45 protein-coding genes and 1 riboswitch are annotated in these 45882 nt (G+C 48.8%); of the genes, 21 read left to right on the forward strand and 24 right to left on the reverse strand.

The window, feature by feature from the left end; genetic code table 11:
* Together tnpB and tnpA are read right to left on the reverse strand one after the other, a co-directional pair.
* Positions 1 to 360 (reverse strand): IS66 family insertion sequence element accessory protein TnpB (gene tnpB, locus FJM67_RS12225; RefSeq protein ID WP_140589676.1); only part of this gene is annotated, 360 nt, incomplete at its 3' end.
* Complete coding sequence (gene tnpA / locus FJM67_RS12230) at positions 357 to 662, reverse strand: IS66 family insertion sequence element accessory protein TnpA (protein WP_140589678.1); 306 nt, start codon at positions 660 to 662, stop codon at positions 357 to 359. The genes tnpB and tnpA, both read right to left, overlap by 4 nt.
* A 237-nt stretch (positions 663 to 899) precedes the next feature.
* Between tnpA and FJM67_RS12235 the strand changes: the two genes are divergently transcribed.
* Positions 900 to 1856 (forward strand): glutathione S-transferase family protein, encoded by a 957-nt coding sequence (locus FJM67_RS12235; protein WP_140589680.1) that lies wholly within the window; start codon positions 900 to 902, stop codon positions 1854 to 1856.
* Between the two features lie 30 nt (positions 1857 to 1886).
* Positions 1887 to 2705, forward strand: coding sequence for a hypothetical protein (locus tag FJM67_RS12240; protein WP_140589681.1), 819 nt, complete (start codon positions 1887 to 1889; stop codon positions 2703 to 2705).
* 8 nt (positions 2706 to 2713) lie between these two features.
* Here the strand turns inward: FJM67_RS12240 and FJM67_RS12245 are convergent, their stop codons facing one another.
* Both FJM67_RS12245 and FJM67_RS12250 read right to left on the reverse strand, forming a co-directional pair.
* Positions 2714 to 3385 carry a zinc metallopeptidase gene (locus FJM67_RS12245; protein WP_140589683.1) on the reverse strand — a complete coding sequence of 224 codons (672 nt, stop codon included), beginning with the start codon at positions 3383 to 3385 and terminating at the stop codon, positions 2714 to 2716.
* Positions 3386 to 3568: 183 nt separating this feature from the next.
* Positions 3569 to 5461 carry a diguanylate cyclase gene (locus tag FJM67_RS12250; protein WP_181161495.1) on the reverse strand — a complete coding sequence of 631 codons (1893 nt, stop codon included), beginning with the start codon at positions 5459 to 5461 and terminating at the stop codon, positions 3569 to 3571.
* Between the two features lie 233 nt (positions 5462 to 5694).
* Positions 5695 to 5892: riboswitch (cobalamin riboswitch) on the forward strand.
* 46 nt (positions 5893 to 5938) lie between these two features.
* On the opposite strand from FJM67_RS12250, the gene FJM67_RS12255 reads away from it, so the two are divergent.
* From FJM67_RS12255 to FJM67_RS12285, 7 genes are all read left to right on the forward strand, one after another.
* Positions 5939 to 7765 carry a TonB-dependent receptor domain-containing protein gene (locus tag FJM67_RS12255; RefSeq protein ID WP_140589686.1) on the forward strand — a complete coding sequence of 609 codons (1827 nt, stop codon included), beginning with the start codon at positions 5939 to 5941 and terminating at the stop codon, positions 7763 to 7765.
* Between the two features lie 15 nt (positions 7766 to 7780).
* Positions 7781 to 8683 carry a cobalamin-binding protein gene (locus FJM67_RS12260; protein ID WP_140589687.1) on the forward strand — a complete coding sequence of 301 codons (903 nt, stop codon included), beginning with the start codon at positions 7781 to 7783 and terminating at the stop codon, positions 8681 to 8683.
* Positions 8670 to 9671 carry a FecCD family ABC transporter permease gene (locus FJM67_RS12265; protein WP_235890055.1) on the forward strand — a complete coding sequence of 334 codons (1002 nt, stop codon included), beginning with the start codon at positions 8670 to 8672 and terminating at the stop codon, positions 9669 to 9671. The genes FJM67_RS12260 and FJM67_RS12265 overlap by 14 nt, the downstream gene beginning before the upstream one ends.
* Positions 9668 to 10444 carry an ABC transporter ATP-binding protein gene (locus FJM67_RS12270; protein WP_140589689.1) on the forward strand — a complete coding sequence of 259 codons (777 nt, stop codon included), beginning with the start codon at positions 9668 to 9670 and terminating at the stop codon, positions 10442 to 10444. Before FJM67_RS12265 ends, FJM67_RS12270 begins: the two co-directional genes overlap by 4 nt.
* 197 nt (positions 10445 to 10641) lie before the next feature.
* Positions 10642 to 12630 (forward strand): cache domain-containing protein, encoded by a 1989-nt coding sequence (locus FJM67_RS12275; RefSeq protein WP_140589691.1) that lies wholly within the window; start codon positions 10642 to 10644, stop codon positions 12628 to 12630.
* 154 nt (positions 12631 to 12784) lie between these two features.
* On the forward strand, positions 12785 to 13384 hold the full coding sequence (locus tag FJM67_RS12280) for a YitT family protein (protein ID WP_140589692.1): 600 nt from the start codon (positions 12785 to 12787) through the stop codon (positions 13382 to 13384).
* A 110-nt stretch (positions 13385 to 13494) separates the two neighbouring features.
* Positions 13495 to 14829 carry a DUF2252 family protein gene (locus FJM67_RS12285; protein ID WP_140589694.1) on the forward strand — a complete coding sequence of 445 codons (1335 nt, stop codon included), beginning with the start codon at positions 13495 to 13497 and terminating at the stop codon, positions 14827 to 14829.
* Between the two features lie 3 nt (positions 14830 to 14832).
* On the opposite strand, the gene FJM67_RS12290 is transcribed toward FJM67_RS12285, so the two are convergent.
* The 7 genes from FJM67_RS12290 to betC all read right to left on the reverse strand — a co-directional run bounded on the left by FJM67_RS12290 (position 14833) and on the right by betC (position 22263).
* Entirely contained in the window at positions 14833 to 16143 is a 1311-nt protein-coding gene (locus tag FJM67_RS12290; protein WP_181161496.1) for an NAD(P)/FAD-dependent oxidoreductase, read from the reverse strand.
* Positions 16144 to 16432: 289 nt separating this feature from the next.
* A complete protein-coding gene (locus FJM67_RS12295) occupies positions 16433 to 17431 on the reverse strand; it encodes a branched-chain amino acid aminotransferase (RefSeq protein WP_140589698.1) in 999 nt (332 codons plus the stop codon).
* A 177-nt stretch (positions 17432 to 17608) separates the two neighbouring features.
* A complete protein-coding gene (locus FJM67_RS12300) occupies positions 17609 to 18496 on the reverse strand; it encodes a carbon-nitrogen hydrolase family protein (protein WP_140589699.1) in 888 nt (295 codons plus the stop codon).
* The gene (locus FJM67_RS12305) at positions 18493 to 19077 is read right to left on the reverse strand and encodes a GNAT family N-acetyltransferase (protein ID WP_140589701.1); all 585 of its coding nucleotides are present in this window, start codon (positions 19075 to 19077) and stop codon (positions 18493 to 18495) included. The genes FJM67_RS12300 and FJM67_RS12305 overlap by 4 nt, the downstream gene beginning before the upstream one ends.
* Positions 19078 to 19113: 36 nt before the next feature.
* A complete protein-coding gene (locus FJM67_RS12310) occupies positions 19114 to 19521 on the reverse strand; it encodes a ketosteroid isomerase-related protein (RefSeq protein WP_140589703.1) in 408 nt (135 codons plus the stop codon).
* A gap of 178 nt (positions 19522 to 19699) precedes the next feature.
* Positions 19700 to 20638, reverse strand: coding sequence for a choline ABC transporter substrate-binding protein (locus FJM67_RS12315; protein WP_140589705.1), 939 nt, complete (start codon positions 20636 to 20638; stop codon positions 19700 to 19702).
* 101 nt (positions 20639 to 20739) lie between these two features.
* Positions 20740 to 22263 (reverse strand): choline-sulfatase, encoded by a 1524-nt coding sequence (betC, locus tag FJM67_RS12320; RefSeq protein ID WP_140589707.1) that lies wholly within the window; start codon positions 22261 to 22263, stop codon positions 20740 to 20742.
* A gap of 139 nt (positions 22264 to 22402) precedes the next feature.
* On the opposite strand from betC, the gene FJM67_RS12325 reads away from it, so the two are divergent.
* Complete coding sequence (locus tag FJM67_RS12325; RefSeq protein ID WP_140589708.1) at positions 22403 to 23320, forward strand: choline sulfate utilization transcriptional regulator; 918 nt, start codon at positions 22403 to 22405, stop codon at positions 23318 to 23320.
* Here the strand turns inward: FJM67_RS12325 and FJM67_RS12330 are convergent.
* Positions 23293 to 23781 carry a putative 4-hydroxy-4-methyl-2-oxoglutarate aldolase gene (locus tag FJM67_RS12330; protein WP_140589710.1) on the reverse strand — a complete coding sequence of 163 codons (489 nt, stop codon included), beginning with the start codon at positions 23779 to 23781 and terminating at the stop codon, positions 23293 to 23295. The genes FJM67_RS12325 and FJM67_RS12330 overlap by 28 nt on opposite strands.
* 199 nt (positions 23782 to 23980) lie before the next feature.
* On the opposite strand from FJM67_RS12330, the gene FJM67_RS12335 reads away from it, so the two are divergent.
* From FJM67_RS12335 to FJM67_RS12350, 4 genes are all read left to right on the forward strand, one after another.
* Positions 23981 to 24187, forward strand: a complete 207-nt coding sequence (locus tag FJM67_RS12335; protein WP_140589713.1) for an addiction module protein — start codon at positions 23981 to 23983, stop codon at positions 24185 to 24187.
* Complete coding sequence (locus FJM67_RS12340; RefSeq protein WP_140589715.1) at positions 24177 to 24476, forward strand: type II toxin-antitoxin system RelE/ParE family toxin; 300 nt, start codon at positions 24177 to 24179, stop codon at positions 24474 to 24476. Before FJM67_RS12335 ends, FJM67_RS12340 begins: the two co-directional genes overlap by 11 nt.
* A gap of 42 nt (positions 24477 to 24518) precedes the next feature.
* Entirely contained in the window at positions 24519 to 26081 is a 1563-nt protein-coding gene (locus FJM67_RS12345) for an L-lactate permease (RefSeq protein WP_140589717.1), read from the forward strand.
* A gap of 75 nt (positions 26082 to 26156) precedes the next feature.
* Positions 26157 to 26882 (forward strand): sulfite exporter TauE/SafE family protein, encoded by a 726-nt coding sequence (locus FJM67_RS12350; protein ID WP_140589719.1) that lies wholly within the window; start codon positions 26157 to 26159, stop codon positions 26880 to 26882.
* A gap of 16 nt (positions 26883 to 26898) precedes the next feature.
* On the opposite strand, the gene FJM67_RS12355 is transcribed toward FJM67_RS12350, so the two are convergent.
* The 6 genes from FJM67_RS12355 to FJM67_RS12380 all read right to left on the reverse strand — a co-directional run bounded on the left by FJM67_RS12355 (position 26899) and on the right by FJM67_RS12380 (position 33465).
* Complete coding sequence (locus tag FJM67_RS12355; protein WP_140589721.1) at positions 26899 to 27351, reverse strand: methyltransferase family protein; 453 nt, start codon at positions 27349 to 27351, stop codon at positions 26899 to 26901.
* Between the two features lie 123 nt (positions 27352 to 27474).
* Positions 27475 to 27696 carry a formate dehydrogenase subunit delta gene (locus FJM67_RS12360; protein WP_140589723.1) on the reverse strand — a complete coding sequence of 74 codons (222 nt, stop codon included), beginning with the start codon at positions 27694 to 27696 and terminating at the stop codon, positions 27475 to 27477.
* Positions 27697 to 27711: 15 nt separating this feature from the next.
* The gene (gene fdhD, locus FJM67_RS12365; protein ID WP_140589725.1) at positions 27712 to 28524 is read right to left on the reverse strand and encodes a formate dehydrogenase accessory sulfurtransferase FdhD; all 813 of its coding nucleotides are present in this window, start codon (positions 28522 to 28524) and stop codon (positions 27712 to 27714) included.
* A 20-nt stretch (positions 28525 to 28544) separates the two neighbouring features.
* Positions 28545 to 31406, reverse strand: a complete 2862-nt coding sequence (gene fdhF / locus FJM67_RS12370; RefSeq protein WP_140589727.1) for a formate dehydrogenase subunit alpha — start codon at positions 31404 to 31406, stop codon at positions 28545 to 28547.
* Between the two features lie 2 nt (positions 31407 to 31408).
* A complete protein-coding gene (locus tag FJM67_RS12375) occupies positions 31409 to 32968 on the reverse strand; it encodes a formate dehydrogenase beta subunit (RefSeq protein WP_140589728.1) in 1560 nt (519 codons plus the stop codon).
* Positions 32968 to 33465: a formate dehydrogenase subunit gamma gene (locus tag FJM67_RS12380; RefSeq protein ID WP_140589730.1), complete on the reverse strand. Its 498-nt coding sequence runs from the start codon at positions 33463 to 33465 to the stop codon at positions 32968 to 32970. The genes FJM67_RS12375 and FJM67_RS12380 overlap by 1 nt, the downstream gene beginning before the upstream one ends.
* A 379-nt stretch (positions 33466 to 33844) precedes the next feature.
* On the opposite strand from FJM67_RS12380, the gene FJM67_RS12385 reads away from it, so the two are divergent.
* Positions 33845 to 34162, forward strand: coding sequence for a hypothetical protein (locus tag FJM67_RS12385; RefSeq protein ID WP_140589732.1), 318 nt, complete (start codon positions 33845 to 33847; stop codon positions 34160 to 34162).
* 78 nt (positions 34163 to 34240) lie between these two features.
* Here FJM67_RS12385 and FJM67_RS12390 read toward each other — a convergent pair whose 3' ends face one another.
* Genes FJM67_RS12390 through FJM67_RS12415 form a run of 6 tightly spaced genes read right to left on the reverse strand, consistent with a single transcriptional unit; the run spans position 34241 to position 39284 of the window.
* Positions 34241 to 34741: a GAF domain-containing protein gene (locus tag FJM67_RS12390; RefSeq protein ID WP_140589733.1), complete on the reverse strand. Its 501-nt coding sequence runs from the start codon at positions 34739 to 34741 to the stop codon at positions 34241 to 34243.
* Positions 34742 to 34757: 16 nt separating this feature from the next.
* The gene (locus FJM67_RS12395; RefSeq protein ID WP_181161497.1) at positions 34758 to 35432 is read right to left on the reverse strand and encodes a nucleoside/nucleotide kinase family protein; all 675 of its coding nucleotides are present in this window, start codon (positions 35430 to 35432) and stop codon (positions 34758 to 34760) included.
* A gap of 46 nt (positions 35433 to 35478) precedes the next feature.
* Positions 35479 to 36393 carry a LysR family transcriptional regulator gene (locus FJM67_RS12400; protein ID WP_219845978.1) on the reverse strand — a complete coding sequence of 305 codons (915 nt, stop codon included), beginning with the start codon at positions 36391 to 36393 and terminating at the stop codon, positions 35479 to 35481.
* 21 nt (positions 36394 to 36414) lie between these two features.
* Positions 36415 to 37137 carry a LutC/YkgG family protein gene (locus FJM67_RS12405; protein ID WP_181161498.1) on the reverse strand — a complete coding sequence of 241 codons (723 nt, stop codon included), beginning with the start codon at positions 37135 to 37137 and terminating at the stop codon, positions 36415 to 36417.
* A complete protein-coding gene (locus FJM67_RS12410) occupies positions 37130 to 38560 on the reverse strand; it encodes a LutB/LldF family L-lactate oxidation iron-sulfur protein (RefSeq protein WP_140589739.1) in 1431 nt (476 codons plus the stop codon). The genes FJM67_RS12405 and FJM67_RS12410 overlap by 8 nt, the downstream gene beginning before the upstream one ends.
* Before the next feature lie 4 nt (positions 38561 to 38564).
* Positions 38565 to 39284 (reverse strand): (Fe-S)-binding protein, encoded by a 720-nt coding sequence (locus FJM67_RS12415; RefSeq protein WP_140589740.1) that lies wholly within the window; start codon positions 39282 to 39284, stop codon positions 38565 to 38567.
* A gap of 358 nt (positions 39285 to 39642) precedes the next feature.
* Between FJM67_RS12415 and FJM67_RS12420 the strand changes: the two genes are divergently transcribed.
* The 6 genes from FJM67_RS12420 to FJM67_RS12445 all read left to right on the forward strand — a co-directional run bounded on the left by FJM67_RS12420 (position 39643) and on the right by FJM67_RS12445 (position 45588).
* Positions 39643 to 40734, forward strand: a complete 1092-nt coding sequence (locus tag FJM67_RS12420; RefSeq protein WP_140589742.1) for a TRAP transporter substrate-binding protein — start codon at positions 39643 to 39645, stop codon at positions 40732 to 40734.
* Between the two features lie 82 nt (positions 40735 to 40816).
* Positions 40817 to 41356, forward strand: coding sequence for a TRAP transporter small permease subunit (locus FJM67_RS12425; RefSeq protein WP_140589744.1), 540 nt, complete (start codon positions 40817 to 40819; stop codon positions 41354 to 41356).
* Between the two features lie 18 nt (positions 41357 to 41374).
* Positions 41375 to 42664: a TRAP transporter large permease gene (locus FJM67_RS12430; RefSeq protein ID WP_140589746.1), complete on the forward strand. Its 1290-nt coding sequence runs from the start codon at positions 41375 to 41377 to the stop codon at positions 42662 to 42664.
* 109 nt (positions 42665 to 42773) lie between these two features.
* Complete coding sequence (locus FJM67_RS12435; RefSeq protein WP_140589748.1) at positions 42774 to 44141, forward strand: cache domain-containing protein; 1368 nt, start codon at positions 42774 to 42776, stop codon at positions 44139 to 44141.
* Complete coding sequence (locus FJM67_RS12440; RefSeq protein ID WP_140589750.1) at positions 44138 to 44797, forward strand: response regulator; 660 nt, start codon at positions 44138 to 44140, stop codon at positions 44795 to 44797. The genes FJM67_RS12435 and FJM67_RS12440 overlap by 4 nt, the downstream gene beginning before the upstream one ends.
* A gap of 56 nt (positions 44798 to 44853) precedes the next feature.
* Positions 44854 to 45588, forward strand: coding sequence for a dienelactone hydrolase family protein (locus FJM67_RS12445; protein WP_140589751.1), 735 nt, complete (start codon positions 44854 to 44856; stop codon positions 45586 to 45588).
* Positions 45589 to 45882: the final 294 nt, after the last annotated feature.

A 45882-nucleotide genomic window follows, 5' to 3' on the forward strand; every position in this document is an offset into this window, starting at 1 on the left:
TGCCTCATAATGCAAGGTTTTATGGCCTTGCATTAGGCTAAGATCGTAGCCTTCTAACAGCCAATTAATTTGCTCACCGGTGAGGGATACCAACTCCTCTGAGGCTTTGGGCCACTTAAACTTTTCTTCTGCTAAACCTTTGTAATAGAGCACAAAGCCGTTGTCTTCCCACATCACGCACTTGATCTTATTGCGATGCCGATTAGTAAAGGCGTACAAGGCTCCGGAAAAAGGATTGTGCCCTAGTTCTTGCTCGATCAGCACCGCCAGTCCATGGGCCTGCTTTCTAAAATCCACCGGGTCTCGATACAAAAAGATCTGGGGTAAATTCAATGCAGGGCGTAGATAACGAGGTTTCATAAAGCCGCTACCAGATGGGACACCAACGAGACATTAGTCACATCAATACCACGAATGATCACCCCATTGGGGAGCAAGATTTCTAGATCGCTAGAAGGCATAGAAGGCGTTGCCAGCGCTACCGGCACTAATTTCGATCCCGTTGTCGAGTCAGCGGCAGGCAAAAACTTCTGCCGCCAATAGCTAAACTGATGGTACACCAAGCCTTCTTGTTCACAGAAGGCTTTGATGGACAGGCCAGAGGCTCGCCACTTTTCGATATGGTCTGCCCAAGCCTGGTTTAACGCTGTGTTTGCATTCATATTGTGTGCTCCGTGGATGAATAGACGAAACACAGTTTGGGCGGGGTCAAGCGCGAAAACTAGAGGCCGATTTAGTGACGCTTACCCTATTTCAGTAAAAAGCAGAGCCCCGATGCTGTTGTACGATTGTTTCTTCAAATGCAACAAAGTGCTTCATATTAAGAGACTAATATAATGAACGGAAACGCGCTACATTAGCGTCATTGAAGTGAACAAATTTAGTGAATGGGGTGACAAATGTTAGTAGATGGCAAATGGGTAGAGAATTGGCAACCAGTACAAGCAACCGATGAAAAAGGAGGCTTTGTGCGTCAGACGTCCACATTCCGTGATTGGATTGTGCCAGCGGATCAAGCTACCGAAGATACCAAGTTTGTCGCCGAAGCGGGGCGCTACCACCTTTACGTGGCGTACATCTGCCCGTGGGCATCTCGCACCTTAATGGCACGTAGCCTAAAAGGTTTGGAAGACGTGATTAGCGTGTCTATTGTGACCCCCGTGATTACCGACCAAGGTTGGCAGTTTGATGGCTTCCCTGGTAGTACCGAAGACCATATTAATGGCGTGACTTACATGCACGAGCTTTACACCAAAGCCGACCCAAACATCAGTGGCCGTGCGACGGTGCCGGTGTTGTGGGATAAGAAAACCGGCACCATCGTCAATAACGAGTCTGCCGACATCGTGCGCATCTTGAATAGTGGTTTTGGCGAACTGGCTAATAACGACTTCGACTTGTACCCAGAAGCCTTGCAAGCTGATATCGATGCACTCAATGAGAAGGTGTACCCAAACTTCAACAATGGGGTTTACCGTGCCGGTTTTGCGACGACCCAAGCAGCCTATGATGAAGCTTACCGGGATGTATTCGCAACCTTGGAATGGTTGGAGCAACGCTTAAGCGATGGTCGCTCGTTCCTCTTTGGTGATCAGTTCACTGAAGCGGATATCCGATTATTTGTTACCCTGATCCGTTTTGATGCCGCGTATCACGGTATTTTCAAATGTAACTTGCACATGCTACGTGACTATCGCTATCTTGATGCCTATGTTGTGCGGGTTTTGGATTTGCCTGGTATTCGTTCTACCGTGAATCTGGCCCACATTAAAAAAGGGTACTACTCCATCAAAGCGCTAAATCCGACTCGTATTGTGCCACTGGGCCCAGATATGAGTGCTTACGGCTTGGAATAGTCCCATCATTTAATTGGTTGGGGGCGTGAAATGTCTAGTTTGGTATCTTACTTGGGCGAAGAGTTTTTGGCGGTGGCCAGTGCCTATACCGAGACCGATAACCATGGCATGGCGGTGTACATCTGCGGTGTGCGCCCCCAATCTGACACCCAACTAACGGTGAAGCTACCAAGTGGGCATCGCTTCGAAGTCGGCCAACTGGTTACCTTGCATTTGGACAATCGTACCGGTGTGTCAGAGTACGATGCTGATCTAAAGGTGTATCGAGCCTCATTTAAGGGTCGAGTCGCGGCAATTTCTACCTATGAGGTGCTGGTCTCCGCAGTAGAATACCAGTTGTTTTACGGTCTTACGGTGGTGAAAGAATACCGAGAGCCAGGCTATGAATTTCCCCAAGATATTCGCCCTCCCCAAGCTATCGCTGACACGCCCCTTACTTACGTGCCAGCGGTGGATATGGAAGAACAGGACAACAAAGTTGGTGTCTTGTTTACCTATGCGGCAGGCCAGCCCCATTCTACAGTGTTGGCTTTTTTGTCCTCGGAAGAAGACGATATTTTCTTCATCACCTTCCGTGGCACTTTCAAAGAACAAGTGTTAAGCAAAGACTCCCGCTGCTACTTTGCCATCGACGGGCGCGCTTCCTTTACGTTCGAACATGCCATTGAATGGAACTATAGCATTATTCAAGGTAGAGTCTTTGAAGTGCCGAAGGATTCCGACTTGTTTATCGATATTCGCGAGCGCTTCATCATGAAGAATCCGTGGGAAATGGGCTTCTTCAGTCACCCAGATGTGGTGATGTTTCATATTCAACCGGAGCACGTTGTCTGCCCCGGTCACGGGTGACAAAATCGTTAGCGAGGCAAACGCCAGAACAGCAAAATATTCCGTAATGCCGCCGCCACATAGGTCATGGCGCAGGCAGTGAGGATGCGTTTGATCTTCGGTAAGTCCCGCTCACTGACGTAATTACCTTCCCGTAAAATGGGTAGTGCCTTATTGAAACTGGCATCCCATTCTTCCGGCAAAATTGCCAACTGAATAAATACCGTCATTATCCCCATCAAAGCGACGACGCCGATATGCAAAACAGGTAGATAGGGCAGGCGTAAGGCTAAGCTTAAGATCGGCCAGATAATCAGTAGCAAAAACGCCAATCGTTGCAAACGCATTGCCCATGGTAAGTAGCGGGTGCGCAACTTGGCCACGGTATCCTGCCGGTGGTGGGCGATAGCATGACCGACCTCGTGGGTCGCCACGGCCACGGCAGTGAGTGATTGACCGTCATAGACATAAGGGCTGAGGCGAATTGTCTTGGCAAGGATATCGTAGTGATCTTGGCCTTCTTGCCCAACCTCGACGGTCACGCCCTCCAATTGATAGCGTTGGATTAAGTGTCGCGCCAGCTCACCACCCGTGCCGGGCAAATCCACCCGCAAAGCTCGATACTTGCTCAGTACCCGCTTGACCCACAGACTGGGGCCGAAAAAGAGCAAGATGACAGCGATAGCAACCAAAGCGACCACGGAGTTACCTCAATAATTGTGGTGAGCCAGACAAGGTAATAGACATTAAATTACATTAATATTCAAAAAGCTTATGCACTAAGTGGTAGGTTGACCCCAAGAACATTAGAAAATTCCCTCTTACTACAAGGTTAGAACGTTGCCCCACTCGTTACGATTGATGGCTCAGTTCACCGAGCGTTTTTAAAAGGGTAATTGTTCTACTCGGTTTCTACCGTTTGATTTGGCTAGATAAAGCGCATTATCCGCGGCTTGCAACAGCTTTTCTGGATTAGCCTGGGGTGTTGGTATGGTTGTCGCCACCCCGATACTGATGGTTACCTGGAAAGGTCGGGTGCCGTAACACAGTTTCAGTGAAGAGACTTGGGTGCGAATCTGCTCGGCAAACTTAGCGGCGGCTGTAGCATCCATCCCTGCGACTACTAAACAGAACTCTTCTCCGCCATACCGAGCACAAAGGCCATGGGCTTCGTTGTCGGCATTTTGTTGGAGTATTTGGGCAATCTGACGTAAGCATTCATCACCCGCTTGGTATCCGTATTTGTCGTTTACCTGTTTGAAAAAGTCCACGTCTAAAATTAGGACGGACAAGCTAAGTTGTTGCTGTAGGCAGGAGCTAAACGAGTCTTTAAACGCTTTATCAAAGTAGCGACGATTATAGAGACCAGTTAGTCCATCTACTCGGCTGATGTGTTCTAGCTCGTGGTTGGCTTGTTCTAGAGCCCCCATGGCTTGTTTTAACTCGAAAGTTTGTTCCTCGACCTTTTGTTCTAGCTCTTCTTTTGCTTGGCGCTCCACGGCAAGTGCATGTTGCTGAGCAGCCAGCTCCCGACTTTTGGCCATTAAACTTTGCTGCTCGTAGTAGATTGATTGGGACTCTGCGGCAATACGCTCTTTCCGTTCCCGGCCAATGCGCTCGGCCAAGGCCATAGAGAGCAGTAATACTTCGATGACAAAACCGACAAACTGGAAATAGTACAATTCTGTGCGGTAGGCAATGATGCCGGTAAGCCCCAGCATTAGTAGGAATGTGGAAAAGATCAACATGCTCCAAGCGATGGTCATATACTTGCCGGAAATATCCCCTTGATACCAACGGTAGGCAGATACCGTGAAGCCGGCGATGCAGCTTATCGTCCCGACACCGTCAACCAGATAAACTTGCCAAGGGGTCGGAAAAATAAGCACCTGTAGCAGCACCATTGCCCAGGCCAATACGGCAATATCCCCCGATAAACGCAGCCAACCACCCTGTTGTGGCAGCTTGAGAAAGCTGCGGATAAACAGAGCGGCGGCAAAAAATGCTAACGAGGCGGTGAAGCGATAACCATGCTCGTTGAGCCAGTCGAAGTCATGCCAAATATAAGCGCTACCGATGCCGGTAACCGATAGGGTGTATAAAATGATGGTGGAAACATACAAACAGTAATAGGCATAGCTCGAGTCCCTCACATAAATAAACAGGGACAGGTTGTAGCCCAACATGGCGATCAAAATGCCGTAGAAAAGCCCAAACATCAGATGATTTTCAACCGCCTGCTGAATAAATGTTTTTTCCTTCACCAAGGAGACGGGAACGATCAGCTTTTCTTCGCTGGTGACCTTTAAAAATAAGGTGTACTCATGGTTATCGGCCAGCATAAGACGTACCGAATAGGGGTGTTTATCTGCAGAAAATGTCTTTGCAATCCGCCATTGATCAATACTGCCATTTTGGCCGAGGCGATTATTGCTTCGATCATAGAGATACCACTCCAAAGAGGAGATGCCAGACCAAGGTACATGGAGCACCCAAAACCAATTATTTAACACACCGGTACGAAAGTCGGTTTTAAGCCAAATACCGGGTTGATCGATATTGATATTAAGGGGGGACTGTAAAACGGGTTGCCATGGCAAATCCTCCCGCTTAGTAAGTTCATTGATATAAAGCGCAGTCGTTGTAAGGTAATGGCTGTTTGGACCAAGATCGATGACTTCGCTGGTTCTATCCAAGACAGGGGTGGAGTTTGCCAGAGCTTGAGGAGCGACAGCAAATCCAAACAGAGATAAGAGGATAGAAAGAAAAATAACCATATAGCAGTGTTCCAGAGCAAACTGCATTACCCTGTAACTATATCAGAGCAAGCTCAATAAGACAGGAATCATGTTTGAGATATAGCATTCTATGTCAAACACTATGCAAAAATATTGTAAACAACTGTGTTTCTTGGTTACGCAATGTGGTCTGAACGCTTGAATGCTACTAACTGCGAAGTACTAATATGGAGTTGAACTTGATTCATTCTGCTTCTGGCTGGCCTGTGGTAGAGTACGCGCCTGTTATAGGTTGCCAGGGTACGCTCTGGCACGAAGAGGGAAGTTGGTGTGAATCCAACGCTGCCCCCGCAACGGTAACAAAGACAAGCTTTATCGAAATGCCACTGTGACAGCGTGTCATGGGAAGGCGATAAAGTGCGCGTAAGCGGCTTTGAAGTCCGGAGACCTGCCTATAACCGGGGGCTTTGCCTGCTCACCATAAATGGCAAAGCTTAGGTTCACCACTGTGCGGGCGTGCTCAGTGCAACAAATCAGATAAAGACCATGACTTCTAAAACAGACTCCCTACCGGCGTTTGCGAAAACCGCAGCGGCCCTAAGCATTCTTGCCGCCATTTCCAGCCAAACCCTTGCTGCAGAAACCGAGCAAAAAGATCCGCTACTGATCGTCATCACCACGGCGACCACTACCCCAATTACCGCTTCGGAATCATTGGCTTCCGTGACCGTGATCGATAAAGACGACATCGAAAAACAACAACCCCAAGAAATGACCGAGCTACTGGCCGGGCAGCCAGGGGTGGATATCACCACCAATGGGGGGTATGGGAAAGCGACAAGCTTATTTATGCGTGGTGCGAATAGCAGTGGTACTAAGTTACTGATCGATGGCGTTCCTCTCTATTCTGCTACGTTGGGAGTTGCTCCATGGCAGTATTTAAATCCTGCATTATTTGAAAGAGTCGAGGTTGTCAGGGGACCAAGGTCATCACTATACGGCTCGGAAGCTGTGGGTGGAGTAGTTCAGCTTTTCCTAAAGGACAGTCGAGAGGATTCTATTGATTTCTCCGTGGAGGGAGGGTCGTTTAATACTCAAGGAGCTCAAGTTAGCGCTAGTGGCAATTTAGGAAATACTAGTATTCTTTTGTCAGGGAGTACGTTCCAAACAGATGGAACCAAATTAAAATTGGACGAGGAGAATAAAGCCTACAAGAGTGGAAGCCTTCTTTTTAGAGTCGCCCATAAAATTAGTGATAGAACCAACCTGAAACTGCTTTATATGAATGGTAATGGTCATAGCGAGTATAGTGGAGGAGAACTTGATTACAACCTCCATGTTGCAAATATTGGGGCAGATTTCCCAGTTTTGAAGAACTGGGATAGTTCGATCAACTTCAAAGAGTCCTCATTAGATCAATCCTATGATAGCGGGTCTGAATTTAACTCCATTAATCAGGCTGTTCGGTGGAGTAACGTCGTCTGGGCTAATAACAGCGATTTTGTGTTTGGAGCTGAGTACTCCGAGGACACAGCTGATGTTTCTTATGATACTCCTATAAGAACTAATTCTGCGATTTTTGGGCAAGCTACAGGGTATTTTGGTAAATGGACCCTACAAGCTAACTTGCGATCTGATGAAAATAGTCAGTTTGCAGGATCTAGCACCGGGGGTATCTCACTCGGATTTCAGGCCTCTACCAATATCAAGATCAGAAGCAGCCATGGTACGGCATACAAAGCCCCAGATTTCAGTCATCTGTATAGCCAATATGGTAGCCTTGAGATTAAATCGGAAGCCTCGACGTCGTCAGAGTTGGGCATAAGAGGTGATTATGGATCTAGCTACTGGGATTTGGCTTTTTATCAGTCGGATTACAATGACATGATTGCCTACAACAGGAGCACCAAAAAATATGAAAATATTCAAAATGCTAGGGTTCGCGGTATCGAATTCGCCACTGGCGCAAAGCTAGCCGAATGGTCATTAGGATTTAATGCCACCCTAATGGATCCAGTAAACCTAAGTGACGGGGATAACCATGGTAAGCGATTGCAACGCCGAGTTGAAAAATCGGCTCGAATTGATGTAGACCGTGGCTTCGAAAATTCCTCCCTTGGTTTCACGGTTGCGGGTTACGGTGATCGTTACGATGATGCGGCGAACACGGAATTATTACCGGGCTACGCATTACTAAACCTTCGCGCGAGCTATGATTTTGCCAAAGACTGGAACGCGAAATTCACGGTGAAGAATGCCTTGGATAAAGACTATGAAACAGCCGGGGGTTATAAAAACCCCGGTGTTGGTGCGTTTTTAACGGTGAATTACTCGGCGCTGTAAGCAAGGAAACCGACCATGAAGACACAATCTAAGCTCTTTGCATTTACCTTGGTGCTGGGTGGGTGTCTCTGGTCGTCTTTTGCTTTTTCTGTCGATGGGGAGCTCTGTGTGGTGGACGATAAACAGCGCCAAGTGTGTTTATCAAGCCCAGCCCAGCGTATCGCTGCCTTGTCCCCCGGTGCCACTGAGTTGGCCTACGCCGCCGGCGCGGGGGATCAAGTTGTGGCGGTGGTGTCTTACAGTGACTACCCCCCAGAAGCGAAACAGGTTACCTCCGTGGGCAGTCATACCCGTCTGGATATGGAGCGTTTAGTCAGCTTGCAGCCAGATTTGGTGCTGGCTTGGGGAACGGGCAATCCGTCGGAACAGGTGGCCACGTTAGAGCAAATGGGCATGACCATTTATTTTGTGGAACCCCATGATTTTGAAGGGATTGCCTCTTCAGTAGAACGTATTGGTGAATTGGCTGCTAGTCGAGACGTCGCGGATCGAGTTGCGGCGGAATTTCGCCAAGGCATTAGCGAGCTGCGTGAACGATACCAAGGAGCCGAGCCAATACGCACCTTTTACCAAGTGTGGGATTCCCCGCTGATGTCCATGAATGGCACCCACTACATCAGTAAAGTGGTGGAGTTATGTGGTGGCGTGAATGTGTTTGCTGATGCACCCCGGTTAATCCCTCGTTTAAGCCAAGAGGCGGTATTGCTGGAAAACCCCGAAGCCATTGTGGCCGGTGGCATGGGGGAAGAAAATGCCCATTGGTTAGAAGCTTGGAAAGCCTTCCCAGAGTTACAAGCGACTAAGCAAAATAATCTTTTCTTTGTACCGCCGTCCTTGATTCAGCGCCCCACGCCAAGGGTATTAGATGGTGCCCGCATTCTCTGTGACAAGTTGGATCTAGCCCGTGGCCGCCGTTAATACGGTGCTGGCATCTGTGGGTAGGGTGCAAACCCCGCTTTGGGGGCTGTTGCTACTCTCTATTGTTACGCTATTGTTTGCGCTTACCCAAGGTAGCGTCAGTCTATCCCCTTATCAGGTGTGGCAAGCTTTTACTGGTGAAAGTGCCACACTGGCGAATACCTTGGTATTAGAGCTGCGTTTACCACGTATTTTAGCGGCCTTTGCCACCGGTGGATTGTTGGCTGTTGCCGGTGCTCTGATGCAGGTGTTATTGCGCAACCCGTTGGCGGAGCCCTATGTATTGGGCATCTCCGGTGGGGCTTCGGTAGCGGCGTTGTTGGCGATCTTGATCGGTGTATCAGGAGTTTTTCTTTCCGGTGCCGCGTTTGTCGGCGCGATTGTTTCTACGGTTCTCGTATTCGGCTTAACCCAATTAAAAACAGCGGCTTCCTCATTACGTTTGTTGTTAACCGGTGTGGTGATTGCAGCGGGGTGGGGAGCCTTGATTACCTTGATCCTAGCGTTGGCACCACCACAAAAACTCCCGGGCATGTTGTACTGGTTGATGGGGGATTTAGCCTATGCCGGTTCCCCTTGGCCCGCTTGGGTGGTTTTGGTGGCGGTCTGCCTGATTCTGTTTCCCTTGGGCCGTAGCCTCAATGTGTTGGGTCGTGGTGCGCTGCAAGCGGCTTCCCTTGGGATCAATGTCAAACGACTGGAGCGTGGGGTATTTGTATTGGCAAGTGTGCTAACGGCGGTGGCCGTCACTACAGCCGGTAGTGTGGGTTTTGTCGGGCTCGTTGTACCGCATCTATTGCGCATGGTTCTAGGCAATGATCAGCGCATTATCTTGCCGGCCAGTGCCTTGGCCGGTGGCTGCCTGTTAACCTTGGCAGATACCTTAGCGCGTACCGTGATTGCCCCAGAGCAGTTGCCCGTCGGTGTGATTACAGCCTTGCTTGGGGTGCCGACCTTCCTGTTGTTATTGCATCGGGGGCGCCTATGAGTCAGTTACGCTTAGATCAGCTGGTGGTGGATATTCCTTATCAGCAAAGCGGCTTTGCTCTAGATGTGACGATCGAGCCGGGGCAAGTGTGGGGAGTACTTGGCCCAAATGGGGTTGGCAAAACTACCTTGCTGCATACCCTAGCTGGTCTAAGAAACGCCCGCTCTGGTCAGGTGGTATTAGATGATGTGCCTCTTACGCAAATGTCGCGAGGCGCGATTGCCCAGCAAATTGGCATAATGTTTCAAGAGCATCAGGATGGCTTTCCTGCCACGGTGGCAGAAACGGTGATGCTCGGTCGCCATCCTCATCTTTCTATGTGGCAGTCCGAACAGGGAGACGATCGCCAGTTAGTGGAAGAAGCTCTTAAGGCGCTGGAGCTGTCCTATCTTAGCCAGCGACAGATTTATCAGCTTTCAGGTGGTGAGCGCCAACGGGTTGCATTAGCCATGCTACTGGCCCAGCAACCGGATATTTGGCTGGTAGATGAGCCGACCAATCATCTCGATCTACATCATCAGGTGAGCGCTATGGCGCTGTTGCAACGTCAAGGAAAACAGCAGCGCTGCGTAATTGCTTCTTTGCATGATGTGAACCTAGCTTCCCAATGGTGCACCCATGTCTTGCTTATGTACCCCGACCGTGCGCCACTTTGGGGAGAAGCCCGAACTTTACTGCAGTTAACCAACCTAGAGGCGCTATATCAACAGCCTTTAGCAGTTGCTGAAGTGGATGGTCGCCCCATTTTTGTTCCTCGAGTCGCTCAAGACTAGCTATTTTCATTCAGTCTTAGTGCGTCGCACTGTTCTCTGCTTCTTTTATGTGCCAATGATTGGTTACATTCTTTAACATATAAAGTGTTTATTTGTTAACCTATTGATTTATATCGAGATGATAATTTAGCGATCTGTGCCAGTTGGCAGGGCACTTGCTTTGCAATGTCAAATTTTGATGTTAGGAGCAAACTCGTATGGATTCCTTTATCAGCGCCTATGAGCAAAAGCTGAAACAACTCATCTCTGACGTAAATTATTACGACAAAAATCTAAAATCCTTAAGTGACTGGTGGGGCAAGATCGCCTTGATTGGCAAGATCAATAGCCTCGATGTGGCTGCGACGATTTTAGAAGATATGGATACAGCCCGTTCCAGCTTTCACGAGTTACAAGACCGGTTGATTCAAAAGTTGGTATATCAGCACGCCCGCAAAGCGATTTTGCATCACCAGTCCCGCTGTCAGATGGCGATTGATGTCTTAATTCGCAACCTGTTTGAACGCACCGCCGATATTGGCTTTTTAAGTTCGGATTCTGCGGTGATTAACTACATTCTACAGGATACGCGAAGTGCCGATGATGTAGTGGCTATGCGTCAGCGCATGCAGGACTATGTAGACAAGTACACGGTATATAACGATGCCCTGATTTTGTCTAAGCATGGCGATGTGCTGTTCCAGTTGAGTAGTGACCGTCCGCAGCCGGCGATTTATGAAGATTGTGTTAAGCAAGCGTTGGCCGCACCGGATGATTTTGTGGAATACTTCGGGCCGTCGGCTATGCGCCAAGATGGGAAGTCCCACCTGTTTTATCTACACAGTGTGCGCGATGGTTTTGATGTGATCGGGGTGGTGGTGCTGTGTTTTCGTTTCCGTAACGAAATCACAACCATTTTTGAGCAGCTTAGCGACGACGATGAAGTCCCCTATGTCATCGTCAATGAGAAGGGCGAGGTGCTCAACCAGTTACGTAAGCATGGGGATTTCCTGCCGAAATATATCCCCAATCCAGATCGACCAAGTGTCTTAACCCATAACGATACGGAGATGTTATTGGTGAGCACTCCGGGCAATCCCTACCAAGGCTACCCTGGCCCCAAGGGCTGGCGGGCTTGTGCCCTGATGCCCATGAAAGGCTTTGCGAAACGATTAGAACGGGACACCAAGTTACTGGATAGTTTGCCGCCATTAAAAGAGCTGCCACGCCTATTTTCCAATGACCTGTTGGATATCCGTACTCGATCTACCTTGATCAATAATGATCTCGAATTGATCGTGTTGAACGGTATCATCACGGCGGCACGCAGTGATTCAGCGGAGTTTATGCCAGTGTTAGAGGCGATCAAAGGGATCGGTCGAGACATTGACTCCATGTTTGCCAAATCCATTGAGTCCCTCTTTTCGACGATCTTGTTTAGCCAATTGGATGAGGTGAAATTACAGGCGGAGCTGGCGGTAGATATTGTCGACCGAAACCTGTACGAGCGTGCTAATGACTGTCGCTGGTGGGCGCAAAACCCCAGTATTCGGGAAGCCTTGGCTGAGCGCCCCGTTGATAAAGCCAAAATTACGCAGACATTACGTTTTATTCACCGACTGTATACGGTTTACCATGAGTTGTATGTCTACGATAAGGAACGTCATTATGTGGCCCTATCTACGGAAGAAGGACAGCAATTCCTTGGTGCAAAAGTAGGCGAGCAGCAAGCCACCGGACAAGCGTTGGAGTTAAAAGATATCCAAGAATATAGCGTGTCGGCGTTTGCTCCATCGGATCTTTATCATCACCAATCTACCTATATTTACAATGGTGCCATTCGTGATCCAGACGCTCCCCAGAAAGTGATTGGTGGTATCGGCATTGTGTTTGATGCGTTTGTGGAGTTTCAAGCGATTTTGCGCGATGTATTACCCAAACATCACGATCACGAGGCGTTTGCGGTATTTACCGATGAGCAAGGTCGCGTGATCAGTTGTAGTGATGATCGCTACGCGGTGCATGATGTATTTATGCCAGATATCCCGTTGGACAAACTTAAATCCCAAGGTAGTCTCGCGGTGCCTTATCGCTTGGGGGAACATCACTATCTGATGGGTGTTGCCTTATCTCAGGGATATCGGGAGTTTAAAAAGCAAGACGGCTATCGAGCCCCAATTTTAGCTTGGGTATTGCTACCCTGTTGATCGTGAAACTTGTGCGGATTTTGCCGCTGATGGGTGCAAAATCCGCCAACTTCATTAATAATGCAATGCAAACGGTCCGCGTTAGGGCTTTCACAAGAAGCCCGCGTACCCCATTGGCTACCAAAAGTAGCTGTATGTAATTGAGGACAAGGTTATGAAACTGACTCACCAATGGCTTTCTATTGTGGAAGGCTGTCTGCTAGTAGCTTTAGGGCTGCATCTACTGAATGCTTCTGGGTTGTTAATTAGTGGTACAGCTGGTCTTGGTATGATCCTAGGCAAGCTAACTGGCCTGTCATTTGGGCTACTGTTTTTTCTGTTGAATATCCCATTTTATTACTTAGCTTGGCGCGCTTTAGGTAAAACCTTCACCCTGCGCACTTTTGCGGCTATTAGCTTATTGTCACTGCTGTCCCAATGGTTCGAGCACAGCATTCATATGGCGATTCACCCCATCTTAGCCGCTGTACTAGGCGGTTTGTTAACAGGCTTTGGTTTGATCATCCTGTTTCGTCATAACGCCTCATTGGGGGGCTTGAACATCTTGGCAGTGTATTTGGAACGTCGCTTCGACATTCACGCCAGCCGCACTACCTTGGTGGCGGATATTATGATTCTAATTGCCGCCTTTTTGGTGCTCGATAGCACCGCTTTAGCTTTCTCATTATTGGCATTTCTGTGTTTAAGTTCGGTAGTAGGGCGTTACCATCGACCACCTAAATGGGCGCAAGTGGGAGAGGTAAACCGCACCTAGCCTGTTGCCCAAAGACAAACTTTGGTGCCATTTTCTGCGAAGTCATGATTTGAGTGGTACACTTCTGGCTTTCTGATCATTCCTACACCGCGAGACTTGGGGGAAAACGGATGCAAGAACGGGCAAACGAGCTACTACAAGTGATGGGGCGCGTCGATGGCGTTGAGCCAGGTTCAGGCTTGGCGAAACATCAAAAAATGGCGACCAGTCCCTTTGTGATGCTGCGTGGCGCGGCATCAGTCTTCTATAGCGATCTGGCCTCGTTGCGCTTTTCCCTACCGGCAGAAATCGAATCTTGGCCCCTCACCATGGTGATGGGTGATTGTCATGTTTCAAATTTTGGCCTGTTTAGCGAAGAAGGCTCCCATGGGGAGGACATCATCTTTGCACCCAATGACTTTGATGACGCCTGTGTGGGTCATGCTGGATGGGATTTGCTGCGTTATGGTGTCAGCCTTATTTTAGCCGCAGACCATTGTCATGGGGTACAAGATGGTCGTTATATTCCTGATGTCCCATTCGCTAATCTCAAACGTTTGGAAGAAGACTCAGTCGCGGAAGCGCTAGCTCGTTTTCTAGCGGGTTATCGTCTTGCCTGTGAGCAGTTAGTCAGCGGCGCTTGGGATTATCGCCAAGTGCTACAGGGTTTTCCCAAGGATCATGTGCTGCATAAACTAGAGCGTAAAGCGCTTAAACGCCAAGCCGGTGGTGAGGATTTCTTCACGAAAAGCTCTTTAGCAAAAGCCGTCGATTTGGAACAATCTCCGCTGAAATTTCGCTCTATACCTGAGCGTTTCGCGCCATTATCCGCTGCCGAATACCGGGAGCTAGAGCAGGTATTTGGCCCTTATGTGGATGACCAAATCGTTGATGCGGTGGAGCGCTTGGGAGCGGGTACTGGCTCGGTGAATATGAGGCGTTTCTATCTCTTGGTTGGCCCCGGTAAAAAAGCGAAAACAAAGGATTTGCCGCTTTATCATATTGTCGAAGTGAAAAAACAGCGGGCGGCTGCGCCGTTATACGAATTCGAAGACCTTAGCCCGGTGAATCTACTATCTCCTGCTCACCTTACTGTTGTTTGCCAACGCCGCATGCAACGTAGCCCTGATTTGGTACTTGATGAAGTGCGTTGGAAAAAGGCCCATTGGCTGGTGCGCTCTCGTCACCATGCCCGAGTTGGGGTTGATCCCGAAGATATTTGCTGTACCAAACGTGCATTGAATGGAGGCTTTGCGGACTACGCTGAGCTCTGTGGTCAGGCCCTGGCCCTTGCCCACGGTCGCAGTGATCGCCGTTCCCAGTATTTCGAGCAAGCTGTATTAGCCACCCCCGATGAAGCGTGGCAGGCTCTGATCGAACTGCAGCAGGAGTATGCCGAGCAGGTCAAACAGGATTGGCGCTGGCTGGCGTCGATCGAAGCCTCGCCAGCGCAACCGGACTGGTAACGGTTAGATAGGTGTATAGCCGTGGAGCATCAGGTCATACACTGGCCGAATCATGGACTTTTCCATTACCCAAGCCAGCTTGCTTTCAGCGAGTGGATCAACCACTTGAAAGGGTAGGGCAGTCATGGGCTCAATGGTGTAGTCAAATTCCCAAAGCATGGCGTGCCCCACATCCAAAATCATTGGGCAGGACGTGTAGCCACCCCATTTTGCCGTGGGCTCTTTACCAGTGACGAGGGCTGTAATGTTGCTTGCCACCACAGGGATTTGCGACTTCGCAGATGCTGCGGTCTTGCCGATGGGGGTGCCCACGTTATCGCCAATACCAAATACGTTGGCAAAGCGTTTGTGCTGCATGGTGTACTGATCTACTTCTAGATAGCCTTTGAATGTGTTGTTATCCGCGAGCTCGGACTCGCGCACACTTTTCACCGGTGACATGGGGGGAACAACATGGATGAAGTCCCATTCGGTGGTGGTTGTGCCATTGGCGCTGGCAAAAGTGGCGGTTTTAGCGGCACTGTCTATGGCTGTCAGAGTATGTTGTCGATGATCATTGATGCCGCGCTGTTGCCAAATTTCTTCGAGTTTGTTGTTAAAGACCTTTACCGCAAATAGGTGACCTTCTGAGGTAAAGTAGTCAAACTGAAAGTCATCTCGATGGCCTGTTTCTCGTACAAAGTACTCTACTAGATTGGTCGCTTTCATTGGCGCGCCAGCACATTTCATTGCCCCTTGGGGGCGAGTAAATACGGCTTTGCCACCCTTGCTGTTGGCAAAATCTAGGGCGGCTTTGTGGCTGGCAATGCCGGCTTCGGGGCTAAAGTAAATACTGTGAATACCATCTTTACCAATTAGCTTAGTATCCATTCCCTCAATCATATCGTAACGCAGTTCTAACCCAGCTCCGACGACGAGATAATCGTAGGCGATAGTTTGTCCGCCGGCGGTAACAACCTGGTTTTGCTGTGGACGGTATTCAACTACGCTATCCTGTAGCCAGCGAGTGCGGCTATCTAGGTAGGTTTTGTTAGCAGAGATCACATCGTCCCGATCTTGATAGGAGCCAGCTAATAAAAGGGTCTGTCCAGGCTGATACCAATGATATGGGCGGGGATCAATCACCGTGATACTAATGCCATCCAAGAAATGGTAAAGCTGATTTGCCAAGCCCGTTCCCGCTGCGCCGCCACCAACAATCACGATGCGAGCTTTACTATCCACTTTACTTAATTCCCAATAGCCCAGTCCAACCGCTCCGAGAGCACCTAAGCCAACGCCTGTTTTTATTAGATTGCGACGAGTAATAGGCATGATCGCCTCCCTATCAATGTTTGCAATACCTCTAGTCATCACGAGAGGTATAAAATATTAGATTTGTCTAAAATATAGGCTTTATATAGGGAGGTATCAATATTTATTTAAGATTTATCTAATGTTTTTGGTGTTCAGAGTATATCTAAAGTCATTACCAATCGGGTGCCAGTGGACATCCTCGATCAGTGGCATGATCTGTTGCTCATCTCCTAGAAGTAAAAAAGCCCTTCTTGTGGAAGGGCTTCGTTACGTGATGCGCTTGGTAGGGCGTGTTTAGGTGGTTTTACTAGGCGATTTTAGTTAACCAGTTGTGCTTGTCTTCGGCTTTGCCCCATTGAATATCATTCAAGGCTGCGCGTAGTTTGGTGGCCATTGGGCCAATTTCACCATTGCCGACAGAGTAATCTTTGCCTTCATGAATTAACGTGCCGACAGATGTTAATACTGCTGCAGTGCCAGACAGCATGGCTTCTACGCCCGGCTTCGCGGCACGCTCTAGTAGTTCTGATACGGTGAAGTCACGCTCAGTCACTGTCATACCAAGGTCAGCCGCTAAGGTTAGGATAGAAGAACGAGTGACGCCGTGTAGGAAGCTAGAGTCTAGCTTCTTGGTGATGATTTCATTGCCATCCACCAAAAGGAAGTTTGCCGCGCCAGTTTCGGTGACATCACCTTTTGGACAGAACAGTACCTGATCCGCTTGGAACTCAGCTTTCGCTTTTAAAGTCGGTTGTAGGGCGCTGGCGTAGTTACCACCGCTCTTGATCATACCCATGTGTGGTGCACAACGCATACCGGACTCATCCAGCAGCAAACGCAAGGCACGGGCGCCGCCAGCAAAGTAATCCCCTACCGGTGATAGCAGAATGTACAGCATGGAAGTAACAGAGGGTGCCGCTGCTTTACCGACCGCAGGCTCAGTACCAAAGTGAGTCGGACGAATGTACATAGAACCCGGAGGAGCAGGAACATCGGCAGCAAATTCTGCCACGATGTCTTTAATCATCTGGGCGACTTGCTCTTCGTTCAGCTCAGGCAAGCCCAATAAACGGCTGCTTTGCGCTAAACGTTTGATGTTTTGATCCATGCGGAACACATGGACGCTACCATCTTCGTGACGAAAAGCTTTCAAGCCTTCGAAACAGGTGCTGGAGTAATGTAGTACGTGGGCACCAGGATGAAGCTGGATGCTGTCAGAAGAAACGATCTGAGACTCAGACCATTGATTGTTGTCGAATGTTGCCAACGCCATTTTTGGCATGAACACGCTACCAAAAGCCGCCATTATAGATTCCTACTAAATGAATAAAATGATCACGTATGCTTTGCCCCTTTGCCGCGCATCACCGCGTTGGGGCAAGATCAAGATACTAAAACAGTTTCTGATACTAAGAAAGTGAGATTGCCGCTAGAGCCTTGTTTTACGGCAATTTTCACTATTTCTAATGCAGATTAGATAAGTTTACTGTCCGTTCTGTACCGGTGCCGTGGGTGAGAATTGCTTGTCCCAGTCTCGGTGGTTAAATACTTGTCCTTCAGCACGGATGCGGGCGATCTCGGATAGATCCAATTCGGCAAACACCCACTGGGCATCAGACTCGGAACCTTGGCGCAAAATACCATTATCTGGGAAACCATAATCCACTGGTGTATAGATGCTTGCCCGTCCGGTATTAATATCTACCGCTTCGGACCAAGGTGCCAAACCAAAGGTTGGGGCTTGCGCCACATAACACTGATTTTCTAAGGCACGGGCTTGGCAACCAAGACGGACTCGGTGGAAGCCTGCCTCGGTATCCGTGCAACTGGGCACTAAAATCAAGTTAGCCCCAGCCATTACTTGTTGGCGAGCCAGATGGGGAAATTCCGAGTCATAGCAAATATTAATGCCAATCGTACCCAAATCGGTTGCTATTACCTGAATTTGATCACCGGCGCTGATATGCCATTGCTCGTTTTCGAAGCGTGTCATGATGAGCTTATCTTGAAAGCCCAATAATCCCTGTGGGCCAAACAAGTAGGCGCGATTGACGAACTCGCCATTGGCCTGTTGTACTGGGTAACTGGCCGCAAGGATCATCAGGTTATAGCGCTTCGCTAACTCGTTATGCAGAGCATGCCATTGGGGTAACAGCGTCTGCATTTCATGGAGTTGGCGCTGTAAATCTTTATAAACGGCTTCGCCAAACAAAGACGCCAGCTCCATCGAACCATACTCGGGGAACACCGCTAGACTCGCTTGGTTTTTAGCCGCTTGTGCCACCCATTGTTCGAGCTTCTCGGCGAAATCTTCCCACCGTTGAAAGAAGCCAATATCGTATTGGGCAGCAGCTAGGGTAAAGGTGCTCATAGGGCTTTCATCCAAAAGGTCATAGGTTTAGGGGATTCGTACGCTTCGCCGATTTCTTTCCAACTGAAGGTAGTAGCTAGTTCAGGGTGCTTTTTGTAGCCGCGATTACGCCAGAAATCATCCAGCGGCACAAAGTCTGCGGGTCGCATGGGGTGATCATCTGGGCGTTGAACGCCACAGAAACAGGACCACTTACAGCCGAGCTCGCGGGCATGGGCTTCACGTTCATTAAAGAAGGTCACGCCAGCACCCTGGCCGCGATATTCTTGAAGCAGTACTGATTCACCGCAATAGAAAATGTCAGCTATCGGTAGGTTAGCGCCTTTGAAAGGTTGCAGTACCTCATCGGTCTCTTGGCTTAAAGGTAAACCGGTAGATGCCCCGACGATGTTATCACCATCAAATGCGAGTACGACAACGCTACCTTGACCTTGAATATAGGTCTGTAGGTAGCGTTCCTCGTAGGCGAGATCCCCTTCATAAAGATAGGGGAAATCACGAAACACGCGGATACGTAAGCGGGCCAGTTCGGGGATATAGCGCTCTAATTCAGCGCCGGATAAACGTTGAAATGTCAGCATAACGCTCCGTTAGTGAACTTTCTTTAACGCCAAGACTTACGCGGAAACCTGAGCAATCCAGTCATTCAAGTTGTAGTAGTTGGTTACCCGGGCCACTTTACCTTCTTTAATGTCGAAGAATGCACCAGCTGGTAAATTGTAAGTCTGACCATTGGCTTCCGGTAAACCGTCATCGGTGGCGAGGTATTCACCTAACACAGTGAATTCTACCGCAGCTCGGTCGCCAGCCTCATTGGTGGTGATGGATAGGTCAACGATTTGTTCTTTGTAGTTGCGATTCATGCGCTCCATGAACGCTGCAAACGCCTCTTTACCCACTTCCCGATCACCTTGGTTGATATCGTGAATCACATCGTCGGTTAGCAGGGACAGAAACGTCTCCATGTCCTGCTGGTTGAAAGCGGCATAGTAGTCTTGAAGTAGGGCGACTGTAGCTTGATTCATGGTCATCTCCGCGCAAAAATTGGCATCCTAACCTGCTGGGTTTGATTGTAAACAGGCATTTGAAAAATAGGCACAAGGGTGGCGCAAAATGGCAAACGTCGTAGCCATTCCAAGAAAAGGCGTGACATAAAAAAATAGACCGACGGGCGTGCTGCCAAGCCGGTCTAGGTGGGAAGGATTATAGGTTCAAGGAGGCTTTAACTGCCGCTAAACCGGGTTGCCCAGAAGCCGTAGATACGCCATCTAGCCAAGTATCTAGAACACCAGGATTCTCCTGCAACCATTTCTTCGCCGCTGCTTCAAACGACATACCATCGTCCGTCATGGCAATAACCGTATTTTCCATATCTAGAGTGAAGGTCATATTGTCGATCAGCTTGGCCACATTGGAGCATTCTTGCATATAGCCTTTGCGGGTAACCGTATGAATCGTGGCACCACCATAGTTGGGGCCAAAATAGTCATCACCACCCGATAGGTAGGTGAGGTCAAAATTGACGTTCATTGGGTGGGGCTCCCAAGCTAAGAAAACGATGAACTTATCCCGACGCACGGCACGGGAAACCTGTGCTAGCATGGCCTGCTCGCTGGACTCAACAACACGCCACCCTTTTAAGCTAAAGTCGTTCTTGTCGATCATCTTCATCAAGTTGGCATTGGCTGGAGAACCTGCACCGATACCATAAATACGCTCATCGAACTCATCCGCAAATTTATGCAGATCGGCAAAGTCTTTGACTCCTTTTTCTGCCACATAAGTCGGCACAGCTAAGGTAAACTTCACTCCGGTCAGGTTAGTTTTGACCACATCAATGTCATTTTTATATTGCTCAATAAAGGCGTTCTGAGCTGGCATCCAGTTACCTAGGAAAACATCAATCTCACCATTTTTTAAGCTCTCGTAACCAATAGGTACTGATAGCAGCTTAATGTCGGTTTGATAACCAAGGGCATTCAATACCGTGGTCGCTAAACCATTTGTGGCACCAATATCCGTCCAGCCAGGGTCAGATAGGTTTACGCTCTGACATTGGGCGGGCTCTGCTGCCATAGCGGTTGCAGTGGCCGCGCTAATACAGGCGGTGAGTAGAGCGTTTTTTAGTAAATATGTTCTCATTTGTGAGTTCCTTGCTGTCATAGTTATCGTCATCGTCGTAAGCAAAACGCCGCTGGCTCGCGCCAGTGACAGCGCCCCCAGCGTACCGGGGACTGGTTGAGTTAAGAGACTCTGGGGTAGCGTGCTTTCGCTTCCAAGTCGTCCAAGTCAATATGGTTGCGCATATACATTTCGCTGGCTTGGAAAATCGGCTGATGGTCCCAAGCGATATTTTTTCCTTGACCGAATGCTTTTACGATCAAGCGTCGGCGGCGTTGGCTTGTCAGCACTGCGTTGGTCAGGGTGGTGACATCCCAGCGTTGCAGGGCTTCATCGCGGAATGCTTTAACTGTCTCGGCGTAAGCGGCATCATCCGCTAGGTTAGTCAGCTCGAGTGGATCATTTTCTAGGTCAAACAATTGGTCAGGATCAATATGGCAATGGACGTACTTGTAGCGCCCGCGGCGGATCATAAAGAGTGGGGCAATGGTGCCTTCGCCAAAATATTCCCCGATAACTTCATCATGACCGCTAGCACTGCCTTCAATATGACTGATCAAACTGCGGCCTTGGATCGGCATGGCATATTCCGTTCCCTTGCCAGCGGTAGCCCAATCGACAAAAGTCGGTAGCAAATCCATAGTGGATACGGATTCAGACACACGTTTCGGTTGGAAACGTTTGGGAGCGCTGACAATCATGGGTACCCGGGTGGAGTCTTCGAAGAAAGACATTTTGTACCAAAGATTACGCTCACCCAGCATATCCCCGTGATCACCGGAGAAGACAATAATGGTGTCGTCACGTAAGCCGCATTCATCTAGTGCTTTTAACAATTTGCCAATTTGGTCGTCCACATAACTGATGGCGCCATAGTAAGCGTGGCGAGCATTGCGCACTTGGTCTTCGGTGATCGGTTGATCATGGTAAGCGAATACATCCTGTAAACGACGGGAATGAGGATCTTGATCTTCCTTGGCAATCGTTACTTTTGGCAGATCAATTTCATCGTGGTCGTAGCGGTCCCAATATTCTTTGGTAATGGCATAAGGGTCGTGGGGGTGGGTCATGGAAACGGTTAGGCAGAATGGACGTTCCTGATTGCCACGGGCAAAGTCATACAGATAGCGTTGAGCATGAAATACCACTTCATCATCGAAATCCAGTTGATTGCTGCGTACGCAAGTACCGGCATCGGTCACTGATGACATGTTGTGATACCAAGTAGGGCGCGTATCTGGGTCGTCCCAGTTCGGGAACCAGCCGTAATCTGCTGGATATATGTCCGTGGTGAGTCGCTCTTCGAAACCATGGAGCTGATCTGGACCGCAGAAGTGCATTTTTCCAGAAAGTACAGTGTGATAGCCGTTGGCGCGCATATAGTGGGCGAAGGTTGGGATATCCGCTGGAAAATCTGCCGCATTATCCCAGGCGCCAATTTTGGATGGTAGCTGGCCGGTCATAAGCACATAGCGAGATGGGGCACACAAAGGACTATTGCAGTAGGCGGATTCAAATACCACGCCGTTTTCTGCTAGTGACTCAAGGTGAGGGGCTTTGACCACTTTGCCGCCATAGATAGGCAATGCACTGGCTGCCATTTGGTCGGCCATGATAAAAAGAATATTTGGCTGTTTTTGAGACATTTTAGATTACTCCAATGTATCCATTAATGACTTTGGTGATGGTGTCTCGCTAGCGAAATCATGCATGTGGCCTATGCTTGCATGAATGGAAAAGCCCTGTAAACTGAGTGAAAATTTATATATGGGATAAGCTGAGCTAATGTTATCTGAAAACGACATGCCCCCTTTGCAGATGCTTGCGGTGTTTGAATCCTCCGGTCGTCATCTGAGTTTTACGGCGGCGGCTAGAGAGCTTGGCACCACTCAGCCAGCCGTGAGTCAGCAGGTAAAAGCCCTCGAAGAGTTTCTGCAGACGCCCCTGTTTCGACGTGTCTACCGAGGCGTCGAATTAACTGATGAGGGGCATATATTGCTAAAAACGACCCAGTCCAGTTTCACTGAAATTCGTAAAGTGATTAGCTATTTGCGCAAAAAACGCACCTCACCGCGGCTTAATGTGGCCACGGATTTTGCTTTTGCTGCTTACTGGTTGATGCCACGGTTGCCGGAGTTTCGCCGCTTGCACCCACAGATCGAGCTGCGTCTGCATACGGCCCACAACAGTGTCGATATCGTGATGCAAGATATTGATGTGGCGATTTTATTTAGTGATGGGGTGCATAAGGGGTTTGTTGCGAATCCCTTAATTAGCGAGCGAGTCTTCCCCATATGCAGTCCCCGTTTGCTTGAAGAGTATGGGCCATTCGATAGTCTGGAAGATCTATCCCGGGCCCCTCTGTTAAAACTGCACTCGGATGTGGATGAGAAATGGATGAATTGGGAGCGACTGTTTGAGAAGCACCAGACATTATGGTCTCCGTCCCAATCGGTCATGGAGTTTGATAACTACACCTTGCTGGTCCAAGCTGCGATCGCGGGTCAAGGGGTGGCACTTGGTTGGCGTTCCTTGGTAGATGACATGATTGAGCAGAATATGCTGGTCCCGCTGATGGACTTTAGCGTGTCCTCCACCAATGGTTACTTTGCGGTGCATTCGCAATCTATGGCAGAGGACGAGGTCGTACAGACCTTTACTAACTGGCTACTGAGTCAAGAGGGTAGCGATAGCGCCTCTTGAGACACCACAATACCGTTGCGATCACAGTAGACATAATCCCCGTGGCGAATGGTGACACCGGCGAAATCCACCGTGTTGCCCACTTCACCCAAACCGCGTTTGATGGTAGGTAGCGGGAAGGCACACAGAGCTTTAACGCCTAGAGCAAGCTTCGACAAAGCCACTGCATCCCGTACCGCCCCATGGATGATCAGTCCTGCCCAACCATTGTTCGCAGCTTTTTCCGCCAGCATATCCCCTAATAGAGCTCGGCGGCGGCTACCACGGCCATCCACCACAATCACACGACCGGCTCCGGGCTCGCCGACAAGCTCACGCACTCGGCTGTTATCTTCAAAGCAGCTGACGGTAACGACTTGACCATGGAAACATTCCTGGCCCCCAAAATCTTGAAAAATGGAATCTGCGATCTGGATGCGCTCGGCGTATAAATCACATAAATCTGGTGTAAGGTCTTGCATAACAAAGCTCCCTATCAAGTGGTTACCAGATACTCTAGTGCAACCACCGTAGGGAGCCAGTTTATTATGCTTATATTCGCTATAGGTAAACGTAAGGGAAAACAGCAAGTTTCAGTGAAGTGTCAAAAATGATGACCAACTTTATGGGAGTACTTCATTAGACTATACTCACAGAGTCATTTGTTTAAGGTATGAAGCCATGAAAATTGATCACTTATCGTCTTCTGAGAAGATCGAGTTGGCGCAACATCTCTGGGATTGTGTTCATCAAGAAATGTCATCATGTTCCATCTCTGAAGAGCAAAAGGCATCTTTAGATGCAAGATTAACAGCGTTTGCTCAAGATGGTGATGAGGGGATTGAGTGGCGTCAATTAAAGGACAAGTTGTTGGAAAATGGCCTATAGGATCAGCGTTCGCAAGGAAGCACAAGCGGATATCTATCACGCATTCTCTTACTATTCTCAGATCAGTTCTTCCCTTGGTGGAGACTTTTTAGAAAGTATCGATGAAGTCATGTCCCGTATTTCTGATGGGCCTCTTCACTATCAAATAGTCTATCGAGACATACGACGTGCCCTGTGTCGTAGGTATCCCTACGCGGTATTTTACCAAGTCCATGAGAATATTCTGTTGGTGTTTGGCGTATTTCATATTCATAAGAATCCTCAAGAATGGCAAGATAGAAGCCCATAATCACTGCGTAGCTCTTAGCCGCTTTACCCAAGGATGCTTGTTATGGATATGGTTGTTGCCTCACTTCCCATCGTCTTACTCATTTGGTTGATGACCAAGTCCCATCCCGTTGCTTCCCATATCGCCTTGCCGGTTACGGGGTTAGTCGCCTTGGTTATTCAATGGGGCTATTTTCAAGCGGATGGCTGGTTGTTATCCGCAAATACCCTAGCGGGCATATTGGCAGTGGCGACGCCAATTTCTATTGTAGCCGGCGCGATCTTTTTGAACCGTGCTTTGGTGATCAGTGGTAAGGAAGCCGTATTAGGGCAGTGGCTTAAGAGTATCAGTCCCAACCCTGTGGCTCAGGTAATGATCATCGGCTGGGCGTTTGCCTTTATGTTGGAGGGAGCGTCTGGTTTCGGCACACCGGCGGCAATCGCAGCACCTATCTTGGTGGGTCTAGGGTTTGCGCCCATTCCAGTGGCGTTACTTGCCTTAGTGATGAATAGTGTACCTGTTTCCTTTGGTGCAGTGGGTACACCTACTTGGTTTGGCTTTGCCGCATTGGAGTTGTCAGCCGACCAGTTACTCGAGATCGGCCAGCAAACTGCATTGATACATCTGGTGGCGGCCTTGGTTGTGCCAATTCTGGCCCTACGTTTTGTACTCGCTGGAGAGCAAATTCGCCGCAATTTGGTATTTATCTTTTTGAGTATCCTAAGTTGTACGGTGCCCTACTGGTTATTAGCACAGGTGAACTACGAGTTTCCGGCGCTATTGGGTGGGGCGCTGGGGTTATTGCTGTCAATTGTGATCGCCAAGCGAGGAATTGGCCTGCAAACCAGTGAAGCGCAAGAGATATCTAGGTTGGTGGCTAAAACAGAAGTTTGGCGGGCATTGTCGCCATTTCTGTTGGTGATTGTGATTTTGCTGATTACCCGCATCGAGCAGCTAGGGATAAAGCCACTTTTGAATGATACCGGCACTTGGTTGCAATGGGGGGAGGTGAGCTTCAGCCAAGGAGGGGTGATCGCTTGGCAAAACCTGCTTGGTACGGAAATCTCCTGGAGCTACAAAATGCTCTACGTGCCGGCTTTGATACCTTTCGTAGTAACGGTGTTGCTGCTGATGCCGGTGTTAGAGTTAAACGCTAAAGGATTGCGCCGAGCAGGCCTAGATACTTGGCGGCGTGTTCGCTTGCCAATCGTCTCTCTTGCTGGTGCGTTAGTCATGGTCAATGCCATGATGCAGGGGGGAGACCAAGCTCCGGTATTTATTATTGCTGCCCAGTTGTCTGATTGGCTCGGTGGTAGCTGGTTGTATATGGCCTCTTTCTTGGGTGCGCTGGGCTCGTTCTTTTCAGGGTCTGCGACGGTATCGAATTTGACCTTTGGTGGTATCCAAGCCTCAATCGCTGCCGAGACTGGATTACCATTAACCTTGGTGTTGGCACTCCAGTCGGTTGGTGCTGCCATGGGGAATATGGTGTGTATCAATAACATCATCGCTGTTTCCACCATTCTTGGTATTCAGAATCAAGAAGGCGCTATGATGAAGCGAACCGTTATCCCAATGTTAGTCTACGGGATGATCGCCGCCTTGGTGGCGTGGTTGCTGCTATAATCGTATTCCTTTGCGATTAGCGCAAAATCAAATGACTCAATCTTTATCTATCCTGCATAAAATGCTGAGGACGCTATGACCGACACCTTGTTGGTGATGTTTGTTGCTGGCCTGCTAACTGGCTTTTCCAAGTTTTCCGTCGGTGGCATGGGGTTGTTAGTGCTGCCTATTGTGATGATTGCTTTCCCAGGGCCAGAGGCATTGGGGGCAATCGTGCCGTTATATTTGCTGATCGATATATTGGCGGTAATAAGTTATCGCAAAAATATTTCATGGAAAGTGCTGGGACGTTTCTTGCCGTTAGCTATGCTGGGGGTGTTGGTCGGCTCACAGGTACTGTCGGACATAGATCCAAATGATTTTATTACCCTGCTTGGCGTGATCATCATGGCTATGATTGGCCTAGGTTTTTTTCTGGATGCATACCCCACCAGTTTTATGCAAAAGCCTTGGGCTGCTTATTCCATGGGCTTTGCTGGAGGTTTGATTAGTATGATGGCGAATGCTGCGGGGCCGATATTCAGCCTGTTTCTGTTAGAACAAAAACTCAGCAAAGAGAGCTATGTTAGCACCCGTGCGTGGGCCTTTTTCCTGATCAATCTCGCTAAGCTCCCCATGTATATTGGTATCGGACTGATTACTCCTGCTAGTTTAACGATCTCCGCCTATGCAACACCGGGTCTATTGGTCGGTGCTTTATTTGGATATCACTTTCTTAAGCGAGTACAGCCGAACCACTTCAAATGGCTAGTACGTTTGCTGTCTACTATTGCGGCGGTCAAATTGATTCTATTTCCCTAGCTCGCAATGTTAGCTATCAAAGCCAGCGCCGCACCTGCTTTTTATAGGCTACATAGGCCTTGCCAAATTTCTTTTGTAAATCGGCTTCCTCTGGCAGGATTTGGAAGTGGTTTAAATACAGCACAAATAGAGGCAAGGTGAGGAAGCTACCAAGGTTGCCCAGCCAGATACACACCCCTGTCAAAATCATGGCAAACCCCAAATACATGGGGTTGCGACTGAAGCGATAAATCCCGGTAGTGACGACGGTTACGGTGTTTTTAGGGCTACGGGGGTCCATGGTGGTTTTGGCTCGGGCGAATCCGACCACAGCGGCTGAAACGATGAGTCCTCCCATCAGGACTAACCAGAGACAAATAAATAAAGCACCAGGGATTTTGATATGCCACTGGGGCATAAACATGGCGATACACCAAGCCATTGCTATATAGCCGACTAGCAGGAACAGAGGAGGCATCTTCAAAGCCATAATGCAGACTCATTTTGCGGTTAGAGGGCTATTGATAACACAGTTAGATGGTGGGGGCTATATAGAGGATCACACTTGCACGGCTTCGACTATGCAAGTGTGATTAACGCAATGGAAAGAGTGTTATTCAGCGCTTAATTGCGTCGCAGCAAGTCGAGCCGCAGGGTGTAAGTCCGCATTGCCAGAGGCAATTTGTTCGCTCAACAGCACCTTCATGCGGCGTGACCAGAATTTATTGATATGGTTGGCTACCATATCTGCTACCGCATGTTCATCACCGGCGCTGATGTTGTTCTGAGCAATTTGATTGATCATTTGGACGAGGTGTTCACGTTCACTTTGCATAAGACTATCCAATCGTTAGTTAGAAGCATCCGCTTCACCGGGACTTTGTTCACTGATCGCGTAAATCACATGGCGACCGGGGCGAGCAAAACCAATTAAATTCATATTTGCTGCTGTAGCATACTGAATCGCTAGTGTGGTCGGAGCCGAGATGGCGACCAGACTAGGAAATCCAGCTTGAGCACACTTGTTTACCATTTCATAACTGGCGCGGCTGGAAACTAGGACAAACCCAGGTGTCTCTTGGGGTTGTGCCGTGCACCAAGCGCCAATTAACTTATCCAGAGCGTTATGACGACCAACATCCTCACGGGCCAGTAAAATCTGTCCATCTTGGTTACAGATTGCTGTCGCGTGAACGGCTCCGGTCTGCTGCTGCAGGGGCTGATAATTGCGCATCTGCTGCAATGCATGCTCTATCGCCTCGGCCGTTGGCAGCGCTTGCCCAACAAGTGGGTTGGGTAAAGTTACTGCTTGCTCTAAAGATTCCGTACCACAGAGACCACAACCGGTGCGACCAGTTAGGTTGCGGCGGCGTAATTTCAGTGCCTGAAAACATTCACTGGCTAACTCGATCTGTATTTCTACCCCTTGGCAGGCAGGTACCACATCGATCCCGTAAATTTGTTCTGGGCGCGAAACAATTTGTTCTGTGAGACTAAAACCAAGGGCGAACTCCTCTAAATTAGCAGGAGTTGCCATCATCACCGCATGGGAAATGCCGTTATATACCAAGGCTACCGGTACTTCCTCGGCCAACCAATCCTGGGCAGATTGCTCTGCACTAGGTTGATTGGGAGTTCGAACCCTGACTGATACGGACTGCATTCCCCTAGCGGTCGTCATTTTCAGCTATTTGCCTTCTCAGCACCGGCAGCGGCTAAATAAGACACTTGGCGCGTGTGGTTGTCTTGGAAGCGTTGCTGCCATTCTGACGGCTGAGATACTTTTTCCACTTGCACCGCCGTTACCTTGTACTCAGGGCAGTTAGTTGCCCAGTCGGAGTTATCCGTGGTAATCACGTTGGCACCCGATACTGGGTGGTGGAAAGTGGTGTAAACCACGCCTGGTTGCATCCGCTCACTGACTTTTGCGCGTAGCACTGTTTGACCTGCGCGGCTGGTAATCCCCAACCAGTCGCCATCAACAATACCCCGTTCTTCTGCGTCATGAGGATGCAGTTCAAGGATATCTTCGTCGTGCCAAACTTGGTTTTCGGTACGGCGAGTCTGCGCGCCCACGTTGTACTGGCTCAAAATACGGCCAGTGGTCAACAATAGTGGGAAGCGACGATTCGCCCGCTCGGTAGTTGGAACGAACTCGGTCAATGCGAACTTCGCTTTACCGATAGGGAAGCTTTCCACGTGCATGATTGGCGAGCCCTCTGGGAACTCCACGTTACATGGCCATTGTAAGCTGCCGTGTTCTTCCAGTTTCTGGTAGCTGACACCCGCAAAGCTTGGGGTTAGGCTGGCAATCTCATCCATAATCTCAGATGGGTGCTTGTAGCTCATTGGGTAGCCAAGGGCATTGGCAAGCTCCATGGTAACTTCCCAATCTTCTTTACCTGCCAACGGTGGCATCACCTTGCGCACGCGGTTGATACGACGTTCTGCGTTTGTAAAAGTACCGTTTTTCTCAAGGAAGGTTGAACCCGGCAACAATACATGGGCAAATTTAGCCGTTTCGTTCAAGAAGATATCCTGCACGATCAAGCAATCTAGTGCACGCAACGCTGCTTCAACATGCTGAGTATTCGGGTCAGACTGAGCAATGTCCTCACCTTGAACATACATAGCACGGAAGTGACCAGAGATGGCTGCATCGAACATGTTCGGAATACGTAAGCCCGGTTCAGAATCCAGTTCTACGCCCCAAGCGGCTTCAAAGCGGGCACGGGCGACAGAGTCAGCAACATGCTGGTAGCCAGGCAGCTCGTGTGGGAACGATCCCATATCACAAGAACCTTGAACGTTGTTCTGACCACGTAGTGGGTTTACGCCCACACCTTCACGGCCAATGTTGCCAGTCGCCAATGCTAAGTTAGCAATACCCATAACCGTGGTAGAACCTTGGCTGTGTTCAGTGACGCCCAAGCCGTAGTAAATTGCTGCGTTTTTCGCCGTAGCGTATTGGCGAGCGGCTTTACGTACTGTTTCAGCGGCAACGCCGGTGATTTCTTCCATGGCTTCAGGGGCATGACGAGCATCACTAATAAACTCACGCCACTTCATGTAGTCATCGCCTTCACAACGGCTAGCGATAAAGTCTTTATCTTCTAAGCCTTCTGTAACGACAACGTGGGCCAGCGCATTGATCATGGCAACGTTGGTGCCTGGACGCAGTGGCAAATGGGCAGCTTGACCTAGGTGAGGGGTGCTCAGTAGGTCAATTTGACGTGGATCGATAACGATTAAGCTAGCGCCTTCACGCAAACGGCGACGTAGTAAAGAGCCGAATACTGGGTGAGCATCCGTTGGGTTAGCACCCATAACCAAAATACAATCCGCATGCATCACAGAGTCAAATGTCTGAGTACCAGCAGATTCACCAAGGGTTTGTTTTAGACCGTAACCGGTTGGGCTGTGACAAACACGGGCACAAGTGTCGGTGTTATTGTTGCCAAACGCAGTACGAATCAGTTTTTGTACTAGGTAAGCCTCTTCGTTAGTACAACGGGAAGAGGTAATACCACCGATACTTTCGCGACCGTGTTCTGCTTGAATGTCTTTTAAGCGTTTTGCGGCAAAGCCGATCGCTTCTTCCCAGCTCACTTCTTTCCATGGTTGATCGATGGAGTCACGAATCATCGGGGATTTGATGCGGTCTTTGTGGGTCGCATAACCAAAAGCAAAGCGGCCTTTCACACAAGAGTGACCGTGGTTGGCTTCACCACCTTTGTAAGGCACCATGCGAACTACCTGGTCACCTTTCATTTCCGCTTTGAACGAACAGCCTACACCACAGTAAGCACAGGTTGTGACAACGCTATGTTCTGGTTGGCCCATATCGATGACGGAGTTTTCCATCAAGGTCGCAGTAGGACAGGCTTGCACACAGGCACCACAGGAAACACATTCAGAATCTAGGAAGTCCTCATTTTGACCCGCAGCAACTTTAGAGTCGAAGCCGCGTCCATCAATGGTTAGAGCGAATGTGCCCTGAACTTCAGAACACGCACGGACACAACGGGAACAGACGATACATTTGCTAGCATCGAAGGTGAAGTAAGGGTTGGACGTGTCTTTTTCTGCATCCAAATGGTTGTTGCCATCGAAGCCATAACGTACTTCACGTAAGCCAACGGCGCCAGCCATATCCTGTAGCTCACAGTTGCCATTTGCAGGACAAGTTAGACAGTCCAGCGGGTGGTCAGAGATGTACAGCTCCATAATATTGCGGCGCAGCTTCGCCAATTTTGGCGTTTGCGTCCAAACCGTCATGCCTTCTTCTGCTGGCGTTGTACAAGAGGCTGGTGTGCCGCGACGACCATCGATCTGAACGGCACAAATACGGCAAGAACCGAAGGCGTCTAGATTATCCGTTGCACACAGTTTAGGGATATTGATGTCATACAGGGACGCGGCACGCATCACCGACGTACCTTCAGGTACGGTGACGGTTACGCCGTCGATTGACAGGGTCACCAGCTTCTCGCTCAGGGAAGCCGGGGTGCCATAGTCTTTATTGGGGTCAAAATGCTGCAACATGATTATGCCTCCTCCCCTTGCTTAACTGGGGCTTGGAAATCTTCCGGAAAGTGTTTAACGGCGCTTTGCACAGGGAATGGGGTCATACCGCCCATAGCACATAGGGAGCCGTCCAGCATGGTTTCACATAGGTCAGACAGTAATTCCAGATTGGCGTTCACATTTTGACCAGCACGAATTTTATCGATCACTTCCACGCCACGGGTAGAGCCGATGCGGCATGGAGTGCATTTACCACAGGATTCTGCTACACAGAACTCCATGGAGAAACGAGCCTGTTCGCTCATATCGACCGTATCGTCAAACATCACCACGCCACCGTGACCAAGTACTGCGCCAGCCTGGGCGAAGGCTTCATAGTCTAGTGGTAAATCCCATTGGGATTCTGGCAAGTAAGCACCGAGTGGGCCACCTACCTGAACGGCGCGTAGGGGACGACCAGAACGGGTGCCGCCGCCGAAATCAAACATCAACTCACGTAGACTTGGGCCGAATGCAAGCTCCACTAGGCCGCCAAATTTGACGTTGCCGGCAACTTGGAATGGCAAGGTGCCCCGTGAGCGACCCATACCGCAGTCTGCATACGCTTGGGCGCCTTTGTCCATAATGAAAGGAACAGCGGCCAACGACAGTACGTTGTTAACGATAGTGGGTTGACCAAATAGGCCGACAATCGCTGGTAGTGGTGGTTTCGCACGCACTAGGCCGCGTTTGCCTTCTAAACTTTCGAGCAAAGAGGTTTCTTCACCACAGATGTAGGCGCCCGCACCCATACGTACTTCAAGATCGAAGTGTTTACCAGAGCCTAGAATATCGGCACCAAGTAAGTTGTTGTCGTAGGCTGCTTGGATCGCTAGGTTAAGATTCTCTACTGCCAGTGGGTATTCAGAGCGACAGTAAATGTAGCCTTGGGTAGCACCGACTGCTAAACCAGCGATGGTCATACCTTCGATTAGCATGAACGGATCACATTCCATCACCAAACGGTCAGCGAAAGTACCGGAATCGCCTTCGTCAGCGTTACAAACAATGTACTTTTGCTCCGCTGGCGCGTTCAGAACTGTTTGCCATTTAATCCCCGTAGGGAATGCCGCACCACCACGACCACGTAGGCCGGAGTTTTTCACTTCATCTACGATAGCTTGTGGTTCTAATGCCAGCGCTTTACGTAGACCTTGGTAACCTTCTAGAGCTTGGTAATCCGCAAGATCGGTTGGATTGGCTTTACCAATGCGAGAGAAGGTCAGGCGTTGTTGTTTCTTCAAGTAATCCAGTTCATCAACTAGACCAAGTGCCAGTGGGTGGTCTACTTGACCTTCCCAGAATTTCGCGGCAAACAAGGAAGCGACATCTTTCGCCTTAACTGGGCCAAAGCCGTAACGACCATGTTCGCTATCGACTTCGATCAGAGGCTCAATCCAATACAGAGCACGGGTGCCATTGCGTTTAACTACAAGGTCGATTTGCTGGTTTGCCGCTGTTTCGGCAATCAGTTGTGCAACTCGGTCTGCACCTAGGGCTTTTGCCGTGGTATCAGATGGAACATAGATGGTAATGGACATTACTGAACCTCCAACACGTCGGTGCGTAATTCTTCAACGAGCTCATCGAAGCGCTCTGCATCGACATAAGCGTGAATTTCATCACCAATGCGCACAGATGGGCCACAAGAGCAGTTACCCAAGCAGTAAACTGGTTCAAGGGTAATATTACGATCGCTGGTAGTGCCGTGATAATCCACACCAAGGGAAGCTTTCGCATGGGCTTCTAGCGCGCGGGCACCAACCGCTTGACAGGCTTCGGCACGGCAGACTTCTACCACATGCTTACCTGGCTGATGGGTGCGGAAATGATGATAAAAACTGATCACGCCATGAACTTCGGCGCGGCTGAGTTTCAAGGTTGCCGCGATCAAAGGCACTGCAGCGTCAGGAACGTAAGCGAAGCGATCTTGCAGAGCGTGAAGAATGGGCAGTAAAGCACCGGGTTTGGCTGCTAGCTCATCAATAATTGACTGTGCTACCGATGCATCCCAGGCCGCTGGTTTCAGCGTGGTCATTATTTTCCTCCTGCCGCCCTGTCTAAGAAGGTGGCGGTCGAGTTGCTTATTATTCTGTTGCTTGAACAAGCCATTTGCTTAGCCTAGCTCAATGAACGTACTTCTTTTAAGTTGCCAAGTGTAGCGACTTATGCCAATCGTATTTTGCATTTTTTCACGCCGTTATTGAGCTGGCTTATCTTATTGCGACACATGTCTTTAATATGGCGCGAATGACTAGTATAGCCCCAAGTATTTCAAGCGTGTTTAGAGTTCGGTCATGCACCAAATTTAAGCGATCTGCAAAAAATACCGATTAATCCCCCGTTATCTTGATTCATAGCTGGGCAAAATCTGATTTCTGGCGCTACGCTTAAGAAAAACAACCGGAGTAAGATGTATGAAGTTTGGACTAGTGGATCGTCAAGGTTATGTACCAGATATGAATTATGGTGAAGCAGGCAAAGAGTTGGCGTGCTTCGTGCCCAGTGATTACGAGTTTGAACAGGTTTCTTATAACAATGGCGAAGGGGAAGTCAAAGTAGACGGGCACGTCTGGCGCTTCTTCTTTACCCAAGAAGGTATCGGTGTTGAGTTGATGGGCGGTATCGTTACCCTAAAAGAGGCCCAAGCATTCTTACAAAATGTGAAAAATCACATCTGGGGTGAGAACAATCAACAGGTACAGATTTTCTTGTCTGGTGCTGCGCCAGACTGAGTCGCACCGAAACCCTTACCCATGTATCAAGGCCAGACTGAGTTCTGGCCTTTTTATTTGGTCATTTGGAATCTTGTTTCAAATCTGCCAAGAAAAGTCGGTGGCTTCTTGCCAGATGCTTACTAGCTGCTCGATTCCGTGCTGATCTTCCTGATCAAAGCGGTGTTTGCTGGGGCTGTCGATATCAAAGACAGCGACTACTCGTTTGGCAGTGATCACCGGCACTACCAACTCCGCGTTTGATGCTGCATCGCAGGCAATATGATCAGGCACGGCATGAACGTCATCCACCCGTTGGGTAAGCCCCGTGCGCGCAGCTTTGCCACATACCCCGCGACTAAAGGGAATACGGGTGCAGGCCACTTTGCCGACATAGGGGCCGAGTATCAACTCTTCCCCGCGTGCGAAATAAAAGCCAGCCCAGTTTAGTTGTGGCAGTGTTTGCATAATAAAAGCAGAGAATTGTGCAGCATTGCAGATTAAGTCCCGCTCACCGGCGAGTAGGGCGCGCAATTGCTCGGCTAGGGATTGGTAAAATTCCGCTTTCGGTTGTGTGCTATCGGATTCAATATGAAACATGGTTGTCAGTCTGTGTTTAAGGGGTGATAAGCCAGTCAGCATGCTGGCGAGTGGCTTGGGTAATTTCCGCGTTGAGTTGATCGTTCTTGGCAATCCACGCGCGGGCGTCTGTTTTACTCATGTTCCAAGCTTGCTGATGGCGGAGACACAGGCGACTCATCGCTTCGGAAAAGGGCACGTCGAGAAACCACTTTTCATCTAATTGGTGGGCTCCGAGGTCAAAGCCATGTTGGTCGTGGAAGACATACAAGCCCTCTACCAATAGCAAACTGGTTGCTGGGGTAATCCTAATGGCATCAGGTTCGGGATCACCTTTCGCGTGGTCGAAGTCAGGCCAACCGAGTGCTTGATTTGGTTTGGTTTTAAACTCAATCAATGCTTGGCTAAAAGCCTGTCCGTCAAAGGTCCATGGCGCGCCACGGCGGGCAAATAGCTCAGTTGCGTTTGGCTGAGCATTGAGCTGTGCTTTACTTAAGTGAAAACCATCCATGCTGACGGTTTGTATACGCTCCCCCAGCTCACGACTTAGCTTGTGCTTTAGGTACGCCGCCAAGGTTGATTTGCCCGAGCCCGGTAGTCCCGCTAGGCCGATGATTTGGCGCTGCTGGTTAATCGCCCGTTGGCGTAATTTAGCTAGTGCTGTTTGGGCATCAGGGTGTTGGTCATAGTAGGCAAAAATATCGTTGCTCATGCTGCTCTCGTTGTTTATTCCATGACTTCGCAAGGTTAATACGGGATCACTCGAAACGATAGCGGTTCTTCTCATAATAAATCTTTATATGATCAATGAGCGCGCGAATGCGTTTAGACGGACGATCGGTAAACGGGTATAGGGCATAAATACCGAGATTTTTTGCGGATGCCTTGGGTAGCAATTCGACCAGACTGCCTGCTTGAATTTCATCGTAAATCAGACACATAGGTAAGTAGGCAATCCCGCGGCCTTTCATAGCGGCAATTTTTAGAGCGACGGCGTTGTTTGAGGAAAAGTTACCCTTGACCTGCTGGATGTACTCACGACCATTTTGCTCTTTAAATAGCCACTCAAAGCGTCCGGTGGTTTGGTTGCTATATCCTAGGCAATTATGTTGGCTGAGATCTGTTGGGGACTGAGGTAGTCCTTTTTGCGCGATATAGCCGGGGCTTGCACACAGTAGCCAACGGCTATGGAAAATTAGACTGGCTTTTAACGAGGAGTCGGCTAATTGCGCCGTACGCACCACTAAGTCATAGCGATCTTCGACTAAATTAACCAGTTGGTTTTCCAGCACCATTTCTACCGAAATATCAGGATGTAATTCGCAAAAGTCCGATACGGCGTCAGCCAATAGCAGCTCGCCAGAGATTGTTGGCACTGACATGCGAATATGGCCACTGATATTGTCAGCATATTCTACCACTGACTCCATGGTGCTCTTGGCTAGGGCTGCAAGCTCTTTCGCTTTTTGATAGAGGTGTTGCCCTGCTTCGGTAACGGTCAAATGACGTGTGGTACGGTACAGCAATTGCACGCCAAGACTCTGTTCTAATTTGCTAATCCGCTTACTCACCGCTGACTTGGTAATGCTGCGCCGAGCGGCTACCTCGCTGAACGAACTACAGTCCACCAGTTCGGTGAACAGCAGTAAATCATCTAGTTGTGGAGTGATCACGTTACTTTGACCTAAACCGGTTTATTGATCCGTGAGTATGACATAGGTGGCGGAAATTGGCCCATGTACCCCGACGACTTTGATCAGCTCGATATCAGCAGTAGAGCTGGGGCCGGAGATAAAATTCACGCAAGAGGGTAGTCTGTGCCCCTGTGTTGCTTGTTCATGAAGGCGCTCACAGGCTTGGGTGATACGTGGTAATAGGTCACTTTGTTGAATGACAAAGATGGAGTGGGTTGGTAGTAAACTGATACTGCGCCCCTGGGCCTTGGAAGACTTCAGCATGATAGTGCCTGACTCCACCAAAGCGCACTCGGCAAATACCACACCGATTTGAGCTTGCTCTGCACAGGCGATTTGCTGTTCCCGAATTTCCTCTGGTTGCCATTCTTTAACTTGTATCCGACTGTCTAGTGCTGCGAACGCCCCGCTATTCGGGAAACGGGCATCTGTGCCGATTAGGAGGCTAATGGAGTCTTCGTCAAAACGTTCCAATGCATCTTGCTCAATGACTTGAGGCAAGGTGTCAAACGTTGTTTCGATGACTTTGGCGCCTAGATTTTGCCGGCTGTAATCGACAAAGTGTTGCTTCAACTGCTCCAGGGAATACTCTTGAAATACTTCCCGTTGGCGCTGTTGCGGTAAATAAAAGGCCGTTGGTGCTGCGGCTGTTGGTCGGCCAAGCTTTTGAGTTAGCGCGGTGAGAAAAGCGTCACGACCTTGTAAGCGGGATGAATCAGTCATGGGAACCTCCATTATTTTGGCGTTTAGCAAACCAGTCGCGGAAACTTTCGTGACTGGTATGGGGTAAATCCCGTGTTTCATGCCACTCCTCTACCGCTTGGGGTTTAAACCGCATATCACCATTATTGATCATCTTGTTAGCCGCTTTCGCTCCGAGACGGATAGATTGCTGCCAGATGTAGGGGTGTTTGTTAATTAACTGAAATGCCCCGACGGTTAAGCGCTCTTTGAGTGGAGTGAGTTTCGCGTTTGCCATCACTTCCCGGTGTTTGAGCAACAAATCAGCAAGAGGGATCTTGACTGGGCAGACGTCATTGCAGGCGGTACACAAACTACAGGCATAGGGCAAATCTTGGAAATCTTCATAGCCGCCGAGCAATGGCGATAATACGGCACCTATTGGGCCAGAATAGATTGAACCATAAGACTGACCGCCAATATGTCGGTACGCCGGGCAGGTATTGGCACAGGCGGCACAACGTATACAGCGTAAGATGGATTTAAATTCAGACGCCAAAATGTCTGAGCGTCCGTTATCGACAATGACTAAATGGAACTCTTCTGGGCCGTCTAATTGGTCAGCTTCCTTCGGGCCAGTTAACACCGTGACATAGCCGGTGAGCGGCAGCCCAACAGCGCTACGGCAGAGTAAGGAAACCATCACATCCAGTTCTTTAAAAGTGGGAACCAAGCGTTCCATTCCCATCACTGCGATATGGGTTTTCGGCAGGGCGGTACTGAGTCGAGCATTGCCTTCGTTAGTGATCAAGGCGATGGAGCCAGATTCAGCGATGGCAAAATTACACCCGGTAATGCCGATGTCTGCTTGTACAAAATATTGGCGAATGTGCTCGCGCACAAAGCGAGTCAATTCCTCTGGTTCATCAGACCCTTGGTAGCCGAGCTTGTCGGCGAAGATTTGCTGCACTTGGCGGCGATTTTTGTGGATGGCTGGTGCAACGATATGAGAGGGAGCATCGTGGTCGTCAATTTGTAGGATGTATTCCCCCAAATCAGTCTCTACGACTTTAATGCCATTGCGCTCCAGCACTTGGTTAAGCCCGATTTCTTCCGTGACCATGGATTTGGATTTGACCACCGAGCGAGCGTTCTTTTGTTTCGCCACCTGCTCAATATAAGCCGTTGCTTCATCGGCTGTTTTAGCGAAGCAAACATGGCCGCCATTCTCAATAACTTTATCGCTGAGTTGAACTAGGTAGTAATCCAAGTTTTCGAGCACGTGGTCTCGAATACTGGCCCCCATATCGCGCCAATCATCCCAATTTCCCAAAGCATCGGCGGCCCGCGCCCGATTGCCAAACATGCGTTCCTGAGCATTCGCCACCGAGGCACGCATCACGTCATCTTGCATCTTCACTTTGATGCGTTCTTTAAATGGTTGTTGGCTGGTTTTCATGCTCATCGGATTACCTACTCATTAGAACTTCAGCGATATGCATCACGCGGATAGTGCTGCCTTCCCGGCGTAAGCGACCACCAATATTCATTAGGCAGCTGGCATCCGCTCCGATTAAGAAGTCTGGCGTAACACTTTGAATGTGCTCGGCTTTTTCCGTCACCATAGCGCCGGAAATTTCCGCCATTTTGACGGAGAAAGTACCACCAAAACCACAACAGGTTTCTTGGTTGGGGAAGGGGGCAAGCGTCAGACCGCCCACTTGCTTCAATAGGATGATCGGCTCCTCTTTAATGCCGAGTTTGCGGCTTAGGCTGCAAGAGGGGTGATACACACCGATCCCCTCAAGCTTGGCGTTGAGCTGACTGGTGTCTAGGTGATGTACCAAAAATTGGGTGAGCTCAAAGGTGCGGTCGCTGAGGTCTTGCGCGCGTTGCTGCCATGCGGGCTCGTCCTGTAATAGCTTGGGGTAGCCATGAATCATGGCGGTACAGGACCCCGCCGGGCAAATGAGTGGGAAGTCGTTTTCTTCTAAGGCTGCGATCTGCACTTTTATCGCGGCAAGGCTTTGGCTTGCGTAGCCACTATTAATCGCTGGTTGTCCGCAGCAGGTTTGTCTCACCGGAAAGTGTACTCGACACCCCAATTGTTCGAGTAGTAACACGGTTTGTTTGGCGACCTCGGTAGACAGGGCATCGCAAATACAAGTAGCGAAGAAAGACACATTCATTATTTCGGCCTCAGCGGCGTGGTTATTTTTCTTTTATCTTCGTCACTTTTAAGGGTTTCAACAAGCAAGACGAAAGTCGAGAAATGCCCACATAGCCTTCTATTTAATCTAAAAGACTAAGTTTTTCAGATGTTTAGGTTTTTGTTTCTTCATTGGAAACTTAGAGTTGAGTTTGTTTATCGGCTGCTGATAACTGCTGTTGAAGGTGGCTCTACGTAGTAGTACGTAGATTGTGTTGGGTAGTTATACGGATGCGATTCGGTATTCCTACGAATAGAGCGGTTGTGCACTTTTCGTTCACACTGAAATAGGTGCTTAGGCACATGCCATAACAATAATCACAGGCAGGACCTTAACAATGAAATTGCAAAACCTCGCAAAAATTGCTGCAGTAGCAACACTAACCGTTAGCGCACTATCCGCGTCGTACACAATGGCTGCGGACGGCAAAGTTTACCGTCTGACCATGGCGGAGACTTGGAACGCCAACTTCCCTATCTTCGGAGATGCACCACGTAATATGGCACGCATTGCCGACGAAATGTCTGGCGGCCGTCTAAAAATTACCATCGACTCGGCGAACAAGCATAAAGCACCGTTGGGTGTATTTGACCTAGTACGTTCCGGTCAGTACGACATGGGGCACTCTGCATCCTATTATTGGAAGGGTAAGGTGCCTAATACGCTTTACTTCACCACCATGCCGTTTGGTATGACCACGCCTGAGCAATATGGTTGGTTCTACTATGGTGGCGGTCAGTCACTGATGAATAAAGTATACGAGCCATTTGGTTTGCTTTCGTTCCCTGGTGGTAACACCGGTAACCAGATGGGTGGTTGGTTCCAAAAAGAAATCAATTCCGTTGAAGATCTTCAAGGTCTGAAAATGCGTATTCCAGGTTTTGCCGGTGAAGTACTGGCGAAACTAGGTGCTAAACCCACCAATATTGCTTCTGGTGAGCTATTTACCGCCCTTGAGCGTCGCACTATCGATGCCCTAGAGTGGGTTGGCCCTTCCCTAGATTTACGCATGGGCTTCCACAAAATTGCACCGTACTACTACACCGGTTGGCATGAGCCAGCGACTGAGCTGCAGTTCCTAGTTAATGCGCGTACTTGGAAAAAACTACCAGATGACCTACGCGAAATCTTGCGTACCGCAATGCGTGTGTCCTCTTACGATATGTACATTCAGTCTTACCATGAAAGTGCGGAAAACTGGGCGACGATGAAGCAAGAGTTCCCAGATATTCAGGTAAAAACCTTCCCAGAAAGCGTGATGAAAGCCATGTATAAAGCCAACCAAGAGCTACTAGCGGAGAAGGCGTCTGAAGATCCATTAGCGAAAGAAATTTTGGATTCTCAGGCGGAGTATCTAGCGAAAGCTCGTGTTTGGACCAATATCTCTGATCGCGCTTACCTCGACAGCTTAGACAACCTCGAAGACTAGTCTCACCTAGCTGTATCCGAATCAAGGAACCAGATATTGGTTCCTTGATTCTGTCGTTAACTTCTTATGCTCGGGTTTCTCTATGTTTCTGGTCAATCTTGAAAAGACACTGGGGCGGTATTCCCTTTTCCTTGGACGAGTCAGTGCGATTTTACTGCTCCTGCTCTTAGTAAACGTTTTTTATGACGTGTTAATGCGCTATGCCTTTAACGATGTGTCGATTGCGATGCAGGAGTTGGAATGGCACTTGTATTCAGCGATCTTTCTGCTTGGTATCCCATTCGGTATTCAAGTTGGTAGCCATGTAAGGGTGGATCTGTTCTACGAGCGGGTGACACTACGCCAAAAAGCTTGGATCGATTTGATTGGAACATTGGTATTCCTGATGCCTTTTGTACTTTTGGTCGGTTGGTATGGTATCGGGTTCGCCCATGAGGCTTATGCGCTTGGAGAAACAAGTGGCGATCCTGGCGGCTTGCCGGCACGCTGGATTATTAAATCTGTCATTCCTGTCGCCTTTTTTTCTATGGCTGTCAGCGGTTTAGCCATGATTCTACGTTGTATCAATGCTTTGCGCGGTGTTAGTGACGCCGGATTTGATACCCAATCTCCACAGCATTAATTCAGCGAGGGTATAACCATGATCGGAATTATTATGTTTTTTGTGGCGCTGGTGCTGTTGCTGTTTGGCTTTCCAGTGGCCTTTACCTTCGGCGGTGTTGCCTTGATCTTCGGCGTGTTTGCCGAAGGTATGGATATGTTCGCCTTCATGCCGTTCCGTATTCAAAGTTATATGGAAAATACGGTAATGATGGCGGTGCCTTTATTTATCTTTATGGGCATTGTGTTACAGAAAACCCAGCTAGCAGAGCAGTTGCTAGAAGCCATGGGCAAGCTATTTGGTAGTGTGCGCGGTGGCTTGGCCATTTCGACTATTTTAGTAGGCACTTTACTGGCTGCTTCTACCGGTGTGGTAGGAGCGAGTGTAGTCGCGATGGGGTTGATTTCATTACCGGTGATGATGAAGTACAAATACAGCAAGTCACTTGCTTGCGGAACTATTTGTGCCTCCGGTACGTTGGGGCAAATCATCCCGCCTTCTATCATCTTAATCATTTTGGGTGATGTGCTTGGGATTCCTGTCGGTGACTTATTTCATGCGGCATTGCTGCCTGGTTTTGTGCTGATTGGCGCCTACATCGTCTACATACTGATTGTAACTTGGCTGAATCCTGAGGCTGCACCTGCCATTCCCCATGATGAAAGTATGGGGTCGCGCAAAGAGCAAGTACTCGATGCCTTAAAAGCGATTGTGCCACCGTTGGCACTGGTGCTTATCGTACTTGGTTCTATTTTTACTGGCATTGCGACGCCAACGGAATCTTCAGCACTAGGTGGTGTTGGTGCGGTTATTCTGTCTTTGTTGTATCGCCAGTTTAGTTTCAAAATGCTGATCGATAGTGCTACCGAGACGGTAAAAGTCACGGCGATGGTATTTGCCATTTTGATGGGTGCGACCGCCTTCTCAATGGCGTTTAGTTATACTGGTGGTGATGCTATTGTCGAGGAAGTATTGCTTAACTTACCGGGAGAGAAATGGGGCTTTATCATTCTTTCGATGGTCGCCATTTTGGTGTTGGGCTTCTTTATCGACTTTGTCGAGATTGCGTTCATCATTGTGCCGATATTGGCGCCGGTCGCAGACATGCTCGGCATTAACATGGTTTGGTTTGCGATCTTGATTGCGATGAACTTACAAACTTCATTCCTGACGCCGCCCTTTGGTTTTAGCTTGTTCTACCTAAAAGGTGTTGCGCCGTCATCAATCCGCACCATGGATATTTACCGGGGGGTGGTGCCGTTTATCTTATTGCAAATTGCGGTACTGATTAGCATCTTATTGTTCCCAGACTTTTACGGTATGGGTTAGATGTTGTTTGGGTAGGAGGCAAGACTCCTCCTCCCCATTTTCTATGGTATGCTCGAACACAATTAGTGTTATCTAACCCGCCGACCATAACAATAACAAAGGTCCGAGCATGAAACTGAAAAGCAAAATCCTATTGCTAACGGTGGTGCCGCTGGTATCCGCCACGGCAATTATCACCTACCTTGGCGTGTCTCAGGCTAAGGCCCTTACCCAGCAGCAATTAGCGCTATATGAACAGCGAATGATTGAAACGCGCAAACAAGCGCTTAAAGATCAAGTTGCGATTGCCATGTCTGCTATCCGTCCCGTATTGGATAACTACATCCTGCCGGAGGAGGAAGCTAAGCGCCAAGTTAAGCAGATATTAACCAAGCTCCGATATAACGATGATGGCTACTTCTTTGCTTATACCCAAGAGGGTATTAATTTAGTTCACCCAACTCAGCCCGAATTTGTTGGTGAAAACTTGCTTGATTTTCAAGATCGAGAAGGCAATTTCTTGATCAAAAACCTGCTAATTGCTGCTAACTCTGGTGGCGGATTTCATCGTTATATTTGGGAAAAGCCGCCCCAGATGCAGCAGGAACATAAATTGAGTTATGTTGAGCTGATCTCCCGCTGGCAGTGGATGATGGGAACAGGCTTATATCTTGATGATATCTATGACGATCTGCGTAATACCCAGACCAAAATGAACGAAAACATCTCCCGTAGCTTGTTTACAGTGGTTGGGATCATGGTGTTGACCGTAGCTCTAGTGATTTTATTGGGTTTGCTTATTAATCTGCATGAACATCGTCTCGCAGACGCTCGCTTAAAAACGCTGATTCAGCGCTTTATCCGGCTGCAAATTAGCGAGCGTCGACGTTTCTCCAGAGAACTGCATGACGGCATAAATCAACTACTGGTGTCGTCCAAGTTTCGTATTGAGGTCGTGTCAAATAAGCTTGAGAGACAGGCTGATCCGGCGTCGATACGCAGCGATCTTATTAAAGCGGAGGAAGTCATCAACCAAACCATTCAGGAAGTGAGACAGATTTCCCATAGTTTGCGCCCTATGCTGTTGGATGATCTTGGGTTAGAGGTGGCACTATCGAGCTTGCTGGAGCAATTTGCTGAGCGTACAAAAATTCAAGTGACGCACCACTTCACCCCAAATTTGAATCAGTTGCCGGAAGAAATAGAAATCACCTTGTACCGCCTGACTCAAGAGTGTTTGAGTAATATTGAAAAGCACGCAGATGCAACTAAAGTTGATATCCAGCTTTACCAAAAAGAAGATACCTTGTATTTCGAGTGTCAAGACAATGGCAAAGGATTTGATCCCAAAGATAAGCAAGAAGGCATTGGTTTGCTCAATATGCGCGAGCGACTAGAGTTGGTGGAAGGTCAATGGTCGCTCTCTTCAACGGAAAGTAAAGGAACCAAAGTGAAAGCCTCTCTACCGGTAGGAATAGTGCCAGGAGAACTAAGATGATCGACGTGACAGTAGGTTCGAACACCATTAAATTGCTGCTGGTCGATGATCACGCCCTTGTACTGGACGGACTCATGGCGAGACTTGAGCTGGAGCCTCATTTAGAAATAGTGGGGTGTGCGAACAACGGCAAAGATGCTATCGAACAAGCTCGAGTGCTCAACCCTGATGTCGTACTTATGGATGTATCTATGCCCATCATGTCTGGGCTAGAGGCGGCGAAACACTTTAAAGAACAGCTGCCTTATATCAAGGTGCTAATGTTGAGCATGCACGATGATCGGGAGTACATTCTGTCATTAGTGCAAAGCGGCGCGAGTGGTTATGTGCTTAAAGATGTTTCTGCTCGTGAACTGGTGACTGCAATTGATACGGTGTATCAAGGTGGCACCTACTTCAGTGCTCGTGCATCCCAAGCTCTCTTCATGCAGAATGTTAGTGAAGGTGATGAAGTGGAGCAGTGTGAGCTGACTCCAAGAGAAAAAGATGTATTACGTCAGTTAGCGGCTGGAATGAGTAATAAAGAAGTTGCTAACAAATTGCATATCAGCATAAGAACAGTAGAAACTCATCGCCAAAACATCAAAAGCAAGTTAGGTATACATACCACAGCGGGTTTAACACGCTATGCCATTGATATCGGGCTGCTCAACTAATTCTTGTCGTGCTAGGTAGTTGCCTAGTCATGAGATCAACAAAGGCAAACACAAAAATGATTTTACAGGAACACGCGGTACAGATTTCAACCCCGACTGGGCTAATGCGTTGTGAGATATTTCGACCCAAAGAAGACGGCCAATTTCCATGCGTTATATTCTATTCGGAAATCTTTCAAATCACGGCCCCGATTCAGCGAACTGCGCGTATCTTAGCTGGGCATGGGTTTTGTGTTGTCGTACCTGAGGTGTTTCACGAGCTCAATCCCATCGGTACTGTCTTAGCCTATGATGAGGCGGGCAAAGACAAAGGAAATGCCGACAAGTTTGCAAAACCGCTAGAACAGCATGATAGTGATACGGCAGCAATGATTAGCTACCTTTCAACGCAAACATACTGCAATGGCTCTTTTGGCGCGATGGGGGTTTGTATAGGTGGGCACTTAGCCTACCGTGCAGCGCTAAATAACCGCATCAAAGCCGCGGTATGCTTATACGCTACGGACATACATTCCGATACCTTGCCTTGCAATCATGGAAATGACTCTTTTACGCGAACTGGAGATATTAAGTCGAGTTTGCTAATGATATGGGGTAAGCAAGACCCACATGTGCCGACTGCAGGTCGCCAGAAGATCTATCAACAACTCATAGATAAAAACGTAGATTTCGAATGGCATGAAGTAAACGGCCAGCACGCCTTTATGCGGGATGAGGGGGATCGCTATGATCCCGAGTTAGCATTGCGCTGCTACCGAATGGCCATCGATCACTTTCGTAACAAGCTATAGCCTGTTGGTAAAAGCACTTTTTTAAAATAATTGAAAAAAGTGCTTGCGTTAAAAATTCGCGACTGTAATATACGCACCCACTGACACGGCAGGCCGCTAAGGACTGCAAAACACTAGCTAAAACAGCTGATGTTTAAAGTGTGACCGCTCTTTAAAATAGATAATCAGATAATTTGTGTGGGCGCTCGCTGGAGACTTCTCAAAAACTTGAAGTCTTATACGAGTGACCATGTCAATTCGCTTTACGTTCTTTAATCTTCGGGTTGAAGAATATAGATAAAGTCAGACGTGATT

This window comes from Maribrevibacterium harenarium (genome assembly GCF_006385675.1).
GTDB lineage: Bacteria > Pseudomonadota > Gammaproteobacteria > Pseudomonadales > Marinomonadaceae > Marinomonas > Marinomonas harenarium.

Bases quoted from the DNA above. Each gene is read 5' to 3' on its own strand.
- tnpA (WP_140589678.1), bottom strand. From the start codon at position 662: ATGAATGCAAACACAGCGTTAAACCAGGCTTGGGCAGACCATATCGAA.
- FJM67_RS12235 (WP_140589680.1), top strand. From the start codon at position 900: ATGTTAGTAGATGGCAAATGGGTAGAGAATTGGCAACCAGTACAAGCA.
- FJM67_RS12240 (WP_140589681.1), top strand. From the start codon at position 1,887: ATGTCTAGTTTGGTATCTTACTTGGGCGAAGAGTTTTTGGCGGTGGCC.
- FJM67_RS12250 (WP_181161495.1), bottom strand. From the start codon at position 5,461: ATGGTTATTTTTCTTTCTATCCTCTTATCTCTGTTTGGATTTGCTGTC.
- FJM67_RS12260 (WP_140589687.1), top strand. From the start codon at position 7,781: ATGAAGACACAATCTAAGCTCTTTGCATTTACCTTGGTGCTGGGTGGG.
- FJM67_RS12270 (WP_140589689.1), top strand. From the start codon at position 9,668: ATGAGTCAGTTACGCTTAGATCAGCTGGTGGTGGATATTCCTTATCAG.
- FJM67_RS12275 (WP_140589691.1), top strand. From the start codon at position 10,642: ATGGATTCCTTTATCAGCGCCTATGAGCAAAAGCTGAAACAACTCATC.
- FJM67_RS12280 (WP_140589692.1), top strand. From the start codon at position 12,785: ATGAAACTGACTCACCAATGGCTTTCTATTGTGGAAGGCTGTCTGCTA.
- FJM67_RS12285 (WP_140589694.1), top strand. From the start codon at position 13,495: ATGCAAGAACGGGCAAACGAGCTACTACAAGTGATGGGGCGCGTCGAT.
- FJM67_RS12290 (WP_181161496.1), bottom strand. From the start codon at position 16,143: ATGCCTATTACTCGTCGCAATCTAATAAAAACAGGCGTTGGCTTAGGT.
- FJM67_RS12295 (WP_140589698.1), bottom strand. From the start codon at position 17,431: ATGGCGGCTTTTGGTAGCGTGTTCATGCCAAAAATGGCGTTGGCAACA.
- FJM67_RS12300 (WP_140589699.1), bottom strand. From the start codon at position 18,496: ATGAGCACCTTTACCCTAGCTGCTGCCCAATACGATATTGGCTTCTTT.
- FJM67_RS12305 (WP_140589701.1), bottom strand. From the start codon at position 19,077: ATGCTGACATTTCAACGTTTATCCGGCGCTGAATTAGAGCGCTATATC.
- FJM67_RS12310 (WP_140589703.1), bottom strand. From the start codon at position 19,521: ATGAATCAAGCTACAGTCGCCCTACTTCAAGACTACTATGCCGCTTTC.
- FJM67_RS12315 (WP_140589705.1), bottom strand. From the start codon at position 20,638: ATGAGAACATATTTACTAAAAAACGCTCTACTCACCGCCTGTATTAGC.
- betC (WP_140589707.1), bottom strand. From the start codon at position 22,263: ATGTCTCAAAAACAGCCAAATATTCTTTTTATCATGGCCGACCAAATG.
- FJM67_RS12325 (WP_140589708.1), top strand. From the start codon at position 22,403: ATGTTATCTGAAAACGACATGCCCCCTTTGCAGATGCTTGCGGTGTTT.
- FJM67_RS12330 (WP_140589710.1), bottom strand. From the start codon at position 23,781: ATGCAAGACCTTACACCAGATTTATGTGATTTATACGCCGAGCGCATC.
- FJM67_RS12335 (WP_140589713.1), top strand. From the start codon at position 23,981: ATGAAAATTGATCACTTATCGTCTTCTGAGAAGATCGAGTTGGCGCAA.
- FJM67_RS12340 (WP_140589715.1), top strand. From the start codon at position 24,177: ATGGCCTATAGGATCAGCGTTCGCAAGGAAGCACAAGCGGATATCTAT.
- FJM67_RS12345 (WP_140589717.1), top strand. From the start codon at position 24,519: ATGGATATGGTTGTTGCCTCACTTCCCATCGTCTTACTCATTTGGTTG.
- FJM67_RS12350 (WP_140589719.1), top strand. From the start codon at position 26,157: ATGACCGACACCTTGTTGGTGATGTTTGTTGCTGGCCTGCTAACTGGC.
- FJM67_RS12355 (WP_140589721.1), bottom strand. From the start codon at position 27,351: ATGGCTTTGAAGATGCCTCCTCTGTTCCTGCTAGTCGGCTATATAGCA.
- FJM67_RS12360 (WP_140589723.1), bottom strand. From the start codon at position 27,696: ATGCAAAGTGAACGTGAACACCTCGTCCAAATGATCAATCAAATTGCT.
- fdhD (WP_140589725.1), bottom strand. From the start codon at position 28,524: ATGCAGTCCGTATCAGTCAGGGTTCGAACTCCCAATCAACCTAGTGCA.
- fdhF (WP_140589727.1), bottom strand. From the start codon at position 31,406: ATGTTGCAGCATTTTGACCCCAATAAAGACTATGGCACCCCGGCTTCC.
- FJM67_RS12375 (WP_140589728.1), bottom strand. From the start codon at position 32,968: ATGTCCATTACCATCTATGTTCCATCTGATACCACGGCAAAAGCCCTA.
- FJM67_RS12380 (WP_140589730.1), bottom strand. From the start codon at position 33,465: ATGACCACGCTGAAACCAGCGGCCTGGGATGCATCGGTAGCACAGTCA.
- FJM67_RS12385 (WP_140589732.1), top strand. From the start codon at position 33,845: ATGAAGTTTGGACTAGTGGATCGTCAAGGTTATGTACCAGATATGAAT.
- FJM67_RS12390 (WP_140589733.1), bottom strand. From the start codon at position 34,741: ATGTTTCATATTGAATCCGATAGCACACAACCGAAAGCGGAATTTTAC.
- FJM67_RS12395 (WP_181161497.1), bottom strand. From the start codon at position 35,432: ATGAGCAACGATATTTTTGCCTACTATGACCAACACCCTGATGCCCAA.
- FJM67_RS12405 (WP_181161498.1), bottom strand. From the start codon at position 37,137: ATGACTGATTCATCCCGCTTACAAGGTCGTGACGCTTTTCTCACCGCG.
- FJM67_RS12410 (WP_140589739.1), bottom strand. From the start codon at position 38,560: ATGAGCATGAAAACCAGCCAACAACCATTTAAAGAACGCATCAAAGTG.
- FJM67_RS12415 (WP_140589740.1), bottom strand. From the start codon at position 39,284: ATGAATGTGTCTTTCTTCGCTACTTGTATTTGCGATGCCCTGTCTACC.
- FJM67_RS12420 (WP_140589742.1), top strand. From the start codon at position 39,643: ATGAAATTGCAAAACCTCGCAAAAATTGCTGCAGTAGCAACACTAACC.
- FJM67_RS12425 (WP_140589744.1), top strand. From the start codon at position 40,817: ATGTTTCTGGTCAATCTTGAAAAGACACTGGGGCGGTATTCCCTTTTC.
- FJM67_RS12430 (WP_140589746.1), top strand. From the start codon at position 41,375: ATGATCGGAATTATTATGTTTTTTGTGGCGCTGGTGCTGTTGCTGTTT.
- FJM67_RS12435 (WP_140589748.1), top strand. From the start codon at position 42,774: ATGAAACTGAAAAGCAAAATCCTATTGCTAACGGTGGTGCCGCTGGTA.
- FJM67_RS12440 (WP_140589750.1), top strand. From the start codon at position 44,138: ATGATCGACGTGACAGTAGGTTCGAACACCATTAAATTGCTGCTGGTC.
- FJM67_RS12445 (WP_140589751.1), top strand. From the start codon at position 44,854: ATGATTTTACAGGAACACGCGGTACAGATTTCAACCCCGACTGGGCTA.